Annotated in this window: 54 protein-coding genes and 3 tRNA genes (1 of these 57 running past the window's edge); 23 read left to right on the top strand and 34 right to left on the bottom strand. The window is 39.3% G+C overall.

Annotated features, from left to right (window positions below):
• The 8 genes in view from RM545_RS12505 to RM545_RS12470 are tightly spaced (at most 40 nt apart) and all read left to right on the top strand, a layout consistent with a single transcriptional unit that may run on beyond the window.
• Positions 1-595: the 3' end of a Na(+)-translocating NADH-quinone reductase subunit A gene (locus RM545_RS12505; protein WP_311495617.1), read on the top strand. The gene continues 746 nt to the left of window position 1, outside the view; 595 of the gene's 1,341 nt are visible here — the last part of the coding sequence; its start codon lies beyond the left edge, outside the window; the stop codon is at positions 593-595.
• A gap of 14 nt (positions 596-609) precedes the next feature.
• A complete protein-coding gene (locus RM545_RS12500) occupies positions 610-1,806 on the top strand; it encodes an NADH:ubiquinone reductase (Na(+)-transporting) subunit B (protein WP_311495616.1) in 1,197 nt (398 codons plus the stop codon).
• A gap of 2 nt (positions 1,807-1,808) precedes the next feature.
• A complete protein-coding gene (gene nqrC / locus RM545_RS12495; RefSeq protein WP_311495615.1) occupies positions 1,809-2,537 on the top strand; it encodes an NADH:ubiquinone reductase (Na(+)-transporting) subunit C in 729 nt (242 codons plus the stop codon).
• A gap of 2 nt (positions 2,538-2,539) precedes the next feature.
• Complete coding sequence (locus RM545_RS12490; RefSeq protein ID WP_311495614.1) at positions 2,540-3,283, top strand: NADH:ubiquinone reductase (Na(+)-transporting) subunit D; 744 nt, start codon at positions 2,540-2,542, stop codon at positions 3,281-3,283.
• A 32-nt stretch (positions 3,284-3,315) separates the two neighbouring features.
• Positions 3,316-3,930, top strand: coding sequence for an NADH:ubiquinone reductase (Na(+)-transporting) subunit E (gene nqrE, locus RM545_RS12485; protein WP_311495613.1), 615 nt, complete (start codon positions 3,316-3,318; stop codon positions 3,928-3,930).
• A gap of 16 nt (positions 3,931-3,946) precedes the next feature.
• Positions 3,947-5,233, top strand: coding sequence for an NADH:ubiquinone reductase (Na(+)-transporting) subunit F (gene nqrF / locus RM545_RS12480; protein WP_311495612.1), 1,287 nt, complete (start codon positions 3,947-3,949; stop codon positions 5,231-5,233).
• A gap of 40 nt (positions 5,234-5,273) precedes the next feature.
• A complete protein-coding gene (locus tag RM545_RS12475; RefSeq protein WP_311495611.1) occupies positions 5,274-5,630 on the top strand; it encodes a DUF8840 domain-containing protein in 357 nt (118 codons plus the stop codon).
• On the top strand, positions 5,566-6,645 hold the full coding sequence (locus RM545_RS12470) for an FAD:protein FMN transferase (RefSeq protein ID WP_311495610.1): 1,080 nt from the start codon (positions 5,566-5,568) through the stop codon (positions 6,643-6,645). Before RM545_RS12475 ends, RM545_RS12470 begins: the two co-directional genes overlap by 65 nt.
• 2 nt (positions 6,646-6,647) lie before the next feature.
• Here RM545_RS12470 and RM545_RS12465 read toward each other — a convergent pair whose 3' ends face one another.
• Genes RM545_RS12465 through gpmI form a run of 6 tightly spaced genes read right to left on the bottom strand, consistent with a single transcriptional unit; the run spans position 6,648 to position 11,402 of the window.
• On the bottom strand, positions 6,648-7,412 hold the full coding sequence (locus RM545_RS12465; protein WP_311495609.1) for a class I SAM-dependent methyltransferase: 765 nt from the start codon (positions 7,410-7,412) through the stop codon (positions 6,648-6,650).
• Positions 7,413-7,466: 54 nt separating this feature from the next.
• A complete protein-coding gene (locus RM545_RS12460; protein ID WP_311495608.1) occupies positions 7,467-8,030 on the bottom strand; it encodes an HNH endonuclease signature motif containing protein in 564 nt (187 codons plus the stop codon).
• Positions 8,014-8,838 carry a type I methionyl aminopeptidase gene (gene map, locus RM545_RS12455; protein ID WP_311495607.1) on the bottom strand — a complete coding sequence of 275 codons (825 nt, stop codon included), beginning with the start codon at positions 8,836-8,838 and terminating at the stop codon, positions 8,014-8,016. Before map ends, RM545_RS12460 begins: the two co-directional genes overlap by 17 nt.
• Positions 8,835-9,251: a BT0820 family HAD-type phosphatase gene (locus RM545_RS12450; RefSeq protein ID WP_311495606.1), complete on the bottom strand. Its 417-nt coding sequence runs from the start codon at positions 9,249-9,251 to the stop codon at positions 8,835-8,837. The genes map and RM545_RS12450 overlap by 4 nt, the downstream gene beginning before the upstream one ends.
• Before the next feature lie 38 nt (positions 9,252-9,289).
• Positions 9,290-9,874, bottom strand: coding sequence for a thioredoxin family protein (locus RM545_RS12445; protein WP_311495605.1), 585 nt, complete (start codon positions 9,872-9,874; stop codon positions 9,290-9,292).
• Between the two features lie 10 nt (positions 9,875-9,884).
• Positions 9,885-11,402, bottom strand: coding sequence for a 2,3-bisphosphoglycerate-independent phosphoglycerate mutase (gene gpmI / locus RM545_RS12440; protein WP_311495604.1), 1,518 nt, complete (start codon positions 11,400-11,402; stop codon positions 9,885-9,887).
• Between the two features lie 426 nt (positions 11,403-11,828).
• Here gpmI and RM545_RS12435 point away from each other — a divergent pair, with 426 nt between their 5' ends.
• Positions 11,829-12,569, top strand: a complete 741-nt coding sequence (locus RM545_RS12435; protein WP_311495603.1) for a murein L,D-transpeptidase catalytic domain family protein — start codon at positions 11,829-11,831, stop codon at positions 12,567-12,569.
• A gap of 64 nt (positions 12,570-12,633) precedes the next feature.
• Here RM545_RS12435 and RM545_RS12430 read toward each other — a convergent pair whose 3' ends face one another.
• The 3 genes from RM545_RS12430 to RM545_RS12420 form a co-directional block, all read right to left on the bottom strand.
• Positions 12,634-14,268: a L,D-transpeptidase family protein gene (locus tag RM545_RS12430; protein ID WP_311495602.1), complete on the bottom strand. Its 1,635-nt coding sequence runs from the start codon at positions 14,266-14,268 to the stop codon at positions 12,634-12,636.
• A gap of 72 nt (positions 14,269-14,340) precedes the next feature.
• Positions 14,341-14,628 (bottom strand): GNAT family N-acetyltransferase, encoded by a 288-nt coding sequence (locus RM545_RS12425; protein ID WP_311483891.1) that lies wholly within the window; start codon positions 14,626-14,628, stop codon positions 14,341-14,343.
• A 3-nt stretch (positions 14,629-14,631) separates the two neighbouring features.
• Positions 14,632-15,183: a ClpP family protease gene (locus RM545_RS12420; protein WP_311483892.1), complete on the bottom strand. Its 552-nt coding sequence runs from the start codon at positions 15,181-15,183 to the stop codon at positions 14,632-14,634.
• A 41-nt stretch (positions 15,184-15,224) separates the two neighbouring features.
• Between RM545_RS12420 and RM545_RS12415 the strand changes: the two genes are divergently transcribed.
• From RM545_RS12415 to RM545_RS12405, 3 genes are all read left to right on the top strand, one after another.
• Positions 15,225-15,677 carry a GNAT family N-acetyltransferase gene (locus RM545_RS12415; RefSeq protein WP_311495601.1) on the top strand — a complete coding sequence of 151 codons (453 nt, stop codon included), beginning with the start codon at positions 15,225-15,227 and terminating at the stop codon, positions 15,675-15,677.
• A 47-nt stretch (positions 15,678-15,724) separates the two neighbouring features.
• Positions 15,725-15,797 (top strand) — tRNA-Gly (locus RM545_RS12410).
• A 190-nt stretch (positions 15,798-15,987) separates the two neighbouring features.
• Positions 15,988-16,254, top strand: coding sequence for a hypothetical protein (locus RM545_RS12405; protein WP_311495600.1), 267 nt, complete (start codon positions 15,988-15,990; stop codon positions 16,252-16,254).
• Positions 16,255-16,430: 176 nt separating this feature from the next.
• Here the strand turns inward: RM545_RS12405 and RM545_RS12400 are convergent, their stop codons facing one another.
• A complete protein-coding gene (locus tag RM545_RS12400; protein WP_311495599.1) occupies positions 16,431-17,996 on the bottom strand; it encodes an NAD(P)/FAD-dependent oxidoreductase in 1,566 nt (521 codons plus the stop codon).
• A gap of 100 nt (positions 17,997-18,096) precedes the next feature.
• On the bottom strand, positions 18,097-19,608 hold the full coding sequence (locus tag RM545_RS12395; protein ID WP_311495598.1) for a GH3 auxin-responsive promoter family protein: 1,512 nt from the start codon (positions 19,606-19,608) through the stop codon (positions 18,097-18,099).
• A 120-nt stretch (positions 19,609-19,728) separates the two neighbouring features.
• Between RM545_RS12395 and RM545_RS12390 the strand changes: the two genes are divergently transcribed.
• Positions 19,729-20,523, top strand: coding sequence for a DUF2797 domain-containing protein (locus RM545_RS12390; RefSeq protein WP_311495597.1), 795 nt, complete (start codon positions 19,729-19,731; stop codon positions 20,521-20,523).
• Positions 20,524-20,860: 337 nt separating this feature from the next.
• Here the strand turns inward: RM545_RS12390 and RM545_RS12385 are convergent, their stop codons facing one another.
• Together RM545_RS12385 and RM545_RS12380 are read right to left on the bottom strand one after the other, a co-directional pair.
• Positions 20,861-23,548, bottom strand: coding sequence for an AsmA family protein (locus RM545_RS12385; protein WP_311495596.1), 2,688 nt, complete (start codon positions 23,546-23,548; stop codon positions 20,861-20,863).
• Positions 23,549-23,551: 3 nt separating this feature from the next.
• Entirely contained in the window at positions 23,552-24,253 is a 702-nt protein-coding gene (locus RM545_RS12380; RefSeq protein ID WP_311495630.1) for a queuosine precursor transporter, read from the bottom strand.
• 117 nt (positions 24,254-24,370) lie between these two features.
• Here RM545_RS12380 and folK point away from each other — a divergent pair, with 117 nt between their 5' ends.
• Positions 24,371-25,510: a 2-amino-4-hydroxy-6-hydroxymethyldihydropteridine diphosphokinase gene (gene folK / locus RM545_RS12375; RefSeq protein WP_311495595.1), complete on the top strand. Its 1,140-nt coding sequence runs from the start codon at positions 24,371-24,373 to the stop codon at positions 25,508-25,510.
• A 33-nt stretch (positions 25,511-25,543) separates the two neighbouring features.
• Here folK and RM545_RS12370 read toward each other — a convergent pair whose 3' ends face one another.
• The 3 genes from RM545_RS12370 to RM545_RS12360 all read right to left on the bottom strand — a co-directional run bounded on the left by RM545_RS12370 (position 25,544) and on the right by RM545_RS12360 (position 30,681).
• Entirely contained in the window at positions 25,544-27,217 is a 1,674-nt protein-coding gene (locus RM545_RS12370) for a right-handed parallel beta-helix repeat-containing protein (protein WP_311495594.1), read from the bottom strand.
• 321 nt (positions 27,218-27,538) lie between these two features.
• On the bottom strand, positions 27,539-28,081 hold the full coding sequence (locus tag RM545_RS12365) for an RNA methyltransferase (RefSeq protein ID WP_311495593.1): 543 nt from the start codon (positions 28,079-28,081) through the stop codon (positions 27,539-27,541).
• A 200-nt stretch (positions 28,082-28,281) separates the two neighbouring features.
• On the bottom strand, positions 28,282-30,681 hold the full coding sequence (locus tag RM545_RS12360) for a right-handed parallel beta-helix repeat-containing protein (RefSeq protein ID WP_311495592.1): 2,400 nt from the start codon (positions 30,679-30,681) through the stop codon (positions 28,282-28,284).
• Positions 30,682-31,050: 369 nt separating this feature from the next.
• On the opposite strand from RM545_RS12360, the gene RM545_RS12355 reads away from it, so the two are divergent.
• The 7 genes from RM545_RS12355 (at position 31,051) to RM545_RS12325 (ending at position 38,840) form a co-directional block, all read left to right on the top strand.
• The gene (locus RM545_RS12355; RefSeq protein ID WP_311495591.1) at positions 31,051-32,883 is read left to right on the top strand and encodes an ABC transporter ATP-binding protein; all 1,833 of its coding nucleotides are present in this window, start codon (positions 31,051-31,053) and stop codon (positions 32,881-32,883) included.
• A 33-nt stretch (positions 32,884-32,916) separates the two neighbouring features.
• The gene (locus RM545_RS12350) at positions 32,917-33,327 is read left to right on the top strand and encodes a hypothetical protein (protein WP_311495590.1); all 411 of its coding nucleotides are present in this window, start codon (positions 32,917-32,919) and stop codon (positions 33,325-33,327) included.
• Between the two features lie 211 nt (positions 33,328-33,538).
• Positions 33,539-34,423: an alpha/beta hydrolase gene (locus tag RM545_RS12345; protein ID WP_311495589.1), complete on the top strand. Its 885-nt coding sequence runs from the start codon at positions 33,539-33,541 to the stop codon at positions 34,421-34,423.
• A 1-nt stretch (position 34,424) separates the two neighbouring features.
• Positions 34,425-35,681, top strand: a complete 1,257-nt coding sequence (locus tag RM545_RS12340; protein WP_311495588.1) for an ATP-binding cassette domain-containing protein — start codon at positions 34,425-34,427, stop codon at positions 35,679-35,681.
• Positions 35,682-35,871: 190 nt separating this feature from the next.
• Positions 35,872-38,457, top strand: a complete 2,586-nt coding sequence (gene mutS, locus RM545_RS12335) for a DNA mismatch repair protein MutS (protein WP_311495629.1) — start codon at positions 35,872-35,874, stop codon at positions 38,455-38,457.
• Between the two features lie 207 nt (positions 38,458-38,664).
• Positions 38,665-38,737, top strand: a tRNA-Gly gene (locus RM545_RS12330).
• A gap of 18 nt (positions 38,738-38,755) precedes the next feature.
• Positions 38,756-38,840, top strand: a tRNA-Leu gene (locus tag RM545_RS12325).
• A 118-nt stretch (positions 38,841-38,958) separates the two neighbouring features.
• On the opposite strand, the gene RM545_RS12320 is transcribed toward RM545_RS12325, so the two are convergent.
• The 13 genes from RM545_RS12320 to RM545_RS12260 all read right to left on the bottom strand — a co-directional run bounded on the left by RM545_RS12320 (position 38,959) and on the right by RM545_RS12260 (position 50,000).
• Positions 38,959-39,579, bottom strand: coding sequence for a hypothetical protein (locus tag RM545_RS12320; RefSeq protein WP_311495587.1), 621 nt, complete (start codon positions 39,577-39,579; stop codon positions 38,959-38,961).
• Positions 39,580-40,023: 444 nt separating this feature from the next.
• Positions 40,024-41,514, bottom strand: coding sequence for a hypothetical protein (locus tag RM545_RS12315; protein ID WP_311495586.1), 1,491 nt, complete (start codon positions 41,512-41,514; stop codon positions 40,024-40,026).
• 105 nt (positions 41,515-41,619) lie between these two features.
• Positions 41,620-42,231 (bottom strand): hypothetical protein, encoded by a 612-nt coding sequence (locus RM545_RS12310; RefSeq protein ID WP_311495585.1) that lies wholly within the window; start codon positions 42,229-42,231, stop codon positions 41,620-41,622.
• 20 nt (positions 42,232-42,251) lie between these two features.
• Entirely contained in the window at positions 42,252-44,192 is a 1,941-nt protein-coding gene (locus RM545_RS12305) for a phage tail tape measure protein (RefSeq protein WP_311495584.1), read from the bottom strand.
• A gap of 175 nt (positions 44,193-44,367) precedes the next feature.
• Positions 44,368-44,793 carry a hypothetical protein gene (locus RM545_RS12300; protein WP_311495583.1) on the bottom strand — a complete coding sequence of 142 codons (426 nt, stop codon included), beginning with the start codon at positions 44,791-44,793 and terminating at the stop codon, positions 44,368-44,370.
• A gap of 44 nt (positions 44,794-44,837) precedes the next feature.
• Positions 44,838-44,984, bottom strand: a complete 147-nt coding sequence (locus tag RM545_RS12295; protein ID WP_311495582.1) for a hypothetical protein — start codon at positions 44,982-44,984, stop codon at positions 44,838-44,840.
• A 19-nt stretch (positions 44,985-45,003) separates the two neighbouring features.
• Entirely contained in the window at positions 45,004-45,285 is a 282-nt protein-coding gene (locus RM545_RS12290) for a helix-turn-helix domain-containing protein (RefSeq protein ID WP_311495581.1), read from the bottom strand.
• Positions 45,285-45,470, bottom strand: a complete 186-nt coding sequence (locus RM545_RS12285) for a helix-turn-helix transcriptional regulator (protein WP_311495580.1) — start codon at positions 45,468-45,470, stop codon at positions 45,285-45,287. Before RM545_RS12285 ends, RM545_RS12290 begins: the two co-directional genes overlap by 1 nt.
• Positions 45,471-45,724: 254 nt before the next feature.
• Positions 45,725-46,102, bottom strand: a complete 378-nt coding sequence (locus RM545_RS12280) for a hypothetical protein (protein WP_311495579.1) — start codon at positions 46,100-46,102, stop codon at positions 45,725-45,727.
• 230 nt (positions 46,103-46,332) lie between these two features.
• Positions 46,333-46,533 (bottom strand): hypothetical protein, encoded by a 201-nt coding sequence (locus RM545_RS12275; protein ID WP_311495578.1) that lies wholly within the window; start codon positions 46,531-46,533, stop codon positions 46,333-46,335.
• Positions 46,534-46,535: 2 nt separating this feature from the next.
• Complete coding sequence (locus RM545_RS12270; RefSeq protein WP_311495577.1) at positions 46,536-47,708, bottom strand: tyrosine-type recombinase/integrase; 1,173 nt, start codon at positions 47,706-47,708, stop codon at positions 46,536-46,538.
• A gap of 572 nt (positions 47,709-48,280) precedes the next feature.
• The gene (locus RM545_RS12265) at positions 48,281-48,802 is read right to left on the bottom strand and encodes a hypothetical protein (RefSeq protein WP_311495576.1); all 522 of its coding nucleotides are present in this window, start codon (positions 48,800-48,802) and stop codon (positions 48,281-48,283) included.
• 40 nt (positions 48,803-48,842) lie between these two features.
• On the bottom strand, positions 48,843-50,000 hold the full coding sequence (locus tag RM545_RS12260; RefSeq protein WP_311495575.1) for a zinc-dependent alcohol dehydrogenase: 1,158 nt from the start codon (positions 49,998-50,000) through the stop codon (positions 48,843-48,845).
• Positions 50,001-50,276: 276 nt separating this feature from the next.
• Between RM545_RS12260 and RM545_RS12255 the strand changes: the two genes are divergently transcribed.
• Positions 50,277-50,816, top strand: a complete 540-nt coding sequence (locus tag RM545_RS12255) for an HD domain-containing protein (RefSeq protein WP_311495574.1) — start codon at positions 50,277-50,279, stop codon at positions 50,814-50,816.
• A gap of 39 nt (positions 50,817-50,855) precedes the next feature.
• Here RM545_RS12255 and RM545_RS12250 read toward each other — a convergent pair whose 3' ends face one another.
• Entirely contained in the window at positions 50,856-51,332 is a 477-nt protein-coding gene (locus RM545_RS12250; protein ID WP_311495573.1) for a hypothetical protein, read from the bottom strand.
• A gap of 152 nt (positions 51,333-51,484) precedes the next feature.
• Here RM545_RS12250 and RM545_RS12245 point away from each other — a divergent pair, with 152 nt between their 5' ends.
• Entirely contained in the window at positions 51,485-52,252 is a 768-nt protein-coding gene (locus RM545_RS12245; protein ID WP_311495572.1) for an XRE family transcriptional regulator, read from the top strand.
• Between the two features lie 65 nt (positions 52,253-52,317).
• Here RM545_RS12245 and RM545_RS12240 read toward each other — a convergent pair whose 3' ends face one another.
• The 4 genes from RM545_RS12240 to RM545_RS12225 all read right to left on the bottom strand — a co-directional run.
• Positions 52,318-52,533, bottom strand: a complete 216-nt coding sequence (locus tag RM545_RS12240) for a hypothetical protein (RefSeq protein ID WP_311495571.1) — start codon at positions 52,531-52,533, stop codon at positions 52,318-52,320.
• A 282-nt stretch (positions 52,534-52,815) separates the two neighbouring features.
• The gene (locus tag RM545_RS12235; protein WP_311495570.1) at positions 52,816-54,438 is read right to left on the bottom strand and encodes an OmpA family protein; all 1,623 of its coding nucleotides are present in this window, start codon (positions 54,436-54,438) and stop codon (positions 52,816-52,818) included.
• Between the two features lie 12 nt (positions 54,439-54,450).
• Positions 54,451-55,386 carry a PorP/SprF family type IX secretion system membrane protein gene (locus tag RM545_RS12230; RefSeq protein WP_311495569.1) on the bottom strand — a complete coding sequence of 312 codons (936 nt, stop codon included), beginning with the start codon at positions 55,384-55,386 and terminating at the stop codon, positions 54,451-54,453.
• 22 nt (positions 55,387-55,408) lie between these two features.
• Positions 55,409-57,671: T9SS type B sorting domain-containing protein (locus RM545_RS12225; protein WP_311495568.1), on the bottom strand; the 2,263-nt coding region annotated here is incomplete at its 5' end.

Genomic DNA, 57,671 nt, shown 5'->3' with positions numbered 1-57,671 from the left:
AGGAAACGTTTTTCTTACAGGGAGATATATTGCAGACCGTACTATAGCTGTTGCCGGGAGTGAAGCTGAAAACAGGAAGTACTTCAAAACCAAAATCGGGGCTAATGTTACCGACCTTATAGGGGAGGTTGCTGATAGTGTCAGGATTATTTCCGGAGACGTACTCACAGGTCAAAAGCTGTCAAATCATCAATATATTGGTTTTTATGATAACGAAGTTACCTTGATTCCTGAAGGTAACAATTACAGGATGTTTGGATGGCTTCCCTTTACTTATAATAATATCCATTCCAATTCCCGTACATCCCTTTCGTGGTTAAGTAGTAAGAAATTTAAGCCTACCACCAATTTAAACGGAGAAGAACGTGCTCTTGTAGTTACCGGTGAAATGGAAAAAGTTCTTCCTATGGATATTTATCCTATGCAGTTAATAAAAGCCTGCTTGGCAGGTGATATTGAAAAAATGGAAAGCCTGGGTATATATGAAGTTGCTCCTGAAGATTTCGCTCTTGTGGAATATGTAAATACTTCCAAAATTGAGATTCAGGAAGTTATTCGTTTAGGGTTAGATTTAATGATTACGGAAGTAGGATAAAAAGAATTTCAACTATGGAATGGATTAGACAGAGATTAGATAAAATTAAAGAACCATTTGCAAAAGGTCGTAAATACGAGAAGTTTGCTCCTGCAATTAATGCGCTGGACACTTTTCTTTTTACACCTAATCATACTACTCAAAAAGGAGCTCATATTAGGGATGCTGTAGATTTAAAAAGAGTAATGATTACGGTTGTGCTGGCTCTTGTTCCTGCATTAATTTTTGGAATGTGGAATACTGGTTACCAGCATTATTATCAATTGGTAGAGGCAGGTGTGATCGCGGACTTCACCTTCTTGGAAGCTTTGGGCCATGGTGCTTTAAAAGTTCTACCTATGGTGGCTGTATCTTACGGTGTAGGACTGGGAATTGAATTTGCTTTTGCAGTTTTTAGAGGCCACGAAGTTAACGAGGGTTACCTGGTTACGGGACTTTTAATACCAATGATCATGCCTGTGGATATTCCGCTTTGGATGGTTGCATTGTCTGTTATTTTTGCAGTATTGATCGGGAAAGAAGCATTTGGTGGGACAGGGATGAATATTCTTAATCCCGCACTTACAGCGAGAGCATTTGCATTCTTTGCTTATCCCACATATATGTCTGGTAACGAAGTTTGGGTTAGTGATGCTTATACAATAGATGCTATTTCAGGAGAAACTATTCTTGGAACACTTGCGGCAGGTGAAGAGGTTGCTTATAATGCAATGAGTATGTTTACCGGTGTGATCCCGGGTTCTATTGCAGAGACTTCTACGCTCTGTATCCTGGCCGGAGCTTTGCTTCTTGTTTTGACGAAAGTGGGAAGCTGGAGGATTATCCTCAGTGCTTTTATAGGAGCTGCAATAATGGGACTAATATTTAATGCCTTGCCTGCTATGGGACTGGAAGGAAATGAACTGACTAACTTTCCATGGTATCAACATCTTATTGTGGGTGGACTTGCCTTCGGAATTGTTTTTATGGCAACAGATCCGGTTTCTGGTGCGCAAACTCTGAAAGGGATGTGGATTTACGGATTCCTGATTGGTTTTCTCTCCATCATGATACGGGTGTTCAACCCTGCTTATCCTGAAGGGGTGATGTTGGGGATTTTATTGATGAACGTTTTTGCTCCTACAATAGACCACTATGTAATTCAATCTAATGTGAAGCGACGAAAGAAAAGAATAAATACTACTAACGCTCAAGTTGAAACAGCAGTTTAGTTATGGAAGAAAAATCAGTAAATAAAACGAATAGTAACGGCTATACCTTTCTTTTTGCTATAATAATGGTATTGGTTGTGGCATCGGTTCTGGCCTTTACTGCCACCTCGTTACAGCCTACGCAATACGAAAATGTGCGCCAGGAAAAAATGCAAAGTATCCTTAACACCATTGGTGTTGAAACAGACCGCGCCGGAGCCGAGGAATTGTATAACCAGTATATTACAGAAACCGTCGCGCTACAGCCAGACGGTTCCATAGATGAAGGGGTAGATGCTTTTGCCGTGGATCTTGCTAAAGAGATTAAAAAAGACGGATCAGAGCAGATTTTTCCTCTTTATATTGCAAATTATGAAGGAGAGAAGTATTACATCATTCCTTTAAGAGGGAATGGATTGTGGAATGCAATTTTTGGGTACATCTCATTACAGGATGATATAAATACTATAAAAGGTGCAACTTTTGATCATCTTGGTGAAACTCCGGGATTAGGAGCTCAAATTACCAAAGCCTGGTTTAGGGAAAGCTTCGCAGGTAAGAAAATCTATAATGAAGCGGGAATGCTAGAAGGAGTTTCGGTAGTAAAAGGAGGTGCTTCTACAGATCATGAGGTAGATGCTATCTCAGGTGCGACAATTACAGGAGATGGGGTTTCTGATATGATTTCCGAAAGGTTAGAGCACTATTTACCATTTTTCGAAGAGCAGAGAGACATTAATATTACAGAGTAATTATGGCTAAAGACAATAACCTTACTTCCGAAGAGAAGGAAGCGAAAAAACAAGAAATGATCTTATTCCTGTCAGATTCTGAGGAGAAAGAAAGTTTCTTGTCTAAAAACAACAGAAAATTATTAACCGATCCTCTGGATGATGATAACCCAATTACCGTACAGGTACTTGGTATATGTTCAGCATTGGCGATTACGGTGCAATTGGAGCCGGCGGTGGTTATGGCTATTGCAGTAATGGCAGTAATGGCATTTAGTAACATCATAATATCGATGCTGCGTAATATGATTCCCAGCCGGATCAGGATTATTGTTCAGCTGGTAGTTGTGGCATCTCTTGTGGCGCTTGTAGACCAGGTCTTACGTGCATATGCCTATGATGTTAGTAAACAATTATCCGTATTTATCGGTTTAATTATTACAAACTGTATTGTAATGGGACGTCTCGAGGCGTTTGCACTTGGAAACGGAGTTTATAAATCTTTTCTTGATGGTATTGGTAACGCTGCTGGATATGGATTAATTCTTATTATTGTTGCTTTCTTCAGGGAGTTGCTTGGTTCTGGGAAACTCTTTGGATACGAAATACTGGGACATCAGGGGACAAGTGCGGCAGATTCCACAGGGCTTTATGCAATGGGTTATGAGAATAATGGATTGATGTTGCTTTCACCCATGGCTTTAATTGTTGTGGGGCTTATAATCTGGGTTCAGAGAGCACGTAACCGTAAACTTATTGAAGAGTAAAATCAGAGCGCTAGAGCTTAAAGAAAGATATTATGGAATATGTAAATTTATTTGTACGAAGTATTTTCATAGAAAATATGATTTTCGCCTACTTCCTTGGGATGTGTTCCTACCTGGCAGTATCGAAAACGGTAAAAACAGCTGTGGGATTAGGTGCAGCGGTAATTTTTGTTTTAACTATTACAGTACCTATTAACTACTTACTTGATAATTACCTGCTTCAGGCTGGAGCTTTAAAATGGCTTGGAGATGATTTTATAAGTGTAGACCTAAGTTTCCTTAGTTTTATTATGTTTATCGCGGTAATCGCATCTATGGTTCAGCTTGTGGAGATGATAGTTGAGAAATTCGCTCCGGCATTATATGGTGCCTTAGGTATTTTCCTTCCGCTAATTGCTGTAAACTGTGCAATTTTGGGAGGAGCTCTATTTATGCAGCAAAAAGAATTTAGCTACGTAACAGAGGCAATAACGTATGGCTTCGGAAGTGGAATTGGTTGGTTTTTGGCAATCCTTGCTATCGCTGCTATTCGTGAGAAAATTGCCTATTCAAACGTACCTGCACCGCTTAAAGGCCTCGGGATTACATTTATTATTACGGGATTAATGGCTATAGGCTTTATGAGCTTTATGGGAATTAAATTATAATCGCAAAACAAGGACAATGACAGTTATAATCGCAAGTGTAGTTGTATTTTTAGTATTAATACTTTTACTGGTTTCCGTTTTATTGGGCGCTAAGGCCAAATTAATGCCTTCCGGTCCTGTTAGTATTAATGTAAATAATGAAAAGGACATAGAAGTAGGCTCAGGTGGTACGCTGCTGTCTACTTTGGGAGAAAGTAAACTGTTCCTTCCTTCTGCCTGTGGTGGTGGCGGAACCTGTATCCAGTGTAAATGTATTGTCAAAGAAGGGGGCGGGGCGATTCTTCCTACTGAAGAACCCCACTTTACCAGGAAAGAAATTGCCGACGGTTGGCGGCTTGGTTGCCAGGTAAAGGTGAAGAACGACATGAAGATTACCATTCCTGAAGAAGTTTTCGGAATTAAAAAATGGGATGCTACAGTTGTAAGAAATTATAATGTTGCTTCTTTCATTAAGGAATTCGTTGTTGAAATTCCTGAAGTGATGGATTATAAAGCTGGTGGTTATATTCAAATAGAAATTCCTAAGACGGAAGTGAAATTTGAAGATATGGATATTACAGCTCACCCTGAAGAACATGAAACTCCGGATAAGTTTAAAGATGAGTGGGATAAATTTAAATTATGGCCATTAGTCATGAAGAACCCGGAGACAGTTGAAAGAGCCTATTCAATGGCTTCTTACCCTGCTGAAGGGCGTGAGATCATGCTGAACGTACGTATTGCTACTCCACCTTTCGATCGTGCAAAAGAAGGTTGGATGGATGTAAATCCCGGAGTTGCTTCTTCATATATTTTCAGTTTGAAAAAAGGTGACAAGGTTGTTATTTCAGGACCTTATGGTGAATTCTTTATTAATGAGAGTGAATCTGAAATGCTATATGTAGGTGGTGGAGCCGGAATGGCGCCAATGCGATCACACCTTTATCACCTTTTCAGAACATTAAAAACCGGTAGAAAAGTAACTTACTGGTATGGAGGTAGGTCTAAAAGAGAATTATTTTATACAGAACACTTTAGGGCATTAGAGAGAGATTTTCCTAATTTTAAATTCTACCTGGCGCTTTCTGAACCAGCTGAAGAAGATAACTGGAAAGTAAAAGAAAGTCTTGATGATGAAGGAGATGGCTTTGTAGGATTTATTCACCAGGTGGTAATCGATAATTATTTGTCACACCACGAAGAACCGGAAGAAATTGAGCTATACTTCTGTGGTCCTCCATTAATGAACAAAGCTGTTCAGAAAATGGGTGAAGACTTCGGAATGCCACCAGAGAATATTAGATTTGATGACTTTGGAGGTTAAAATATAATCCCGCTTCGGCGGGATTTTTTTATCTTTAGCTATGCCGAAATTAAATGAACAGGAATTACATAACCTGGCAATGAATATTGTGGGAAAAGATCTTGAGGATAATGGATATGATTTTCTCGGGGTGAATTCTAAGCTTAAGAGAAATCCACAGTTCGTAGCGCTTAAGAATACTAAGTTGCATTTTGTAATTGTCCGTGCCATACAATATCCGGATGATCCGAAAAACTTTGATCGGATCTTTATGGAGACTATCAAAGAACATGCACTCAAATTTAATGCGCGCACCTTCTATGCAGGCGTAGGATTGGCAAATTCAGCAGATTATGAAAAACCTATTACCAGTGAAGAAGATTATGTCGTTAATTATCAGGGTTGGCAGGAAGTCTAGTATTATAAAAAGAAGCTTTCTTTTTCTGTTCCTTGTTGTTGGCTTTATTAGTTGTTCTGAAGATCACCCCGAAATGTATACTGCTTCAGGAGCTGCACTGGGGACAACATTTCATATTTCCTTTTTTTCCGATGAAGAGCTCGATGTAGAGTCTTCCCTCCATTCCATTTTTAGGGTAATCAATAATTCCATGAGTACATATCAGGAAGATTCTGATATTTCGAGGATTAATGATGGGGAGACTTTAATTGTTGTAGACAGCAATTTTGTGGAAGTGTTTAATTCTTCAAAAAAGATATTTAGAGAAAGTAAAGGCTATTTCGACCCGACTGTCGGGCTACTGGTGAACGCCTATGGATTTGGCCCGGAAGGTTATGCAAAGAACCCTCAGGACCACGAAATAGATTCGCTAATGCAGTACGTTGGCTTTAATAAAATAAAGCTGACACCAGCCCGCAGGATCGAAAAAGAATATCCTGAAGTTTATCTGGATTTCAATGCAATTGCCAAAGGCTATGCTATAGATGTTATTGCTCTTTATTTTAATAATAATAATATTGATAACTATCTTATTGAGCTGGGCGGTGAACTGGTAGCAAAAGGTCGTAATATCGAGAGCAACAACCCCTGGAGGGTTGCAATAGATGATCCGAGGCAGGAAAAGGGAGAGCGTACTTTTCAGACCGTTTTGGCACTGGAAAACCGTGCTCTGGCAACTTCGGGTAATTACAGGAAGTTCAGGGAAGATACAGTTACAGGTGAAGCTTATGTGCATACTATAAACCCTTTAACAGGAAAGGCCCAGCAGAGCAATTTACTCAGTGCCTCTGTTCTGGCAGAGAATTGTACGCTTGCAGATGGTTACGCCACTGCTTTTATGGCACTTGGACTGGAAAAGTCACAAGAGATGCTGGAGAGAATAGAAGGTGTGGATGTGTATTTTATTTATGCTGAAAATAATAATGAAATGGCTGTCTATGCTTCTGAAGGTTTCAAAGAGCAACTTCAGAAATAAAACTATTTGGTGCACACTGGTATAAGCTCTCCCTTAGCAAGTCGATATTTGTCAATTTCAGAAGGTGACAGGTTTGCGGTCATATCTACTTCTTCAACTTTAAACCCGATATTTCTTAATTTGTCAAAGTAATCCCTTCCGTAGATTCTAACATGGTCATATTGGCCAAAAATGCGTGCTCGCTCCTTTTTATCGGTAATAGAATCGTCTTCAAAGGTGTTTTTTCGGTTTAAATCCTGCGGAATTTGTAGAATAGCGGTTCCACCGGGCTTTAAAACTCTGTAAAGCTCCTTCATGGCCCGTGTGTCATCAGGAATATGCTCCAAAACGTGATTACAGAGGATAAAATCATAAGCATTATCATCAAAAGGCAAGTTATTGATATCTGCTTTTACATCAGCCAGTGGAGAGTTGAGATCTGTGGTAGTATAGTCGATATTTGCCAATTTCCGGAAGCGGCTGTAAAAAGCCTGCTCCGGGGCGAAGTGAAGTACTTTTAGGTCTTCAGTAAAAAAAGAAGTTTTTCTCTCCAGATATATCCAAAGGAGCCGGTGACGTTCTAAGGATAGCGTAGAGGGAGAAAGAACGTTTTCTCTCTGCTTGCCGTAACCATAAGGCAAAAACTTAGAAAAACTCCTGCCGTCTATAGGATCTGTATAGCGTGTGCCGCTTAAAGCAGTTCTTAATGCTGGACGAATTAAATAACTGAAACGAATAAGGAGGGGACGCGGAATAGTGTTGAGGAAGAACTTAAAAACTCTTTTCATTCACTTTGGAAGTTATGATTTTAGCTGAAGGTTTCATTCTTTGAAGACAGACCTCTAAACTTCAATGTCTCCCCAGTTTTCTCCGGATTTAATTCTGTACAACTGCATTTCTGAAACGCCGAATTGCTTGGCAAGAACTTTGATCCTGGTCTTTCTATCCGGATCAAGCAATTTCTTTTTAAGTATAACGGCCTGCGCATAAGAAAGCTTGGAGTATGAGACTACTTTACGTAGTTTTCTCTTATGCTTATTTTCTTTAACTTTAGGACTATTGTATTGATGTTGCACCCACTCTTCTTTTGTTGCCCAGGCCAGATTTTCTGCCCTGTTGTCGTCCTTTTCAAAATTCTTGTGGATTACGTATTTGTCATCTTCGTTTTTCTTCAGAAAAAGTTCGGCTACAATTCTATGGATGTAATACGTTTTGTGTTTTCCGTTTTTTAGTTTAACGGCAAAATTAAGGTATCCGCCAACTCGGCCGCCCTTCATCAAATCCCCTTTTGGATTCTTCAAAAAACTTATAATTCTTCCAAAGTTGGAAACCCGGTATATAAACCTGTCCTGCCATTCTTCTTTATGCAGGCTTTTCCAGCTCTCGTTTCTATAGTCCCTGATCATAGATTTTTGATCTAAATTCGTCTTCTTCGTTACTTTTTATACCCAAAGCATCATAGATGTATTTAAAAGTAGAGAGTAGTTCTGGCCTGCCGTCCATAAGGGCAACATCATGTTCGAAATGGGCGCTTGGTTTATCGTCTGCTGTTAAAATAGTCCAGCCGTCAGGCAGTTGTTTGATTCTTTTGGTTCCAAGGTTAATCATAGGTTCTATAGCCACGACCATGCCTTCAACAAATTTCTTTCCTTTGCCGCGTTTGCCGTAATTTGGCATTTCCGGATCTTCGTGCATTTTTCTCCCGAGGCCGTGGCCCACTAATTCCCGCACTACACCATAACCGTGATTTTCAGTGTAATTTTGAATAGCAAAAGCAACATCACCCACACGATTTCCGATCTTGAACTCACGAATTCCCTCATAAAGGGATTCTTTGGTAATTCGCAGCAGTTCTTTGGTTTCCGGTGCAACTTCTCCCACTTCAAAAGTATAGGCATGATCTCCGTAAAATCCATTTTTTAGAGCCCCGCAATCAATAGAAATTATATCCCCGTTCTTAAGTGGGGTATCATTGGGAATTCCATGAACTACCTGTGCATTGGGACTCATGCAGAGGGAGTTTGGGAAATCGTACAGCCCCAAAAAAGCCGGCTCGGCTCCATTGTCGCGTATAAATTCTTCAGCTATTTTATCTAAGTGTAACGTAGTAACCCCGGGTTTGATCTCGGGAGCAAGTATTCCAAGAGTTTTGGAGACAACAAGGGCGCTTTCCCTCATTAACTCAATCTCTTCTCTTGTTTTAGGTATTATCATAATTTACTTTTCAGCCGGTCAAACAGTCCGGGTTTTTTCTTTTTAACTTTTATCTTCGGGGTCTTTTTGGTGGACAGTTTTTGATAAATTTCTCCCCACCCAACCATACCTCCAATGTTGCGGTCATCTATATAAATATCTGCAAGGATCTTTCTGCTAATAATGTTATCAAAATTTTCTTCAGGATAACTTTTGTTAACCGCATAAAATTCAATGCCTTTAGATTTACAGAATGCTACAGCCTCATCTAATTTGTCCCCATAACGGTACGTCCATAAAATAATCCTGTGGCCCTCTTCCTGAAACTTCTTGAGGGTTTCAAACGCAAACAGCAAGGGTTTTCCTATCTTCGGATATTTATTCTCGACAATAGTGCCATCAAAATCTATTGCAATTGTTAATGATCGTAGCATAAAATCAATAGCTTCTTTTTAATTCAGTTTTTCTGAATTTATTGTGCATAAGAATGGCTGTAGTCCTCTCCACTTACAATTTTTGCAATATCTTCTTCTATACTCTCCTGCGGATACTCTACAAACCTGTTTACTTCTTTACCGTTTTTATAAAAAATAATTGTCGGCACCCTCCTGGCATCTAAATCTTTTTCAATATTTCCTGGGACATCTTTGTTAGTGTCTACAGCAATAGCGGTTAATTGCTCCGTATCATAATCTGCCTCGTCCAGAATTTTAAAAAACTTCGGCGTTTCCCTTTTACTGTCTACGCACCAGGTTCCCATTACAAGTGTGATCTCATAATCTGAAATATTTTCCTTTATAGTCTGCATTGCCTCGTCCTTCGGGTCATAATCTGAGTAGCCAGATTCGAACCAGCGCGAAAAAGGTTCTTCCTCAAGTTCCTCTCTCTGGAATTCTCCCAACAACATATCCTTCTGATAAACTGCGGTGGGAGGTTCTCTATGAGGACCTAAAGAGAAAGAGGTTGTATTTTCTGAAGATTTTTCATTTTTAGCAACAGAGTTACTGCTTCCGCAACTGAGAAAAATGGCCAGAAAAAAAACGAGTAGTTTCTTCATTGTTAATTTTTTAGATTAGAGAATCCTGCGTCATTAGATCTGGCTTCTCTATTCCCATCAGTTTTAAAATAGTAGGCGCGATATCTCCCAGATTACCGTTCTTAATAGTTTTTATGTCTTTGTCCAGCAGGATTAGCGGCACCGGATTAGTGGTGTGTGCTGTATTTGGGCTGCCATCTGAATTAATCATAGTTTCACTATTACCATGGTCTGCAATAACGAGCACAGAGTAGTCGTTTTCCACAGCTGCTTCAGCTACATCTTTAGCACAGGAATCTACGGTTTCACAAGCTTTAACAGCGGCATCGAAAACGCCTGTATGGCCAACCATATCTGGATTCGCGAAGTTGAGGCATACAAAATCTGCCGACTCGCTTTTTAATTCCGGAATTATTTTATCCCGAATTTCGTAAGCACTCATTTCCGGCTGCAGGTCATAAGTGGCAACTTTAGGGGAGTTGCACATAATCCTGCTTTCTCCTTTAAAAGGTTTTTCACGTCCTCCGGAAAAGAAGAAAGTGACATGAGGATACTTCTCTGTCTCTGCAATTCTAATCTGTCTTTTGCCTGTATATTCTAATACTTCTCCCAAAGTAGTACTGATATTGTCCTTTTTAAAGACCACATTAACATTGGTGAAGTTATCGTCGTATTTGGTAAGGGTAACGTAGTACAACGGAAGTTTCTTCATGTTGTACTCAGGGAAATCTACTTGTGTAAGTGCCTGTGTTAGCTGTCGCCCTCTGTCTGTCCTGAAGTTAAAGAAAATCACTACTTCCTTTTCCTTAAGAGTGGCTACAGGATTTCCTGCGGCATCTGTCATTACGATAGGTTCTATAAACTCATCGCTAATGTCATTATCATAACTTTGCTGAATAGTTTCAGCGGCATTTGTTGATTTCTGGCCTATACCTTGAGTAATGAGATCATATGCTTTTTTCACTCTTTCCCACCTGTTATCACGATCCATTGCGTAATACCTTCCAATAACAGAAGCGAGTTTGGCATTGGTTTTTCCTAAGTGGTCTTCCAGTTCCTTGATAAAATCTTTTCCGGAGTGAGGATCTACATCACGGCCATCTGTAAAAGCATGTACATACTTGTCTTTTACTCCAAATTCCTCAGCGGCACTAAGTAGACCTTTTAAATGGTTAATATGGGAATGTACGCCGCCATCACTTAAAAGCCCCATAAAGTGAATAGGCTTATTGTTTTTAATAGCGTAGGTAAAAGCCTGTTCTAGTACAGGTTCATTAATAAGGGAATTTTTTTCTACAGCCATGTTTATTTTTACCAGGTCCTGGTAAACAATACGGCCCGCACCAAGGTTCATATGTCCTACTTCGCTGTTGCCCATCTGTCCTTCCGGAAGACCCACATTTAACCCGTCTGTCCTGAGCTGGGCACTCGGATAATTTTCCAAAATGGAATCTACGAATGGTGTTTTTGCTTTTGCGATTGCTGATACTTCCGGATCCTGGGTTATACCCCAACCATCCAGAATCATTAGTAAGACCTTTTTATTCATCTTGTGTTTTAAATTTAATTCCAAATATAAAAAACAATATTTTCGCCTGCTAAATAAGGCTTTAAAATGTTTCTTAAATCTCAGATCGTCAGGATCTATAATTAAACTTTATGAAATCCTGCACATCCGGGAGAGAACTTTTGGGATATCCCAACCCTGGTTGCAAAAAGCATTAACTTCTCTGAATTTTCTCTTATACCTGAATTTTAACATTTTCAGTGATTTTTCAGATACTAGAAATTTATGCACAACGTTATAAATTAATTGCCGTGCTTCTTCTAATCGCTTTAATTTTAATTAATTAGAAGCTAAAATGTTAAAGTTTCGTATTGGGGGCTTTTGAGCAGCAAATAACGAGAATATTTTGTATGTTGGCACAGCCTTTGGAATATATTAACAGGAATTTAAATAAAACCTATTTAAAATATGACGTATAGAATTTTGATTGTGATGGCGGTATTAGTTTTTTCATTTGCTTTTAAAAGCACGGAAAAACGAAATGAAAATGAGAAATCGAATGCGGTCAGTGAGATTGTGGCTACTGAAGCTTTAACCTTTAAAGAGGAAGTCGCAAATGCTTACGAAGCTTTTTCCAGAAAAAATATAAATCTTCCCACACTAGAGGTTTTTGAAAAAGGAATGAAGGGTTATTATAAACTGGAAAAACAGGGTGAGGTAACCAAGAAAATTCTTACTATAGTAGACTTTAATTTGTCTTCCAGCAAGAAAAGAATGTGGATTTTGGATATGGAAAATAAGGAAGTGCTATTTCATACCTATACGTCCCATGGTAAAAATACAGGTGGCGAATTCGCAAAAAAATTCTCAAACACTCTAAATTCCCTTCAAAGTTCCCTTGGATTTTACGTGACGGGAGAAACATATTACGGTAGTAACGGACTTTCTCTTTTTATCGACGGAAAGGAGAAAGGATTTAACAGCAACGCCAGGAAACGTTATGTTGTAATTCACGGTGCAGATTATGCCACTCCAGATTTTATAAAAAAATACGGAAGGCTGGGCAGAAGCTACGGTTGTCCTGCTGTTCCAAACGCTTTAGCAAAAGAACTTATAAATACCATAAAAGGTGAATCTGTGGTTTATATTCACAAAAATTCTTCAGATTACCTGAAAAAATCTTCTTACCTGAACTATCCGACAGCATAAAGGTAAAGAACAAGAAAAACAGAAATCCCGCTTCTTTGGCGGGATTTTTTGTTTCTGAATGATTCTACTCCTTCAGTAAATTGTAAATCTTTTGATCAGTTCCGTAAATATCCTCAGTAAATCGTGCTTCCCCGTTCTCGCGCCATGAAGTCCAGTATAGGTGGTGAACTTTTACCTGTTGGGTAACTTCAATTTGGGTGGTTTTTCCGGAGGCGATAATCTCATCAATCTCTTCAGAAGAATATTGCGACCTGTTTTTTAGGAGATATTTAGAAAGTTCTATAGCGCCCTGTACCCTTACACAGCCGGAGCTTTCTGCTCTGGAATTTCTTTCAAACAAAGCTTTGGAAGGAGTATCGTGGAGATAAATCAGGTACTCGTTAGGATAAATAATCTTAACCTGTCCTAAAGGATTAGAACTTCCCGCTTTCTGCCTGTAGGTATAATCCATGCCTTCACCAGAACTAAAATTAATGGCAGAAGGATCTACCTCCTGGCCATCATTGTCGTAAATAGTAAGGTTTTTGTTTTTGAAGTAAGAAATATCTCCGGCTGCACCGGGAATAACATCATTTTTCTTGATTGTAGGAGGGATCGTCCAGGTTGGATTATATACCACGTATTCTATTTCATCAGAAAAAACAGGAGTTTTCCTGGCTTGAGTACCTACCATTACGTTGTGAATAGAAATTGTATCGCTCTCCCGCACCACAGTAAGCTTGTAGTTAGGAATATTCACGAGGATATAGTGATCTCCAAAATCTCGCGGAAACCAGCGCCAACGTTCCATATTTGCCATTATTTGATGATAACGGTCTTCACTGCTTTTATTAAGACTGGAAATAGTGCCGGGACCAATAACGCCGTCTACATGAATTCCATATTGAAGTTGAAATTCTTTTATAGCTTCCTGTATCTCTTTATTATTTTGGTTTGTTAGAGAGTCGTACTCTATAGAAAAACCGATTTCTTCCAGGCGCTTTGCGATAGCAGGAATTCTTGGATCATTTTCATCCGGTTTTATAGTTTTTCCTGACGCTATTGTTGTGATACTTTTTTCTTCAGAATTCAGTTTCTCGTATTCCGCAAGGGATTTTTTTAAGCCAAGATAAACCGGGTGATCTGGTTTGATTGAATTTAATACAGCATCAATATCGTCCTGGTTTATGGCTTCTTCCAGAATTCCCGCCAGGTCAATGTCTTCCTTTGGAAGGTCCCAGATTTCAAAAAGTTCTTTAGGATTCAGCTTTCCGTAATAAAGATCATGTGCAAGCTGAAGGAAATTATCTGTTAGTGAAATTTCAAGCCTGGATTTTTCCTCCTGATTCAAATCCTCAAGATTGGATAAAGATTCTTCCAGGTATTGTATATTGTAATCTTCAGGATTTAGTCCGTCTTTATCGATATTTTGAATATTTCGGAATAAACTTTCCCGCAGTCCGGAATTTACCCAAACCGGCTCAAAATCCCGATCACTATAAAATTCAGCAGCTTCTTTTCTGCGTTGCAGCGACAAATTTTTTGCTGCAGCAGCGTCTCCAAAAAGTTCCGAAATAAATTCAGCATCGGTTAACTTTCCTATCGTTTCTGTATTATTCGATGTTTCAATGCCCGGTTCTTCTGCATTGTCTTTACATGAAGTAAAAACAAGTGTGGCGATTAAAAAGGTAATTAAAGTATAAACTCTATGTTTTATCATGGCAATCTGGATTTCAGATTTTTGCGCTAGTTTGAGGCAAAAAAGAAAAAAGCCCTCTTGTAGGGCTTATATTTATCTGGTGGCTCTTACATCTTCGTAAGATTTGTGCCTTTCAAACTGAACCTCTGCAAAAGGGCAGAGTGGGTCAATTTTTAAATTGTTTTCCCGGGCATGCTCCACACTTCTTTTTAAAAGTTCTGTAGCCAGACCCTGACCTTCGAATTTGCGGTCTACTTTAGTGTGGTCTATAAGAATGATGTTGTTATCTTGCCTCTTGTAAGTAAGTTCAGCAATAATACCTTTTTCACCTTCAATATAGAACATTCCCCGCGTATCGCTTTCCTTGTGTTTAATGTCCATTTGCTATTTTTTTAAGATCCCATCTACAATGCCGTAATCTAAAGACTCGTCTGCGTCCATCCAGTAGTCACGGTTAAAATCTTTCATCACCCTGTCGTAATCCTGATCGCAATTTTCTGCTAAAATCCGGGCGCTGAGTTCTTTGGTCTTCAGGATCTCATTTGCCTGAATTTCAATATTTGAAGCCTGGCCACGTGCGCCACCGCTTGGCTGGTGTATCATAACCTTGGCATGAGGTTGGATAAACCTTCTTCCTTTAGTTCCTACAGAAAGCAAAATAGAGCCCATAGAAGCAGCAAGACCGGTGCAAATAGTAGAAACCGGGCTGTTAAGGGATTGTATCGTGTCATAAATAGCAAATCCATCGGTTACATAACCTCCGGGACTATTTATAAAAAACTGTATTTCTTCGTCGCCGTCAAGATCAAGGTACATTAACCGGTCAATCACGTGCTTAGCCGTCTTGTCGTTTACCATTCCCCAAAGAAAAACTTTACGTTCTTTAAGGAATTTTGCATCTATTAAATCCTGAATTTTTCCGGTTTTATCTTTCATATTTCTTGTAAAAATTATCTAATCTAGTTAAGGCTAAAAATATGATTATTTTAGCAGAAAACTCCCGTATGGAACCTGCATTTAACAAGATTTTAAAAGAAGATATAGAAACAATAATTCCGCTTATTCAGAAGTTGTCCAAAGAAGAATTTTCTGATGAAATTTTAAAGAAACGATTTACTGAAATGCTCGAGCAGAATTATGAATGCTTCGGAATTTTTATTGATCAGAAGCTAATTGGTGTTTTTGGGCTTTGGTTTATGACCAGGCATTATGCCGGTAGAAGTTGCGAGCCCGATCATATTTATATTTCTGAAGAAGTTCAGGGAAAAGGAATAGGAAAGAAATTATTTGAATTTATCTATAATTATGCTGAAGAAAAAGGTTGTGAGACTTCAGAATTAAATAGTTACGTTCAGAATTATCGTTCTCATAAATTTTATATGAACGAAGGCTACGTAATAAAGGGATATCATTTTTTAAAAAAGCTTTAATTTTTTTGGAAGTTGAAAAACTTAAAGATTATATTTGTACCGCTATTGCGGGAGTAGCTCAGTTGGTAGAGCGTCAGCCTTCCAAGCTGAATGTCGCCGGTTCGAACCCGGTCTCCCGCTCAAAACGAACCCCTTCAGAAATGTAGGGGTTTTTTGTTGTTTATTTTCACTCCATCGGTAGAAACTGAAACCCGTGAGGTTTTTAAAACCTCACGGGTTTGCCGGCTCTTTAGGATAATGACTCATAAATGGCAATTTTCGGTCTTCTGTTTAAAAAGTGATTGGGTGAGAAGCCTGTCCTGAGTAAGCTTTGAAAAAGCGAATCGAAGGGAACCCGGTCTCCCGCTCAAAACTAACCCCTTCAGGAATGTCGGGGTTTTTTGTTGTCCCAACTTTTGCTGAAAAACCACTGGGTGAGAAGCCTGTCCTGAGTGAGCTTTGGAAAAGCAAATCGAAGGGAACCCGGTCTCCCGCTCAAAATCAAAACCCCTTCAGAAATGAAGGGGTTTTTTGCTCCTTTAAGGTAAAAGTAAACCTGTCAGGTTTTCAAAACCTGACAGGTTTCCCTACTTTGTAAGATTGTGCTTTAAAAACACCAATTATCAATTTGCATTTTGAATGCAATATCATTTTCTGAGAATAATCTAATCCGTAATTGTAATTTCAAGTTGCTTTTGAGGAGCCACTTGGGTTTTCGAGGAGAGGCCTCAAAAATGGCAATTATCGACCTTTTGTCGGAAACGGAACCGTTTGCTAAGAATTCCCTTCAGCATATTTTTTAGCAATAGCATCCACGCAATTAATTCCGTCTATGGCGGCAGAAATTATTCCTCCGGCATAACCGGCTCCCTCCCCGCAAGGATAGAGTCCGCTCACTTCAATATGTTCAAGGTTTTCAGGATGGCGCGGAATGGAAACAGGGGAGGAGGTCCGGCTTTCCGGCGCATGTAAAACTGCTTCATTGGTATAATATCCTTTCAGTTTTTTTCCGAAGAGCACAAATGCTTTTTGCAGGCGGGCGGCAATTAGCGGAGGCAGAATTTTGTTCAAATCAACACTCACAATGCCGGGTTGATAAGATGTTTTCGGGAAATCTACAGAGACTTTTCCTTCCACAAAATCTATCATTCGCTGCGCAGGAACCTGCTGGGTTTTCCCGGCTGCTTCCCAGCACGCATGCTCTACACTTTTCTGAAAATCCAGCGACACAAAGGGATCATTAGGATCGAAATTTGGGAAATCTTCAGGGGTAACGCTCACCACAATTCCTGAATTGGCGTACGGATTATTACGCTTACTTGGGCTCCATCCGTTAGTAACCACTTCTTCCTGTGCTGTGGCGCAAGGGGCAATAATACCGCCGGGGCACATACAAAAGGAATAAACACCCAGGCCGTCTACCTGCTCCACAAGGCTATACGATGCGGGCGGCAGATAAGGATTTTCATCGTCCCCGTGATATTGTATGGTATCAATTAACTTTTGCTGATGCTCCACCCTAACCCCCAATGCAAATGGTTTTGCCTCAATTTTAATATTTTTTTCGTGTAAAAGGTAAAATATATCCCTGGCAGAATGTCCCGTTGCGAGAATCACTTCATCAAAATAAAGCCACTTGTCCTTATTAATCTGAATAGCTTCAATTTTGTTGTTTTCCAGTTTTAAATCGGTAAGTTTCGAATTAAAACGGACTTCCCCGCCGGCTTCAATTATCGCTTCCCGCATAGAAGTGATAATCTTCGGAAGTTTATTGGTCCCGATATGCGGATGCGCATCCACAAGAATATCAGGATCTGCACCAAAATGCACAAACCACTCGAGCGCCTTCAGGACATTACCACGTTTTTTAGAACGTGTGTAGAGTTTTCCGTCAGAATAGGTTCCGGCGCCGCCTTCCCCAAAACAGTAATTTGATTCGGGATTAACGATCTGCTCCTTATTGATTTTAGCGAGGTCATGCCTGCGGGCGCGAACATCTTTTCCGCGTTCAAAAGTTATCGGTTTTAGTCCAGCTTCAACAGCACGCAGCGCAGCGTATAAACCTGCAGGCCCGGCACCTATAATTGCAATTTCCTTAGCACCTGAAACCTGCTGTGGAATAAATGCCGGGATAGCTTTGCGCACCTCATCCTTCTTCCAGAATTCCACCTGAAGGTTAATCTTAACCGGCTTTCTTCGGGCATCAATAGATCGTTTCCGAATCCGCCACTCCCGAATATCTTTCTTCTTAATTTTGGCTTTTTCCAGCGCCAACGGGAGAATAACAGATTCGTCTTCCTGTTGGTTGGGTAAAACTGAAATTTGTATCAGGCTGCTCATAGGGGCCAAAGATACGTATAAACCCAAATCTTCAAACCTTTATTCCTGCAAAGAGAAGGAAAATAGAAGCCGATAATTGTCAAATTTCGGGATACATCTTTTACATCATCGTAAGTAATTCTTCAACGTATTTTCTTGAATTTGAAAGCCTGGGAATTTTATGCTGGCCGCCTAATTTGTCGTTCTTTTTAAGCCAGTCATAAAAGAGGTCTTTACGTGCCTGGTGAATTTTGAGCATATTAAGCGTCATATTATTAAAGCGTTTGGCCTCATAATCGCTGTTTATTTCCTGTAGCGCCTTGTCCAGCTGAATTTTAAAGTTTTCAAGGTCCCGTGGCGGAGTGAGAAATTCAATAATCCATTCGTGGGAGCCTTTTTCTTTGCCTTCCATAAAAATAGGTGCCACGGTATAGTCCATAATTTCACAATTTGTGACAAGGGAAACTTTTTTTAGGGCTTCTTCGGCATTTTCAATAATAAGCTCTTCTCCAAAAACATTTATATGGTGCTTTGTCCTGCCCGAAACTTTTATTCGATAAGGATTTATGGAAGTAAAACGAACGGTATCGCCGATTTTATAACGCCATAGCCCGGCATTTGTAGTTATAACGACTGCATAATTTTCACCAATTTCGACCTCGCTTAACGGAATAAGCTTTTCTTCTGAAGTATTATAAGTATTCATCGGAATAAATTCGTAGAAGATTCCGTAGTCCAGCATCAGCAACAATTCTTTGGAATCGTTTTGATCCTGGCAGGCAAAAAATCCTTCGCTCGCATTGTAAATTTCATAAAACCGGAAATCTTCCTTTGGCAATATCTTTTGATATTGCGGTGCGTAAGGATTAAAACTAACACCCCCGTGAAAATATACTTCCAGGTGCGGCCAGACTTCAAATAAATTGCCTTTTCCGGTAGTTTCCAGCACATTGTTTAGCAAAACGAGCATCCAGGAAGGCACACCGGCAAGGCTGGTTACTCTTTCCTTTATAGTTTCGTCTACAATCGCCTGCATTTTCACTTCCCAGTTGTGCATTAGCGAAACTTCATTACTCGGAGTGCTGCTAAATTCTGCCCAAAAAGGCATATTGTCTATTAATATTGCTGAAAGATCCCCGTAAGCTGTGCCATTATCGCGGTAAATTTCCTTGCTGCCTCCCAGTCTTAGATTTTTGCCTGCAAACATTTGCGACTGCGGATTGTTATTTAGATACATACATAACATATCCTTGCCTGCCGAAAAGTGGCAATTTTCGAGCGAATCGTCGCTTACAGGGATAAACTTGCTCTTAGCATTGGTCGTTCCACTGGATTTCGCGAACCATTTAATTGGGGTGGGCCAGAAAATATTGTTCTCACCGCGCCTGCTCCTTTCAATATTGGGTTCATAATCTTCGTATTTCTGAACCGGAACACGATCTGCAAAGTCCTGATAACCTTTTATGGAAGCAAAGTCGTATTTCCTGCCAACTTCAGTGTTTTTTGCTTTTGAGATCAGGTTTTTTAAAAGCTCATGCTGTACCTCGTGAGGGTACTTTATAAATAATTCCATTTGGTGGATCCGTTTTTTAAGGAACCAGGAGGCAACAGAATTTACTAACGGAATTGGCATTATTTATTTTTAACTTTACGCGCTAAGTCTTAAGGGCATAAAATGGTTGGTTGGCTAAAAATAAACTAAACTTTACAGCCTGCAAAAAAAATCGTTTCAACAAAGAATAATACCAAATCTATGAGGTACGAAGGTGTGCTTACCAAAATGAAAACGGAACTTACAGATACCGTTCAATATTACCTGCTTTTCGAATCGGACTTTCTTAACCTTAACCAGGTTCTAAACAAGAAACTTAGTATAAATTTTCTTCAGTTTCAGTGTATTAACTGTGCTAAACAGAAAAAAGTGTTTAGAAGCGGATTTTGCTATGACTGCTGGAGTAGTATTCCGCAGGCAGGAGACTGGATTATGAGGCCAGAATTAAGTAAAGCACATTTGGGTGAGGAAGATAGGGACCTGGAATACGAAAAGCAGTCGCAACTCCAGCCACACGTGGTATATCTTGCTAATTCCAGCAATGTGAAGGTTGGGGTGACGCGCAGGAGCCAGGTGCTTACACGCTGGATCGATCAGGGAGCGCACGAGGCTATAGAAATTGTGGAAGTGCCCAACAGGTATCTCGCTGGAATTACAGAGGTGGCATTAAAAGATCATGTTTCAGACAAAACCAACTGGCGCAAAATGCTTACCAACGATATTCTGGATCTGGATTTAGCTGAAGAAAGAGAAAAACTGAAGGATTTTATTCCTGAAGAAGCCAAACAATATTACCTGGCCAGTAACAAAGAAACCGAAATTGAATTCCCCGTACTGGAATTTCCTAAGAAAGTAAAAACGCTGACCTTAAAGAAAAGTGCGTTTTATGAAGGAGTTCTAAAAGGAATTAAAGGACAATACCTGATTTTTGAAGATGGTACAGCTTTTAACGTACGTGCGCACGAAGGTTACGTGGTACAGCTGAATGTTTCGTGATTTTTTAGTGGAAAGCGGAGAGAGGAAATATCCTTTTTGAACTCTTCATTAGCTTCCAAGTTCTGTCTGTAAACGAGCGTATATAAGAGCAATAATTGCCAAATTTTGACTTAGACTTTTTGTAAAAGGAAGCAAGACCTGACAGGTTTTTAAAACCTGTCAGGTCTGATTTATAACCGTACCTGTATTCTTTTAATTAGGAAACATCATTTAAAATTAAGGATGAAAATTGCCATTTTTTGAATAAGCCGTTTTAGTAGAAAGTGAAGAGAAAAGAAAAAAATCTTTTCACTCTCCTCTCTCCACTTCTTCCACTCTCCACTTCTTTTACCCTTCACTAGTTCCCGGTAGTATCCTTCTTTTTCGTCCTGTTGTTTAGAATTCCGCCAAGAATGTTACGTGCTGCTTCCTCTACCTTATCTTCATTACTTTGCGGCGGAGTCTGTTGCGGAGTTGCGGTGCTGTCTGCGGCGGTAGGATCCTGTGGCGCTGAATTATCTGTAGTTCTTCTGCCTTTTAAAACATCATTTATGGCGTCAAGCCCTCTTTGCTGCAGTTTCTCTTTTTGCTGCTGAGCGATCTTCTGAGTAAGATTTGTGACCGCCTGCTGCATGTTCAGGTTAATCTGCGGATTATCAAAAGTTCCGCTTAGGTTCACCGGTAGTGCTACCATCATATCCTGAATATTTTCGCCACTTAACTGCCCGATCGCACCTCCAATTTGGCTTCCCAGGTATCTCGCAGGAACATCCAGGTTTACGCTGTAATTCATATCCATATCAAAACCGTGCGAACCTGCAACTTCCACGTTTATTCCTTCCACGTCAAAATTAAAGGGGGAAATTTCCACATTTCCGTTATTAAATGTAAGATTGGTTCTAAGATTGTCGAGATCAATATCGTTAAGGTCTATAAAACTTAACTCATTATCCAACCTGCTCAGCAATGGCATATTATCCGGATTTATTTCTGCAGTTAATATTTGTGCTAAGGCATTTCCGGCAAGGCTTTGGAGCTGCGGAGTCATATCATTATTTAAATTTCCCTGCAGGTTTAAAGTGGTCTGTAATTTTCCTTCCAGGGCATTTGCAATTGGTGCGAGTGCCTGCAGCATTTCCATACTATTAAAGGACTGGGCGATGTTAAGTGAATTCAGGTTCAGGTCCATCTGGAAAGTAGGCGTGGGATTTTTTGTTGAAACATTCCCGTCCAAAGCAATACTTCCTTCAAAAATATTACTGGTCACATTTTGCAGCGTAGCGGTCTCATCCCTAAGAATAATTGTTCCTGTAGTGTTTTTTAGCTCAAGGTTATCGTACAGAACCCGGCTGGCATTAAAGGCAACCTGCACATCCAGGAAAGAAGGGATTTTCACAGCTTCTTCCCCGTTAGTTGGGGCTGGAGTGTTTTCTTCTGAAGTTGCTTCATTATCTTCTGCAGCGGTTTCTTCAGTTTCAGCAACCATAAAATCATTTACTACAAATGTGTTGGAATTCACCTGAAAGTTTCCTTTTAAAGCCTGTTCAGTAAAAAGATAACCCATTAAATTCTGAATATTTCCAGAAGCAGTGATATCGGTTTGTCCCGTAGTCATTTTCAATTCCGGCACTGTCACATTTCCCTGGTTAAAGTTGAGGTTGGCACTGGCAATTTGCACTTCATTGGGGATTTCAGGAGACCTGTAGCTAAAATTCCTGATGCTGGCAGTTCCCTTACTGTTTACATTTTGATATTGTTCATTTTCAATAGAATTCATGTCAAAACTGGTAGTAAGGTCGGCGGTTAAGATTCCGTTGAGGTCTAAATCCATGTCCAGCGGATACGCCTGCTCGATATTTGCCAAATTTATGGTTCCATTTACATTCAGGTTTACCAGCATGTTTTCCATAAGATTGCGCACACTTCCGTTAGCAGCAAACCTGTCCTGATCTATCCGGAAGGTGACATTGTCAAAAGTGATATAGGTGTCATCTACAAGTCCGATTTCATTGATAATTTTTAAATCCAGGTTAATATCCTGAACGCTTTTCGGTAAATCTGGATATTTGAAGGATGCATTATTCGAACTTACTTTAATATCCATCTTTGGGATATAGGTTTCGTCAACAACCCCACGGATCATTCCGTTTACGACAAAATCTCCATTAGTTTCAACATTTTCTATATTCTTTGCATATTCTTCAGGAATAACAGCAAGGAAATTCTTAAAGTCAGAAGATGGGGTTTTAAAACTGAGGTCAATTTCGCTATTATCGTCATTTACCTGTACATAACCATCAAAAGTTAGTGGTAACTGGTTAATTGTTGCTTCATTCTCCAGGAAAGTATACCTCATATTTTCAAGATCCATTTGGATAACCGCATCCAGCGCAATCCGGTTTCGGTTTAAATAATTGGTCCCGTCAAAATCAAAGGTTACCAAAGCATTTGTTTCAGTATCCAGTTCACTCTCGTCCAGCGAAAAATCGCCGGTGCCGTTGTGGTTAAAATCTTCAAGAATAAGGGCCATTTTAGAACCTTCATCTACATATTTTAATCGGGAATTGTTGATTTCGTAATGTTTTAAGTCCAGGCTAAACCCGCTGGCAGTAGTAGTGTCTACGGTGGCCGTAGCCGTGGTATCTTCAATAGCAATATCATAATTGGCATTTCCAAGGGAGTCCACTTTTATGTTTACATAAGCATTATTCAGGCGGAATTCATCTATACTTTTTGGTTCTTCACTGCCCTTAAAAAGTTCTTTAACAGACATTTCCAACAGCACTTCTTCGCTTAATGCCAGCGTATCTCCTTCAAAAGGAGCTTTGTTAATCACACTCACATCACTAAGAACTACCGTCGCCTGAGGAAAACTTCTGAAAAAGCTAAGGTCAATCTCGCTGAATTCAACCTGGGCGTTCACATTTTTATTGATTGTTTTTTTTACAAAATTTTCAATTTGTGTTTCGAAAACAAAGGGAGCGGCGATTAAAATAATAACCACCACTAAAATGAAAATTCCGAATATCTTAAGTGCTTTTTTCATAAACTATACTTTTAAATCCTGTCCGGGATCTTTTAATTCTTCGCCTTGCTTCAGACCAAACTTTTTTCTAAGTGCATAGACACCCAGGTATAAAAACGGAGTGTCTAAAGCGGCAACCAGAACTTTAAAAAGGAATCCGCTAAGTAACAATCCGCCAAACAGGTTCCATTCAATTTTATTGAAACTACAGAGCAAAAATAAGACCGAAAAAGTATCTACGAACTGTGACAGGAAAGTTGAAAAATTATTCCGCAGCCATAAATGTTTTCCTTTAGTGAGTTTTTTCCAGAAATGGAACAGCTGAATGTCGATATATTGGGCGAGGAGGTAGGCTACCATAGAAGCAAAAACCGCAATGGTAGTGGCGCCAAAGACTGTTGTGAAAAGTTGGTTGCCAACAGGAGACCATGTTGTGGCAGGAACAGCGTCTGCCAGAAAAATGATGAGTAAGGAAAAAAAGGAGGCGAAAATTCCGGCAGTTACAATCTGGTTGGCTTTGCGTTTGCCATAAACTTCACTAATAATGTCAGTAATAAGAAAAGTGACAGGATAGGGTAAAATCCCTACGGAAATTTCAAAAGTGTAAAATCCGAAGAAATCCCAGTAAAAATATTTCTGAAAAATGAGGTTGGAAACTACCAGGGAAGCGATAAATAAAGCCCCCAGAATAAGATAAATCCTTTGTGCTGAAAGTTGGTCTCTAATATGAAGTTGCGTTACATTATTTTTTTAAAGACTTGAGGCGAAATTAAGGAGATGTGATTTTGTTTTACTTAATTTGCTGTGAAATTTTTCACCGGGTCCTATTAAATCTTTTCTCCATTGAATTCCCCTAAATTAGTCTATATTGCGCTGGGAAGCAACGTTGGCGAACGTTTTCTATTTTTGCAGGATGCTGTAGATCGACTTTTTGAAGAAGTGGGGGAGGTTAAAGCTATTTCTAAAGTGTATGAAACTCCGGCCTGGGGTTTTAACGGAAACTCTTTTCTTAATGCCTGCGTTACTGTTGCTACACGATTTTCTTCGGAAGAGGTGCTGCGTAAATTATTACAAATAGAAACTGAAGCCGGCCGTAGCAGAACAGGTTCAGGGAATTACCAGAACCGCACGCTGGATCTCGATATTTTGCTTTTTGAGGATGAGGTTATGGAAACCGAAAACCTGAAAATTCCGCATCCTGAAATGCAGAACCGCAAATTTGTACTTCAGCCTTTACACGATATCGCTGCCAAAGAAATGCATCCGGTTCTGAAAAAAACAATTTCCGGACTCCTTCAGCAGACCAAAGACAAAACCGAAATAAACCGAATTTCTGAAGAATTAAAACTTCTGCAGAAAAATTACAGCTTTAAAAACTACAATTATATAGCGGTCGAAGGGAATATTGGCGCAGGAAAAACAAGTTTTTCCACCATGATTTCCCAGGATTTCAACGCAAAACTGATTCTGGAGCGTTTTAAAGATAATCCGTTTTTACCGAAATTTTATGAAGATAAGGAGCGTTATGCTTTTTCGCTGGAAATGTCATTTTTAGCAGATCGCTACCAGCAACTTTCTGATGATATTTCGCAATACGATCTTTTTAAGGATTTTGTGATTTCAGATTACGACGTTTTTAAATCGCTGATATTTGCCAAAATCACCCTTCAGGAAGATGAATATTTGCTGTACAATAAGCTGTTCCATCTTATGTACAAGGAACTGGTGAAACCTGAGTTGTACATTTATCTGTATCAGAATACCGACAGATTGCTCGAAAATATTAAAAAGCGTGGCCGCGATTATGAGCAGAACATTCAGTCGGAATATCTAATGGAAATCAATAAATCTTACCTTTCTTTTATTAAATCGCAAACGGGAATGAAGGTTCAGATCATAGATATTTCCGATAAAGATTTTGTGAATAACCGTAAAGATTATCTTGCTTTATTGGCGGAAATAGAGAATGATGTTGAAAATTGATTTGTGAAGATTACCTATAAAAGTTATTAGAACCTACCGGGTAGCTACTGTTTTTCCTGTTTGAAAACTGGTATATGCACCAATATCCTCAGATTGGATTTGTACAAGACTGTTTCCGAAAAAATCTATAACACCTTTGTCCACTGGAAGTTCTATTCCAGCATTTATTGCCGGGGATCCGGTTTTTAGTTTATAGGCTTCTAAAGAGGTAAGGGTATTTCCAAAACCAATTACATCGCCTTTACCCGGTCTAAGCAGGAAAGGATCTCCCTGGTGACCTGAATCGATTCCATTTTCTACTTCGTTTCCTGTACTACGGAAATCCGCAAGTGAACTATAATTAATGCCTTGGTATTGGATTTTGTAATTATCTTCAGCAAAATAGAGATTGCCCTTAAATTCAGCGGCATATCCGGAAGGTAAGATAATAAGGTCTGCTTCACCGCTAGTGTACAAAATGTTGTTCATTATTTGCACATTATTATTAATGGGCTCCCAGGTGTTGAATTTAACTGCTGCGGCTGAGGTATTTGTATTTTGTTCAGCAATATAAAAAGTGTTGTTGTGAATAATAATATCGCTCATGGTGTTTGAGGAACCGCCGTTAAAAAGATATACACTGCCACCGTTGGTAGCAGCATCATTTTGACTGATGTTGTACCTAATTATAATATTTTTCATTGGTCTGGCGCCATTAAACTGTCCTGCCATAAAACCAGCGCCGTCGTTATCATGTGAATAATTATATTGCATTGTGCCGTTGGTAACCCCGCCGTCCAGGTCGAATCCACCACCATCACACCCAGTACCGGAACTTATATTATAAGCTTCACAATGCTGGATGGTTACTTGGTCTGAATCCCAGTACCAGATACCTACAGGTCCGCCACAATTTGTATTTCCAATACCGCAGTTATAAACTGTAGTATACTCTATAATAGAATTTTGTACATCTGAAAGAACAACCCCATTTCCGGAATGCTTGGGCTTATCGTACCCGGGAATGTTATAAACTTCGCAGTTTCTTACATTTATATTGGAATGGGCGTAGCCTCTTTTACTTGCTGAAAAAAATCCGTAGGAAGATATTCCTACATCAAGAATATCATGGATTTTATTGTTTTCAATGAGCACGTTTTTATAGCCTGAATTGCCATTATATCCTCCTATTACAATACCAAAATTTCTGAACCCGAAGACCTCGCAATTGGTGATTTCAACTTTTTCCAGTTTGACATCGCCGTCAAGGTCATTATAAAACTGAATGCCTGAATCAGAATTGGTATACATTCCGTTTCCCTGAAAGATGAGATTGTCGATTAACACGCCTCCGGTGTTGTAAGCATTAAGACCATATCCATTTCCTGCCCTGATCATGGCCTTTCCCTGGGCGTAAGTAGTAATTTCTATTGGTTTTGAAGGGTTATTGGCATCTTTGTGGTCTAAAATAATGGTGCCTGGGAATTCCTCCCCACCCTCGAAAAGCACAACGCTTCCAGGCGCTAAATCTATACTGTTCAATTTCTCAATAGACTTCCAGGCATCTTCAGGCGAATTTCCATTGTTGGAATCATCACCATGCGGACTTATATAGTATGTGTTCTCCAATTGAGTCAAGGCTTCTTCCATTTCACCTTGAAATTGTGGTGTACATGAGCTAAGGCTGATTACAGCCAAAGTACAAAATATGGTGTACAATTGTCTCATGTGAACAGTAGTAGGTTAAGATGTTTGAAGCTGTCAATTCCGGAGGGGACCTTAAATGTAATCCTATGCTGTCGGAATTTACACTTACAAAGAAACATTATTTATGGTTTAAAAACAAAAATAATCGATTAAGTGTATAATCTGTTTTGAAGATGTTTTTCTAACGGTAATAGAATTATAAGAAAATTCAGAACTCCTGAAGCCGGCATAAGTTTTATTTGAAGAGAAGGGGATTTGTTCGATAAGGCCTGTAAAAAAGTGCCGGTTGGTAGGGATAATTAAAAGATTCTGGAATTATTGGCTTAAAGGATTAAATGCCAATTAAGAAGTTGCTGAAATTTTCACAAACAGATCCCACAGTACAACTCCGGTGCTTACAGAAATATTAAGGGAATGTTTACTGCCCAGCTGGGGAATTTCAATAATGCCGTTACTGGCAGAGACCACTGCCTGCTTTACGCCTTTTACTTCATTTCCAAAAACCACAGCGCAGGTTTTTCCTCTTTCGGGTTGGAAATCATTCAGCATTACTGCGCCTTCGGCCTGTTCAATAGAAAATACTTTTACATCGTTTTGCTGGAGACGTTTGATCACATCCAGGGTATCTTCAACATATTCCCATGCCACTGTTTCTGTGGCGCCCAGTGCAGTTTTTTGAATGTCTTTATGTGGTGGTTTCGCAGTTATTCCGCAGAGATAAATTTTTTCGATGAGGAAGGCATCTGCAGTTCTAAACACAGAACCAATGTTATTAAGGCTTCGTATGTTGTCGAGAATGACGATAATTGGGGTTTTCTTAGCCTCTTTAAATTCTTCTATAGATTTACGCTCCAGTTCGCTGTTTCTAAGTTTACGGTTTTCCATGGTTCAAAATTAAATATTCTTAACCGGAGAACGAAAATAAATTGCAGTAACAGGATTTGGGGTTTCTTGAATGTAGGAAAGCTTTAGAAGCCAGCAGCATTGGTTAAAGGTGAACATATATATTGTAATATATGGAATTAAAGGAAACTAAAGAGGAAGCTTGCAGTGCTTGTAATATCTGCAGGCTTCCTTTCACTACTCTAGAGGGTAAGTTGGGGTGCTTTCCCTTGAGTAGCTTTAGTTGTTTCTATTAATTTAACATGAGCGCCAATATCGGGATAGGTGTTTTCAGAAAGTTTATTTCCGAAGAAGCCGTGATTACCAGAACTAAAAGGTAATTCAACTCCTTCGTTAATTGCAGGGGAAGTTGTTTGCAATTTATAAGCTTCAAGAGTTGTCAAGTCATTTCCGAATCCAATGGTACTGCCTTTCCCTGCGTTATTCAGTAATGGCTTGCCTTCATAGCCAAGAAGTTCTTCATTATGTATTTCATTTCCTGTGCTGCGGAAATCTTCCAGAGAATTATAGTAGGTTCCCTGAAATTTTAACTGGAAAGAACCTGAAGAATAGTAGAGATTACCGGCAAATTTTCCGTCGTAATTAGAAGGAATGCTTACCAGATCAGCACCATTGTCAGCATACAAAATGTTGTTATAGAAATTGATATTATCCTTAACAGGATACCAACTTGAGTACTTTATATTTGCGGCAGCGGTATTACTGCTTTTCTCACTTAGGTAAAGCGTGTTGTTGTACACGTAAATGTCCTGCATAACCTCATTTCCGTTGAAGAGATAGACACTTCCGCCGTTGGTGGCGGCATCATTCTGGCTGATGTTATAGCGAACAGTTATATTTTTCATGGGTCGTGCTCCTGTAAACTGGCCAATTAGATAGCCTGCTCCATCATTATCATGAGAATAATTATACTGCATAATCCCATTGGTTACGCCGCCATCGAGGTCAAAGCCGCCTCCATCACATCCTGTGCCGGAGCTAATATTATAAGCTTCACAATATTGAATAGTTACCTGGTCTGCATCCCAATACCAGATGCCTACAGGACCTCCGCAATTGGTATTGCCACTACCGCAATTATAGACTGTGCACTGTTCTATGACAGAATTTTGAACGTCTGATAACACAATGCCGTTCCCGGAATGTGAATTTTTACTATATCCCGTAATATTGTAGACTTCGCAATTTCTTACAATTATATTCGAGTGGGCATAACCGGTTTTAGTGGAAGAAAAATATCCGTAAGAAGTTATGCCTTTATCAAGACAGTCATGGACCTTATTGTTTTCTATTAAGACATTACTGAAACCGGAGTTTCCATTATAAGCTCCAATAGTAATTCCGGATTTTCTAAAGCCGTAAATTTCACAATCAGTTACTTCCACAAAATCCAGCGTTACGTCTCCGGGAAGATCATTATAAAATGTAATACCATCTTTGGTATTTGTTTCAGCTCCGCTTCCGGCTACAACGAGATTATTCACTTTAATTCCTGCGGTATTATAGGCATAAATTCCAAATTCGTCTCCGGCATTTATAGTCGCTCGTCCTGTTCCGTAGGATCCTATAAGGACAGGATTCGCTGGATTATTGGCATCATTACTATCTAAATATAAGTTGCCGTTGTGAACCTGGCCGCCTTCGAAGAGTACCTGGTCTCCCGGCTGCAGGTCTATATCATTTATCATGGATATGTTTTTCCAGGCACTGTTGGAGGATAAGCCATTTCTGCTGTCGTCGCCTTCAGCACTTACATAATACGTTGTAGATGGGCAATCGCTGTCACTGGAGAAAAAGCCCTCGATAATCCCCTGATCGATTGATTTAAACGCAATATCTCCGGAAATTGTAGAACAGGGATCTCCGGAAGATTCGTTTTTAAACCTGTGTATTCCGTTCCATTCTACTGAACTATTGGTGTAAATACCGTTCGTATATTCACAGATAGTATAGTCGTTGCTCGTACTGCAGGTTTGCTCAATTACCACCTGGGTGTCTAACAGAATACCCAAAACAGCCTGAATGGTGACTTTACTGGTACCGTCTGCAGTCGTTAGCATCATATTGAAAATTCTTTCATCATTGTTTAAAGGAATTCCATTAATAGAATCTTTTTCTTCACAATTGGTGCATTGGTAGGTCCCGGTAATAGGTGTAACCGAATTATGTTCGGTACTTTCACTGGCTACTATAGAACCTGACTGATCTTTGAAAACCACATTCGAAATCACCGGCTCTTCATTATCATCTAAATTAAAAGTAAAGGAGAAATCCTGGGAATCAAACTCCAGTTTAAAATCGTGACTTTTGTTTTCTTCCGTAAGACTTACCAGTTGTGCTTCATAAATCTCTCCTGTGTGCGTGGTTATTTTTCCAACGGCATTTTCTTTTAGAGAGGACAAGTTCTTAACACCTGCAGGAATTTTCAGATCAAATATTCCTCTTGCTTTAGAATTATATGTGGCGAAGATTCCCTTATAAATTGAAGTGGTGCCTGGGTTAATCTTTTCGGTTAATTCTTTGGAGAAGATTTCAGGCTCATCTTTGGAGCAGGAAAGAGTAAGAAAGGTTAGTAGAACCAAGCTTAACAATTTTAGCGGGATCTTTTTGAAGCTCTGTAAATAAATATTTCTTTCGATCATAGTCATCATTATTTCTGCCTGAGTTTGGGGCGATCAACAGTTAGTTTCGGCTAAAAACTGATGCAATAAGTGACTTAATTCGTTTATAGGCAAAAATAATCGATAAAGTGCATGTTAAAATTTTAAGAGAATTTAATTTCAAGTGCCGACGCGAAACAAATATCGAGTAATGGCCACATTAATCAGGTTTTATGCTTGAAATGGAGATGATTAAAAATTTTGGAAAGAAAATTCTTATATTTAAGTCTGGGGTATTCATTTCTGAGAGTTTCGTGGGTATCATTTTAGTTCTTAAATTGCAGTAAAAAATTGCCGCCAAAGAAAAAATCGTTAGAGCCCAACAAAATTAATTTAAGGGAGAGTTTTGCTTCCCTAAAGTTCGTTCCCAGGTTTTTTAAAGAAATCAGGAAAGTGAATCCGGCGCTTTTCTATGCCAACCTGCTATGCCGCGTAGTTAATGCTTTTTTGCCGGTACTTATTCTTTATGTCGGGAAACTCATTATAGATGAAGTTGTACTGCAGATCGCTGCGGAAGAAAAAGATCTTGAACGGCTTTGGATTTTAGTCGCAGTCGAATTCGGACTGGCGGTAATTTCAGATTTGATTAGTCGCGGAATAAGTTTGAGCGACGGACTGCTAGGCGATCAATATTCCATAAATACTTCGGTCAAAATCATAAAAAAAACATCGGAATTAAATCTGGACCAACTCGAAGATTCAGAGTTTTACGATAAGCTGGAGCGGGCGAGGCAGCAGACTACCGGCCGTGTTGGTTTGATGTCCAACATTCTCACGCAGGGTGAAGATGTGGTCGTGATCCTGTCTTTGCTGGGTGGAGTTGTGGCTTTTGAGCCCTGGCTGATTATTTTGCTGGTCGTTTCCATAATTCCCACCATTATTAATGAAATTAAATTCAGCGGCACCAGTTATTCCCTCGCCCGCAGCTGGACCCAGGAACGGCGGGAACTTGATTATCTGCGTTATGCCGGTGCCAGTGATGTTACCGCGAAAGAGGTGAAATTGTTCGGACTCTCAGATTATCTCGCGAACCGGTTTAAAAACTTATCCGATACGTATTATACGCAGAGTAAAAAACTGGCAAAAGAACGTGCAGGCTGGGGTTCTTTTTTTAACGTGATCGGTACTTCGGCCTATTACGGCGCGTATGTTTTTATAATCTTCAGAACCGTGGCAGGTGTGTTTACGCTCGGCGACCTTACTTTTCTTTCCGGATCATTTAACCGGCTGCGTTCCAAACTACAGGGATTTTTCACCCGCTTTACGGCAATTACCGAGAGCGCTTTATACCTTCAGGATTATTTTGAATTTCTTGATCTTACTTATGCGGAAAATTCTTCGGAAGGGAAACTGCCTTTGCCGAAGAAAATCAAGAAGGGATTTGAATTTAAGAATGTCGGCTTTAAATATCCAAAATCTGAAATGTGGGTGGTCAGAAACATCAATTTTCAACTGAAGGCTGGTGAAAAACTTGCTTTTGTTGGGGAAAACGGCGCCGGAAAAACGACGCTAATCAAATTACTGTTGAGGTTTTATGAACCTACCGAAGGAGAAATCCTGTTGGATGGCGTTCCGGTGAAACAATATAAACAGAGCGAATATCAACAGTATTTTGGGGTAATCTTCCAGGATTTTGTAAAGTTTGAATTAACGCTGCGCGAAAATATCGCCATGGGTGCTATTGAAGAAATCCATAACCAGGAAAGATTAGATGGCGCCGCAGAAAAAAGCCTGGCCTTAGAGGTGGTCTCAGAATTTCCTATGGGTTACAATCAGCAGCTTGGGAAACGATTTAAGAATGGAAAAGACCTTTCCGGTGGGCAGTGGCAAAAAATTGCGATTGCCAGAGCTTATATGAAAGATGCTGAGGTTTTAATTTTAGACGAGCCAACTTCGGCTTTAGATGCCCGTGCAGAAACTGAAGCTTTCGATAGATTTATTAAATTAACCGAAGGAAAAACCGCCGTAATTATTTCCCACAGGTTTAGTACAGTAAGAATTGCCGACAGGATTATGGTTTTAAAAGACGGCGATGTGCTGGAAATTGGAACGCACCATGAATTGATGAAAAACGATAAATTGTATGCGGAATTGTTTAATTTACAGGCAGCGGGATATCAATAAAGGCGGCCCTATCTCAATTAAAGATAAAATTCAATGAATATTGACCTGATAAGGCTATTGGTAGACTTTGGAATGTTAGTGCTAATCTGGATGGTGCAGTTGGTAGTGTATCCGGGGATGTGCCACTACAAAACTGAAGATTTAAATAGCTGGCATAAAATCTACACAAAACGCATTGCAGTGATTGTAGCACCTTTAATGATCGTCCAGGTGCTGGTTTCGGTGGTTCAATTTTTTAATCGTATAGATATTTATACCGCGGGCAGTATTATTTTCATCATAATTATTTGGCTACTGACTTTCCTGATTTTTGTGCCATTGCATAATTCTATTGGGCCTGATAAATCATGCGAAAGAATTACTAATAATCTCGTTTCCAAAAATTGGTGGCGAACCGGCCTCTGGTCTTTACTATTTATCTGGACATTTTTTGAAAATCTTTAAGTCTGAAAAGAGTTCAAGGTTTAAAAGTTTAAAAGTGTAAAGGAAGTGGAGAGAGTGGGAAGGTTAGAGGTAATATGAACATCTTTTTTATTCAAAATTATGAGCCTCTGGCGCAACAAACAACAAACAACAAACAACAAACAACAGACAACCAAAAAATATGAAAAAAAATATTCTTTTATTAATTTTAATTTTAACAACAACCTCTGTTATGGCGCAAGATGTAACACTTCCTTTATGGCCGAATAATATTCCTAACAGTCAGAAGTCTGAAGAAAAGGAAAAATCTGAAAAAGACGGCTTTAACTGGGTTACTAAGGTTCAGGAGCCAAATATTGCGGTGTATTTGCCTGCAAAGCAAACAGCCACCGGGCAGGCTGTGGTCATTGCTCCCGGCGGTGGATATGCTGGTCTTGCTTACGACTGGGAAGGGACAGATTTTGCGAAATGGTTAAATTCTAAAGGCATTGCGGGGATTGTTCTAAAATACAGGCTGCCCGGCTCAAAATCGGTTAAAGTTGGACACGAAGCTCCTTTGCAGGATGTGCAACGGGCAATGCGTTTGGTGCGTTCCGAGGCTAATAATTGGAACATCGATCAAAATAAAGTCGGGATCATGGGTTTTTCTGCTGGCGGGCATGTGGCTTCGACTTTGGGAACTCATTTTGACCACGAGGGTGCTTTTGAGAAAGATTCCGTAGACGCTTTAAACGCACGCCCAGATTTTATGGCGCTTATTTATCCGGTAATTACGATGGATGAAAAGTTTACGCATCAAGGCTCCAAAAACGCGCTGCTCGGAGAAAATCCTTCCGAAGATTTAGTTGAGAATTTTTCAAATGAATTACAGGTAAAACCCAATACGCCGCCAACTTTTTTGCTTCATGCTACAGATGATGAATCAGTGCCGGTGGAGAACAGCCTGAGATTTTATGAAGCATTAAAAGCAAAAGATATTCCGGTGGAAATGCATATTTATCCTGAAGGTGGCCACGGATTTTCTTTTGGTCTTGGCAAAGGCTATTTGTCATCCTGGACAGACAGGCTTGCCGATTGGCTGCAGGCTTTAAATGAAGAGAATTTGGAGAATATATAATATGAAGCGCATAAAACACTACGCCCTTTATGGCGGGGAGGATTCAGGGAATCAAAAATGGTCTCAAAAGTTGTTAAGTGGAGACACCGAAGCGATTCTGCCTAATTTAAATTCTACAAACGGCGTGGTTTTTTCTGAAGCTGTTCTGGATAAGTTCATAGAGGAAGACTACAAACACGGGAGGTCGAAAATTGCCATTTTTAAAGGTCGGTCTTTGCGCACGTTTTCCAGCGGAGAAAAACGCAAGGCTTTGCTTAACTTTCTGCTGAAGCAAAACCCCGATTTTCTCATTTTGGATAGTCCGTTTGATAATTTAGATAAGGAATCGGTCGTAGAATTGAAGATCAGACTCCAAAAAGTATCTGAAACTATTCAAATCATCCAGATCTTTAAGCGGAAAGAGGATATTTTGCCATTTATAGATGAAATTCTGCTTATGGAAGGCGGAAAAGTGCAAAAAACGATAATATTGGATGAATTCTTAGCTGAAAAACCTTCCGAAGAAATATTTCCGAAGATAAAGAGCATTCCGGAAGCGCCTTCAGAATTTGAGAATGTTCCTGAAGTCCTGGTGGAACTGGAGAAGGTTTCCGTTAATTATGAAGAGCGACCAATTTTGGCAAATATCAGCTGGGAGATTAAAAAAGGGCAATTCTGGAAACTCACCGGCCCAAACGGGTCTGGAAAAACCACCATTTTGAGCATGATTTACGGAGACAATCCAAAGGCTTATGGTGAAAACGTGTATTTATTCGGAAATAAAAAGGGCAGCGGGGAAAGTGTTTGGGAAATCAAGAAGAAAATCGGCTATTTCTCCCCGGCATTAACCGAATTGTTCAATAGGAGAAATACAGTACTGGAAATGGTAGTTTCCGGATTAATGGACAGCATCGGACTTTACCAAAGACCGGGTTTTAAGCAATTGGCATTGGCGAAGGAGTGGCTAAAAACGCTTCAACTGGAGCATCAGGAAAAAAAAGTGTTTGTAGATTTACCTTTGCTGCAACAACGTATGCTGCTTATTGCAAGGGCGATGATCAAGCATCCGCCGTTGCTTATTCTGGATGAACCAACTTCAGCATTGGACGATAAGAGTGCTCTTAAAATCACTAATCTTATCAATATTATTTCAGCTGAAACGGAAACCGCAGTGGTTTATGTTTCGCACAGAAAAGAAAAAGGTCTAAAACCGGAATTTGAATTTAAGCTGATTCCTTCAGAAAATGGCTCTGTTGGAAAAGTTTCTGTTAGTTCTTAGTCTGTGGTTCGTCGTTCACAGAAATTCAAAATTTTAAATTTTTCATTTAAAGTAATTGATCGGGTACTGTGAATAAAAATAAATAACTTCCAAAGCATTCTTTTCTAATCAATCCTGCGATTCTTTATTTTAGCTGAAATTAAAATTCCCGATTTTGGCAGCCAAAAAAGCACAGCAAGTTACCCCTTTAATGAAGCAGTATAATGCCATAAAGGCAAAATACCCTGATGCTTTGTTGTTGTTTCGCGTGGGGGATTTCTACGAGACTTTTGGCGAAGACGCGGTAAAAGCTGCACGCATATTAAATATCGTGCTTACTAACCGTAACAACGGCGGGGAACGTACAGAACTTGCCGGTTTTCCGCACCATTCCCTGAATAATTACCTGCCAAAGTTGGTAAAAGCGGGGCAGCGGGTGGCGATTTGCGACCAGTTGGAAGATCCTAAATTGACCAAAAAAATAGTGAAGCGCGGAGTGACAGAATTGGTGACTCCCGGCGTGGCACTAAGCGATGAGGTGCTGAGCAGCAAATCAAATAATTTTCTCTGCGCGATCCACTTCGGGAAAAAGAATATCGGGATTTCTTTTCTGGATGTTTCAACGGGGGAATTTCTTACAGCCCAGGGAACTTCAGAATATATAGATAAACTGCTTCAGAATTTTGGGCCGAGTGAGGTGCTTATTCAGAAGAAATTCAGAAAAGATTTTGCGAACGAATTTGGCGAAGATTATCATTGTTTCTATATGGAAGACTGGCTTTTTAAGCAGGATTTCGCTACAGAAACCTTGAATTCTCATTTTCAGACCAAATCCTTAAAAGGTTTTGGGGTGGAACATCTGGAAGAAGGCGTGATTTCTGCCGGCGCAATTTTACATTATTTAGCCGAAACCCAGCATCATAAACTTCAGCATATAACCGCCATTAGCCGTATTGCTGAAGAAGAATACGTGTGGATGGATCGTTTTACCATCAGGAACCTGGAATTATATCATTCCAACGCCATGAATGCGGTGACGTTGCTGGATGTGATCGACAAAACAATTTCTCCAATGGGAGGAAGGCTGCTGAAGCGTTGGCTGGCCCTTCCGCTTAAAAATGGCGAAAAAATTAGGAAACGTCACGAAGTGGTGGAGTTTCTTATTCAGAATTCTTCAGTTTTAGCTGAAGTTCAGCAGCATATCAAAGAGATTAGTGATCTGGAAAGGTTGATTTCAAAAGTTGCTACAGGAAAAGTTTCGCCGCGGGAAGTAAACCAGTTAAAGCATTCCCTGGATGCCGTAATTCCGATTAAAAAAATCGCAACCGACTGCGATAATGAGGCGCTGAAAATTATTGGCGATAACCTGCAAAGCTGCGATTTACTGCGGTCGAAAATTAAAGAAAGCCTGGCGGAAAGCGCGCCGGTAAATGTTCAAAAAGGAAATGTGATTGCTGAAGGTTTTTCCGCAGAACTTGATGAACTGCGAAAATTGGCATTTTCGGGGAAGGATTATTTAAACAATATGCTGGAGCGCGAGACTAAAGCCACAGGCATTACTTCGCTAAAAATTGCCAGCAATAATGTGTTTGGCTATTATATTGAAGTCCGCAATTCGCATAAAGATAAAGTTCCGGAATCCTGGGTGCGTAAGCAAACGCTGGTAAATGCCGAAAGATATATCACCGAAGAGCTGAAAGAATACGAAGCAAAAATTCTTGGTGCTGAAGAAAAAATCCTTCAGCTGGAGCAGGAGCTTTTTGGAAAGCTGGTATTGTGGATGAGTGAATATATTCAGCCGGTGCAGCAAAATGCGCAGCTGGTGGCGCACCTGGATTGTTTGTCTTCATTCGCGCAGCAGGCTAAAACAGAGCAATATTGCAGGCCGGTAATTGAAGATGAATTTGAACTGGACATCCAGGAAGGGCGGCATCCTGTAATTGAAAAACAGCTGCCAATCGGGGAGAATTATGTCACGAATAATGTGCAGCTGGACAGGGAAAATCAGCAGATTGTTATGATCACCGGCCCTAATATGAGTGGTAAGTCGGCTATTTTAAGGCAGACGGCGCTTATCGTCCTGCTGGCGCAAATGGGTAGTTTTGTGCCTGCAAAAGCTGCGAATATCGGGCTTGTGGATAAGATTTTTACCAGGGTAGGAGCGAGCGATAATATTTCTATGGGCGAATCTACTTTTATGGTGGAGATGAACGAAACGGCGAATATTCTGAATAATATTTCCAAGCGAAGCCTGGTGCTTCTGGATGAAATTGGCCGTGGAACCAGTACCTATGACGGGATTTCCATCGCCTGGGCCATTAGCGAATATTTGCACGAACATCCTGCCCGGCCAAAGACGCTTTTTGCTACCCATTACCACGAATTGAATGAAATGTGCGAAACCTTTACCAGGATTAAAAATTTTAATGTTTCGGTAAAGGAGTTGAAAGACAATGTGCTTTTTCTACGGAAACTGGTTCCGGGTGGCAGTGAGCACAGCTTTGGGATTCACGTGGCAAAAATGGCAGGAATGCCGCAGCAGGTTCTTCATCGCGCAAATAAAATACTGAAAAAACTGGAAAAATCCCATGCCATGGAAGATTCCGGAGAAATTCTGAAGAAATCTGCGGAAGATGAAATGCAGCTGAGTTTTTTCAATCTGGACGACCCATTACTGGAGGAGCTGAAGGAGGAACTGTTGCATATAGACATCGATACGCTTACACCCGTAGAAGCTTTAATGAAGTTGGCGGAGATAAAAAGGATGCTGAGTAGCAAACAGAAAACCAAAGCCTGACCAGTTGACAGTGATCAATTAATAATTAGCAACAATCTGTTGAGCAGAAGGCGGTTATCTCGAGGGCGAAAATTGGCAAATTTGAGGTTTAACTTTTTTTAGTCATTTTTATAAAAAGTTCTTTGCTATTATTGGAATTGTATTAAATTTGCATCCGCAATTAACACTTGCAGCCACACAAAATGTGGTAAGTTCTTAAGACAAAACGCGAAAATAGCTCAGTTGGTAGAGCGCCACCTTGCCAAGGTGGAGGTCGCGGGTTCGAATCCCGTTTTTCGCTCTTTATTCACATTTCCACGCTCGGGTGGTGGAATTGGTAGACACGTTGGACTTAAAATCCAATGGACAATGCGTCCGTACGGGTTCAAGTCCCGTCCCGAGTACTTAGAGCCTCTTTATCTTGTTGATTTAGAGGCTTTTTTCTTTGCGTTGCTTGGTTTCTGTACGCTCATTTGTACGTACAGGATGAATTAAGCACTCTTTTTTAGTTTCAGCTGTAATTTATTTTTTCTCACCTCTCGACCTGGTAACGGAATATTCCTGCATCAAAGCTTTTATTTCCTCACTGGATTTTCGTTTTGCGGTATTAATTGCCCTTTCCAGTTCTTCTCTCATACGGGTAATCATTTCGGTTAAAGAAGATCTATCTCCTCCAAGCCTTTCATTGTAAACAGATGCAATGTTTTCCGCAGAAGCTTCGAAGGATCTAAATACACTCTGGATATTTATTACCATGGTTTTTTCTACAATTTCTATAGGCATTAACTTGCCTTGTAATCTTTGATTTTTATAGTATAACTCTTGTGCTCTTCTCTCAGATATTAGAGCATCGGCTTCTTTCTTACGTAGTGTCCAATCTGCAGCTTTTAGGGCTATGGACTTATCCGTATTTTCGAATGCTATATTTTCTATAGATGGTTTTTCAGTGATTGTCTCTTTCGGAATCATGTTAGGTTTTCCATGTTTTGACCATTGGTCTGTGAGATAAATAGCATTAGTAGGATGCTCTGTATTTATATAGTTGCCTGTTTTTACTACTTTTTCTCTTCTTACATGTTGTCTTAATGTGGCCAGTTTTACACCGGCCAACTCTGCGAAATCTTTTGTACTTAATAAACTCATATTTTCTGATTTGATATTATTAATTTGCTTTTGTAACATATGAAATCCCGTTACAAAAATACATAGCCGTGACATTTGCGTAATCAATGTTAAGCGTAAAAAGAACGAGGTGCGCAACGTATTGCACTTCTGGAAAAAGTATTTTACAGTACCTTTTTATCTTTGGGGTACCTAAACATGTCGTTTCTTTTCACCGGGATTATTTCTAGTATATCTTTTATTATTTGTGGGTCCAGTTCTTTCACTCCTATCTTTTCTAATCGATATAGTTTAGAGCGTAAGGTCTCGGTATCGTATCTTTCCGGATGCTTAATAAACATTTCCGTGGCCAGTCCTGATAATGTTTCAACCGGGGCTAAATCCCGATCTAGTCTACCTCTGTCAGTTTTGGCAATACATTTTAACAGGTTCAATCTAATCAATATCATGTCTTTTAATTTTTATTCAGCTTGCTTTACGTTGTGTCTTATAATTCAATTGAGAAATAACTTTTAATAATCTGCGGGCCCTGTAGGATGTGAGCGTTGTAAGATCACCATCGCTGTACACTTCCATTCTTTTAACCACCTGGATATCTTCTTTTATCAAACATATATTGTGCTGATGGTACAAGGAAAAGTAAGTCTTGTTGTGCCTGATAAAAAAGATTTTGAACTTGTGCTCACTATCTTCTATGGATTTTAATAAGTAGTTCAGGTTCTTTAATTCAATAGCTTTTCTCCGGTGGCGGCGGTTTTTGCGGTTTTTGGCATGTTGAACATTGTTGCAAAACTTCCCGCAGTAAATAGATCCTGCTCTCTTATGAGAAATATCGGTACCGCATGTTTTACATTTTGGCTTTTTCATTTTAACGCTTTTCCCCTTCTTTTTTTCCGGTGAATTCTGGGTTTGATTTTGTCCACGTTTTACGGGTTTATCTAAACGCGTAAAGCGTTCCTTTTTACGGGTTTCATTTTCTTCTGGTAACTTGCGTAAAGCGTTCCCTTTTGCGGCTGTTAATTCCTCTAATTTTATAATCAATTGCTGAAGCAGATCTTCCTGAGTTGTAGAGCTGCAGAATTCCTTTCGAAGTTGAACAAAAATATTCTTAGCTCTAAACCTTTGTTTTCTGGTAAACTTTTCCCAGTTAGTAGCATCTAAATAATAAAGCATTTTTTCCTTTTGCTTTTTATTCATTAGCCGCCACTTCATTCCAGAATCATAAAAAATCATCTCCTCCCAAACTTTCAATAGATCTGGTTTAATTTTTTCAAGGTTTGACATCTTGCATAGATCTGCCAAAACTGAAATACCGTACCTTTTAGCCTTCTTCTGGCTTTTAACTGCCAACTCTACTCTAAGAAAGTTTTTACCTTTTTTGCGAAGCTGCAAGCCTTTGTCATAAACCTTATACTGATACTCCTGTTTGTTTAGCTGCCTACCATTAAAAAACTCATCTACCTTTAAAGATGTAAAACAGTTACTTTGGAAGGCTCTAAGACCTCTAATTATCGTTTGTGGGGCTTTTTCGGTGTGGATGTTCACACCATATTCGAAATGCTGTACAATAGCCGTATTAGGATCTATGCTAAACCGGTTCTTAATATCAAATATAGATTCTCGCAGCATCTGGAATGTAAAATCAAATGCATTATCCCGGCCATGGTTAAAATACTTTGGAAGGGATCCCCTAAGGATGCAATGCACCTCGTCTTTTATCGTGGATGGAATAAGAAAGAAATACAGGCCCCGGTAAAAAGCTATTTTGGTGTCGCTTTTTATTTCTCCAGTTTGTTCATCTACTTTAGTGGAAAATGACAGCAAAGGATTATTTTCCCAATCTCTCGAATTGGTACCAACACACCTTATTTTCACACCGTCAATCATCAGTAGGAGAGAAAGAATAATTTTTGTAAATTGACAGTCGGTTTTATACCGGTGCCAGGAATAGTACATTTGGACAAATTAGAGAGCCCGCCATGGCTCTCTTTTTTTGGATAAAGTTTAAAAGCAAAGCCCCCGCATAATTTACGAGGGCCTTACCAGTTATGACCGGACTGTTTAAATCATGCTTATAGCTTCGACATTGGGTTGATAACCCACTTTTCCACTATCAAGATTTTTTATGTCCAGCAGATTTTTAAACTCTACCGGAATTGGAGCTCTGCCAATAATGCCGCCCTCTATAGCTCTGTTTAATGATTCGCATATATTATTTGCTGCATTAAGAGCTATATTCTGTTTTTCGGATCTCGTGTAGTAAGTGCCAATTTCATTGTATTTCTGAATTGCTTCCTTTGTTAAAGCAATTTTATTATCCTTACTTATTGAAAACTCATCTAACCGGCTCCGGAATTTTGCATTTTTAAATGCTTCTTTTACCGCAGTAGAATCTTTCCCTTGTAATTTTAGCAATGTTTCAATGTCGGCATTAGGGAAACTGGATCTATTTTTAATGATCTCTGCCAGCTTTTCCCAACCTGAAGTAAGAATGACTCTCTTTTCCCCTTCATCTAATGGTTTATCATCACAAAGCTTTTCAGCTTCATTTAAAACAACCTCCATTTGTGTAGCGGATTCTTTTCCGGTTGTAATCCTGTTGTTAATCCACTTCTCACTTTTGTAAATAAATTGTGGCTCAAAAACTTTCTTTTTCTTTAGAATAGTACTCATGTTTTCTTTTGATTAATTAATTAACGTTGTCCTTGTGTAGTTGTTAATGATGGAAACCCGAAGTTGTCCGACTGTTTAACATCTTTTACCATGTTTCCAGGATCATTTAAAAATATTTCCATTTGTCCTTTTCCTATTTTCTCCATTATAGTTTCCTGAGTAGTATTGTGCTGCTGTTGAGAAGAAGGGATAAACTCAGGTTTTCCATTTGGAGAATCGGCAGAAGAATCTGTATCAGTAGGATCGTTCGCATCCAGATTTAAATTTGCTCTCATGTTCTCAATGAATTTGAGTGCAGGTGCAACCATATCACCAACTCCCGGTATTTTTCCAATCAAGCCAATAAACTGCTCCATAGGAACCAGAAGAGCATCGATAATAACAGCCCCAATACGTTTTAAACCTCCTACTATACCGCCATCTTTAAAAGCTTCTTTAATACTATCCCAGTGCTTCCTAAAGCTTTGAATTAAGTTTATTAAGAATCCGAAAGGACCTAATAACATGAGAAGCATAGCTCCCCACTCATCATAGTATGCTATAGCTACAGCAACAATAGCCACTAATGCTACAATGGCCAGAATTACAGCTCCTATAGGATTAGCTGCAGTAGCGGCATTTACAAGCCACTGTGCACCTGCATAAGCTTTTAGAGCTACAGCATTACCTCTCAGGGCTAATATATTTTTCTTCTGTAATGCAGTGCTTACACCTATTACAATGTTATATGCAAAAGTCGCGGCCTGAACTCCCCAGGTAAGTGCTTTCATTACGGCAAATACTCCTATCAGAGATATACCTACACCTACAATAGACTCCATGTTGTCGGCAACAAACTTCATAATTGTTTTCGTACCTTCCAGAGCGGAATTATTTGACTGCGTAGCGGTTACTGAATCTAGAAATCTGTTCTTTACACTATTAATCCAATAAGCCATAGTGCTTGAATTCTTAGCCGCTTGTTCGTAAGCAACTCCGCTCTCTCCTATCTTCGAAATCAGATCATCATATACAGGTAAATTCTGTAGGAGAATTTGAGCGGCATCTTTATTTTCAGTTCCGAACATCTTAACCATTGCCAAAGGATCTTCCGCTATTTTTGAAAGTTCTTTGAGCCTGTCAATAAAGGGCACGGTCTTATCCGCAACCAATGCTGTATTTACTCCAAATTTGTCTAGCTGTTTTATTGCTTCCGGTGGGAGCGCCTGTATAGTAGACATTTTAGTAAGTACGTTTCTTAACTTGGTCCCAGATTCAGCGCCTTTTATTCCTTTAGATGCTAAAACCTCAACAAGTGCAACGGATTCGCTTACATTCACGTTGGCGGCTTTTGCTGAAGCGCCAAAACCTAAAATAGCATCTTTTATAAGGGGAATGGCAGCAGATCCGTATTTAGATCCAGCTGCGAGTTTATCAATAATCTCGTTTGATTTTGAAGCGTCTATATTGAACTGGTTCATTACATCCGTTAATGCTTCAGCTGATGAAGTAAGATCCATTCCAGATGCTTTGCTTAATGTAATTGCAGATCTGGTTACCGCATCTAATGCATCCGCATTTTGAAGTAGGTCCGGCTTAGCAGATCCTATAAGCTCATAAGCTTTAAGAACCTCAGCTCCGGCTTTATAAGTAGCTTTTGCCGTATCCATGGAGATACGTTCCAAATGGGCAAGATCTTTTCCTGTAGCTCCAGTTATAGCAGAAACGCTTGCAAGGCTTTTCTCATAATCCAGATTAGCTTGCCCGGCCATGGTAAAAATACCGGCCAGACCCACTCCCAAACCAATTTGGGTAAAACGTCCAAGTTTATTAAAAGTGGAGTTAATCTTCTGATCAAAACGTTGAATGTGAGAAATACTATTTCGGGAGAACTTGCTTACGTTATTTGTCATACCTCTAATTACAGCGGTCATTTTATCGACCGCTGTAAAAACTGTAGGTACTTTAATAGTTGATGCCATTTTTACTTTTTTTCTTTTAATTGACGGTGCAGTTCCTTGCAGAGGTTATACCAGTACACAAGGCCGTAACTATCTTGTGCATCACAGTATAATTCTCTTATGGTAAAGGGTGACCAATGATATTCATTAACTACAGTTTTAATCATTGCGTTAATGTCCTCACCTGCAGGCCAGCCTACATAAAAGCCGCGCTTAACTGTTGGATAACTGTATAATCAAATTTCCCCATCTTGTTTAAATATCCTTGTGGTTGAGAAATTATGAATGACGTACACTTCAAAGCATACTGGAAAGAATCTTTACTAAGATTTAAACCTTTTGAAAGGTTTGCTAATTCATTGGGCCTGATCCTGGTCTTAAAGTCAACCTCTTCCAATATAACGGTAGTCCCATCTTCTGACATGATGGGTTCAGCAAGTTTATATTTAATCTTTTCGCCGGAAAGGGTTAAAAGACCTTCCATAGTAGCTCTCAACAAAGGAACATGATCTTCTTTTATGTCTTCATCCTGTAGCGGAGTTCCAACTATATGACGATTGAGAAAGTCTCTTAATTCAGGTAGTGCTACCTCTTCGGTAATTGCAGTTGTGGTTTTTTTCATTTTAAAATGATTTATTGATTATTAAAAAAGTGATTACTTATTTTCTATTTTCCCAGATGCTTATCTATCGCTGGTTCTGGTAAAATGCCCTGTCTTGCTTCTGTTTGAAGTTGATGGCCTGCTTTTACCCCAGCTGTAAAAATCTGGTTAAATACTTCTGGATGTTCTGTTTTAAATTGCTCTACTGTCATTGCTTAAATTTTTTTAGGTTTATTTTAAGGCGGCTTCTACCTCATCTCTTTTGTACCATACTCTATTCTGTATGGAGTATCTTTTGAGAAGTCCTTTTTTATCCCAGCTGTGAAGTGTTGCTAATGTTATACCTAGCATGGCCGCAACCTCATTACGACTGAGGTAAACAGGCGGTTCTTTTGGTTGCCAATTCTGCCTGATATCTTGGAGAGCTTCGTTTAGAGTGTCCAGCTTTTTCTGAATTTCTTCCATCTGGCTCTTTGGCACTAAGGCAATTTCTATTTCATCTTTACCTGCCATTACTTTGGAGATATTTCAGTTAAGGCGGCTTCTACTTCGTTTTTCTTGTATAGAACTTTACGGCTACCCATTTTGTAACCCTTTAAAATTCCACTTGTCGTGTAGTTGTAAATTGTTTTTTTACTTACTCCCAGAAGTTCCGCAACATCTGTTTTCGATAAAAATTCTAAAGAAGCCTTTCCCATTTTATCTGAATTATTTGTTTTGATATTTCAAATGTAAAAGGCTTAACTGCGGGATTTTTCGCAGGTAAAAAACTTTATTTCAGGAACTTATCTTCTTGTGGCGGTGGAATATTCAATTAAAAAAGGAGAAATTTGAGGTATTAAAGAACATAAAGAGGTATTTAAAAGAAAAACCCACTCGATTTGAGTGGGTTTTTTATGTGTTCACTGAGCCGAAATTCCGGCTCATTGAATGGATCAATACTATAAAATTATCAGGCTTGGATCTTTATTATTTTAAACATCTGGCAATCATCATTTAGATCTAAAGAAATATCCTGTACAGATGCGGCAGGATTTCGACTTTTCCACGTAGATGTCTTAGCGGCAGCATCAAAATTTATAAAATCTTTATGGTAGGAATTACCATTAGAAATAATTACATATCCGTATTTATTTGGTGCCAGATTGTTTTCCCAATGGTCCGGTGTTAATTCTTCTCCTAATAAAAGGTCACCAATTTTTACGTCACCTAATTTTCCGTTATTCATGTTGTCACTTGTCACTTTAAAAGCTTCTGTCCTAATTTCCGTTAGAGCTACTGATTTGCTTCTTAAGACTTCTGCTGTTTGCATTGTAGATGTTGTTTTCATAGTTGATTACTTTTAAACTTTATTTATTTATCGTACAATCTGTAATTTTGAACTGTACCTTTCATCTGATATATCTGAGGGAAAATTTTCCCTTAGTAGTTGCCTTAAGGCTTTATCTTTCGTTATAAATTTACCCGTACTTATACTCTGCTCTTCAGCTGTTTTAAGTTTATTATCCCACTCCTCAATTATATAATGATTTATTTCTAATTTTTTCAGCAACATAGTTTTTAGCTTTTTTTGGAATTTATATGAACTCTCCTATTTTTCAAAACAGCCATTGCGGCATCTTTGGCTTTCCCCTTTCGGGTGGGACTTAAATCGCCACCACGCTCTTCAAGTCCCTTCCTAACTGCTGTAGCAGTATCTATTGTTGCCTGGGCAAAGGCTTCTAATTTTTCCAGCTGCTTTATTAATTCTTGATCCGACATCGTTATTCGTTTGCGGCATTTTTTATTACATGCATTTCCGGATCCTTCTTTTCTTTCTGGATTTGTTTGGCGTAAAAATCTGCTATCTGTTGTGCGTAATCCATGCCAGATTTTCCAATATATTGAAGGAGCATTTTTTCCGATGAATGTTGCGTTATTTGCATTATTAAAGGAGTTGGTAGGGTGCCGTAGTTATTGCTGGCAAAGCTACGGCGACAAACATGTGAGCTAATTAACTGACACTTTGGGAAACTGCCTGTTATTTTTCTCTTCTTACCTTTTTTGATGTACTTCCCCGTTTTATCCTTAGGTATCTCTTTGCCTTGTTCATCAACCATTGTGACTTTCGCCCCTGGTATATGTTCATTAATTCCGGCAATATGGCAAAGTTCCTTTAAGTTGTCATTGAAGTTTTGAATAGCAATTTTATAAGGTAGCCCTTCTTTAAGAATTTCTTTTGTGGTAGGTAACACGGGGATGGTTACGTTTTTACCGGTTTTTTGCTGTTTTAGTTCTATCAATTCTAGACCGTTTCTTACAATGAAATTATCTTCAGTAAGTTTTAATAGATCTCCTCCTCTCTGTCCCAGATTACATCCTAGTAACAACCACTTTCTAACATTCTCTAAAGCTTCAGTTTTTAATTCAGTTCTTGCGATCTGGTCCAGTTCCGAAGGATTTAAGTAAATGATAAAATCATTTTTAGATTTACCTCCTTTGACTTTCTTTAATTGTGAGCTTGTTTCTATCCCATGTACCTCAGCATCCGCACAAACTGATTTTAGATCATCTATTTTTTTTCTAGCGTAACCTTCAGAATAGTTTTGAGAGTTCAAAAGCCAATCTAAAAATCTCTTTCCAAAATTTATGTCCACATCTTTAACACGATATTTTTTCCGCCCTTGAAATTTCCTGAAAATATTTAAAAGGTTCTGGTAAGATTTAATTCGGCTCTTAGATAGTCCTAATCCTCTGTGCGCATTTTCCCTTGTTCCTGCAGTATTTATAACTTGTTGAATACAATCCGTAATGATATCACTTTTCTCATCTTCATTTGTCGGATTATAGAAGTTATCCATAGCTTCATGTAGCCAATTCTTTTCAGTGGGATCAGGTCTTTCTTCTTTGAATTTCGAAATAACAAAATTTTCAATTTCTGAAAGATTATTATTCACTTCAGAGATAAGCTTCTTTAGAGATGCAGGAACATTCCGTTTTTTGCTTCTGTCTTTTTCCCAGTAAGTTTTTGTTACTTCAAGCTGGGTTTTTGCTGCAAACTGGAATTTTTTATTATTCTCATCAAAGGCTTGTAAGCGTATAGTTAGAGGAGCTTTTTCCCGCTGGGACCGGTACAAAAAATAAACAGTTGCCATTACTCAATATCATTTGGATTTTTCAAATATATAAAATTGGACGCTTAGTTGTACGCAAAAATTGTATTTCTTTATATTTTAATATATCTCATTATCTTTTCCAAAGTGATATGAAAAGCATTGATATAGTATATTTTATAGTGCTTTTTACTATATTTCAAGGGAATTAAAAATTTATATATATGTTATATTCAAGTCCCGTCACGAGTACTCAAGGCCTTGATAATCGACTAATTATCAAGGCTTTTTTTGGTTTATTGTCCCGGATTTGCCAAACATTTGCCAAGCAATATTAAAAAGAATTTTTTTGAACAATAAAAGGTTGAAGTTCCAAGAGAACCTCAACCTTTAAACCTCTATTTTATATGCTGTGCCTATTTCTTACTCTTGCGGAACAGCAATATTAAAGCAGCAGAAGCTACAGCGGCGACAGTAGCTGTTTTAATTACAAAGTTTTTACGGTTGTATTTCCATTCAGATTTTAATCCGCGTTCTGCAAAGAAATTAGGGATATGACCTTGTTTCAGGTCATCTAGAACTCCTTCAACCATATCAATACGATCTGCCAATATTAGGGGTACCCATCGTCCTAAGCTGGACTCACTTTTCTTAAATGCATGCCTTCGAATCATTCCGCTAAGCCCACGGGGAGGTGCTGCGGTACCAAAAACAGCCGTTATATTAGGCCGCTCTACCGAGTGCAGCACTTCTATATCTATTGGTTGTTGTTCCGATCGCTCCCAGGAGTAACCTTTAATCTCTTCGTCTGTACGTTTCTTGATTGGGTAAGTGGGATCATTTTTAGGATCTATATCTACTCCCCATCCTACAATGTGGCTGTGATTTCCGCCCCTTTTGTTTTTAAAATCTTCAGGACTGGTTTCATCTGTAGTCATAATCAATTTTTTTTAATTAATAGTTTAGGCTTGTTTTTGCTTAAATTCCGGCGGCAGGTGGAATAAGTACCGGTTTAATACAATTATCAAGTTTAGATGAAAAGATATGATAGCCTTCTGCCACTTCTTCCAAAGGTATGCGGTGGGTAATGATCGCCTTAGGATCCAAAACACCGTTTTTCACATGCTCTATCATTTTGGGCAATAACCTTTTTACTGAAGCCTGGTTGGCTCTTATGGTAATACCCTTGTTTAGCACATTGCCAATGGGGACAAGCGCATCTACTGGTCCGTAAACTCCTACGATGGAAACAATTCCTCCTTTTTTTACTGAATTGATCGCCCAGTGAAGTGCGGTTGTAGACCCGCCCTGAAGAAGTAGCTTTCTTCCCATAAGCGAATTTACTTTGTTTCCTGCAGCTTCAGCGCCTACTGCATCTATACATACATCGGCTCCCAAAGAGTCCGTTTGTTTTTTAATAAATACAACCGGATCTTCCAGTTCCTGAAAGTTAAAAACTTCGCACTGTGCATATTCCTTTACAAACTCCAGCCGGTAATCCAGCTTGTCAATTACAATTACACGGCCTGCTCCAAATAACCATGCGCTTTTTGCAGCCATAATTCCTATAGGGCCCGCACCAAAAACAACAACGGTATCACCTTCCTGGATACCCCCCATTTCTGCAGCCTGATAGCCGGTAGGAACAACATCTGTTAAAAGAACGGCATCATCTGGGTCCATCCATTCAGGAATAACAGTGGGGCCAAAATCAGCATAAGGAACACGCACATATTCTGCCTGCCCTCCATGATAACCACCGGTGGTATGTGAATACCCAAATATTCCCCCTGCGGCTGTGGATTGCGGATTTGCTTCGTGACAATTGCCGTACAACTCCTGCTTGCAAAATGCACATTTTCCGCAGGCAATATTGAAAGGAACCATCACCTTGTCCCCAACTTTAAGATTTTCTACAGATGATCCTGTCTCTACCACTTCTCCTATAAACTCATGGCCAAACGTTGTTCCCACTCTTGTATCTGGAACAAGCCCGTGATAAAGATGAAGATCTGACCCACAAATACAGGAGCGTAGTACTTTTACTATGGCATCTTCGGGATGTTCAATTTCAGGATAGGGTAGATTTTTGTCGGCGCGGATACGAAATGGTCCGCGATAATTTACTGCTAACATAATTTTCTCAGTTTAGTTAAATATTTTCTTTTTCAGCTAAACAAATCAACATTATGGGGAGATGGAAGAGTTGATTGCTTTTAATTTCTATTAAATTACGAAAAGCATATGCTGAAGGAAAGTATTTAACGTTACTTTATATTCGGTACAGGATCTTTTTCAGATGGTAATTTTTGAGAAAAATAAAGTAATAGCAGTATGGAATTTCAGGACTATACCAACTATCGGTTTTTGCTTAGAACCTAAAAATGAGTTACATTAAAATAAAACAAAGCCATGGAGGAAGAAGCATTGGAATTTGCACGAAAAGCACATGGAGATCAAAAACGAAAGTACACAGGAGAACTTTATATTGAGCATCCCAGGCGCGTAGCGAATACTGTTGCTGCAGTTTCTCATACTACCGCAATGATTTGTGCGGCTTACCTTCATGATGTGGTAGAAGATACCGCAGTTTCCATACAGGATATTGAACGTAAATTTGGGAGGGAGATTTCGAAACTGGTGCATGAGCTTACAGATAAATATGTAAAAGAGAACTATAAGCAGCTTAACCGGGAAAAACGGAAGGAGAGAGAGGTGGCAAGACAGTCAAAAATGAGTGCCGAAGCCAAAACCATTAAACTTGCTGATGTTATTGACAATACCCGGGATATCATTAAGAACGATCGTAATTTTGCACGTCGCTATATCCCCGAAATGGAAGCTTTAACAGAAGCGCTGCAGGGCGGTGATTTTAAATTACTGATGCGGGCCTGTTTTGAAGTGCAGCGCGCAAAATATCTATTGAAAGGAAAAGATGATGCCCTTATTTAACCAATGAAATTTTGTTAAACTTCAGAAAGCTGTAGTGAGTTACTCACAAGGTACAGTTTCCGGGACCCTGGTTAATATAATCTCCTGGGGATCGCGCCGGTTAATGTTGATAAGCTCTACATTTTGAATACCGTAATTAAGATCAATGTCCCCCTGGCATAGTTGTCCGTTGTTGTCAGAGTCCCATTCGATTTCCATATAAAAACGAGCATTATTGTTGTCTGTTAAGTCTGGAATGGGAGCATAAGGATCTTCCGGGATTTCCATTCTTATTTGGGAAGGCAGCTCTTCTACTTCATAGTTTTGACTTGCCAGTAGTACTTCAGTAGCGTTCGTTATCGTGTCGTTTTCACCATACAAATTTAGTGTGAAAGTGGGGTTAGTAAAAGTAATATCCTCGTTGCTCTTTAAATCCAGTATGATAAAGTTTACATCGGCATCGTCTATATCGGTGTCACAGGAAAATGCCAGAAACATGATAAAGAAAGAGAAAAGTAGGGCTGTGGCCTTTTTCATTTTTAAGTAATTTTTCGATTAAGCGTTTTTATTTTTAGAGAAGATAAGTCATTCCAATTCAAATTAAAAAAGATTAATAATAATTTTAAGAAATGGGAAAATTTCCACTACAATAGAAATTGTTTAGGATTATTTCCTAAATTAGCAGTACTATGGGAACACCTGCAACAATTGAAATCAAGCATTTTAAGGAAGTAAGAGAGGAGAACAATTTTACACAATCTGAATTTGCTGAACTCCTCGGAATAAAAAATTCTACAGCCGATATTGAGCGTGGACGTACTAAACTCTCCGGAAAAGTAGTTGCCGAACTTTTAAGGCAATTTGGAGTAAATCCGCTGTGGCTTTTCGGAGACAGCGGTCAAAAGTACCTGCAAATTACCAAGGGCGATGTGAGTCCAAAGGTTATTACTGTGAACAGCTCCGATAGTGAGAATATCCTTATGGTGAACCAGAAGGCAGCAGCCGGTTATCCTCACAATGTTCAGGATGTGGAATGGTACAATCAGCTACCGGCATTTGATATCCCGTTGCCGGAATTCAGAAATGCCACCTACAGAGGTTTTCAGGTGGAAGGAGATAGTATGTTGCCTAATTACAGACCCGGAGAATGGGTGATGGCTAAGGCGGTAGGCGGTATTGATGAAGCAAGCAACAATAAGGTCTATGTTGTGGTTCTTTACGATTCTGTACTGGTCAAAAAACTGCAAAAATTGCCTGATCCTTCTAAGTTATTATTGATTTCATTAAATGAAGAGTATTTGCCTTTGGAGGTGAAGGTGAACGACATTCAGGAACTTTGGCAGGTAAACAGTAAGCTGACTTTTAATCTCGACAATCCTTCAGAAAGCGGACTCTTTCAGCAATTACAGCAATCTATGGAAGAGCTTAAGAAGGAATTGAGATCCTTCAGGAAATAGGAGCCACATATATTTGCCGAAAATTGCCATTTTTTATGGTCAACTTCTTTTAATCTTAAGAATTTTCAGTTTTTTTCTTCTGACACTGAAGGATTTATGCTGAAAAGGAGAGTGCCTGAAAATGGCGAATATCGACCTGCAGTATCTTCTACAATTAAATCTTGTTCAAAAACGTAAGAAAAACTTGAAACATTGGCATCTGGATCTTCTTGACAGAGAATACCGATTGAATCAACTGCTAAAAAATGGCAATTATCGAAGTATGGTTTTTCTGTAGCCAAAAATGGCCAAGTAAAGGTTTTATGATCTTTTTTAGCAAAAATTACATAAGAATTCTTCCGAAGAAAGAGAAGTTAATAATCTAATGATATTAACTGTTACTAGAAAAAAACCTGACTGGAATGATTATTCGAGGAGGTGCCTGAAAATGGCAATTATCGACCTGCAGTTTTTCACGCAATTTCAAATGGCTAATAAAAAAGCCCCGAATCCGGGGCTCTTCTTAATTAATTGGTTGGTAATTGGAAATCTGTAATTTTGAAGATTTATTCTTCAGAATTTCATTATTTAGTCTCTTCCTCAACAACTTCTTCCATTGTTGAGAAGGAAATAACACTTCTACGGTTTTGAGCATATTCTGCTTCAGTACAACCGGTAGCATCGGTACAATCGTTTACTGGTCGTGATTCACCATAACCTATGGTGCTGATGTCACTGGCAGCTATACCATGTTCTACCAGATAGTTCTTAGTAGACTCAGCTCTTCTCTGTGAAAGATCCATGTTATATTCATCAGTACCTCTCGCATCTGCGTGAGAAGCAATCTGAATTTCGGTGGCTTCACTACTCTTAAGAATATCGATAATTTGATCCAGTACTTCCTGATATTCAGGAGTAATATTGGATTTGTCAAACGCAAAATAGATTCTGTCTTCATGTGGAATTTCAATCTCTACAGTTTTCTTAATATACTGTGCTCTTGTGAACGAGTAGAGGTTGTCGTTTCCACTTCGGTTAGAAGCAAGGAAACCATTTTTCTCGCCTTCCTTAATGATAAAAGCAAAATCATCGTAAGCACTGTTAAGGGAATTCCCTAAGTTCTCTGCTTCATTATAATCACCTTCAGATTTGTAAATGTCGAGATTACCGAAACCTAAATGACCATCTGAAGCGAAGTAAAGCGTGTTGTTTTCACTTATAAAAGGAAACTGTTCTCTGTGCTCCGTATTAATTCCAGGTCCAAGATTTTCCGGAGTTCCAAAAGTTCCATCTTCGTTAACAGCTACTTTGTAAAGGTCAAAAGATCCCTCTCCTCCAGGCATGTCGCTGGCAAAGAAAAGTGTCGAACCATCAGGACTTAAAGCAGGGTGTTCTACGGAATATTCTTCGCTGCTAAAAGGAAGTTTTTCGGGTTCAGACCATGTTCCATTTATCATTTGAGACCTGAGAATGCTAATATTTGCAACTCTTATTCCGCTGGTATCCTTAACTCTTTTCTCGTTAGTACGGTCGAAGTAAACTGTTTGTCCATCCTGAGAAAAGGCTGCTGAACTCTCGTGCTCGTCTGTATTAATTGCATCAGAAAAAAGAACAACATTGTTGATTTCCCCTTCTTCGGAAATATTTCCTGAATAAAGGTCCAAAGTTGGCTTTTTATTCCATGGATAAATTGGACGGGCTGTGTTTCTGGTTGAAGCAAATGTAATCTGATCTTCCCCAAAATAAGAAATACCAAAATCTGAAGACGCACTGTTGTCTGTAGCCAACATGGTTGTTTCATAGATGAAAAGATTACTTGAATCTACAGTACTTGCCTGAAAATCTTCAAAGGCTATTTCTCTGTCATAATAGGATGCAAAGTATTTATCTGCCTCATCATTTTGTCCGGCAGCACGAAGCGAATGTGCAAACCTGAATTCATATTCAGGGGCGACAGTTGCTTCATGCCTTAAAAATAACAATTTGTAAACTTCAGCTGCATTCTGCATTTGATTCGTATAAAAATAGGAGTCTCCAAGATTTTGAAGCACTTCCTGATTTTTGTCAGCAACATCTTCGTAAGCATTTGCCGCATCAACGTATGCACGCTGAACAAAAAGTTTATCAGCTTTCTTAATTTCAGATTTTTGTCCGAAAGCAGAAATGCTTATTAATGTTAATAAAATAGTTCTATATATATTTTTCATGTTATGCAGTTTTTAGAAGAATCGGGGTGATTTGTCATATCCTTTGGTAAGCCCGAAAAGATCAAAATCATATAAAATCATGATCTCATGGGTGCCGTCGTTATAGTTGCCTAAATTGGAAGTGGTGTAATCGTACGCATAACCTACACGAAGTTGCGGTGTGATTTTAAAGTTCACCAGGCCGGTAACAGATTCGTTAAACCTGTAACCAATTCCTGCTTCCAGGCGCTCATACAAGAGCACATTTGCAGTAACATCAACAGATAATGGAGCACCTTCAACCCCCCTGGCCATAAAAGCGGGTTTTAATTTTAGATTCTCGCTTACGTCGAAAACATACCCCCCTGTAGCGAAGTAGTGAATGTTCTCTTCTCCCAAAGCCGTAAGGCCCTGTTCATTTTCTAAATGTTTAGAAGTAAAAAGGTTTGGGGCAGATAATCCTAAGTAATAATTATCGCCAAACCAAAATGCTCCAACCCCAAAAACGGGAAAAACCTCGTTGATGTTTTCAAACGCTGGATCATCCTGATCATTTACTATAATTCCTGCAGTGTTGGAATCAAATGTGGATAAACCGGCTTTCACCCCAAAAGAGAGGTTACTGGTTTCTCCTGTAGGAAGAACATAAGCGAAATCTGCGGTTATATTGTTTTCCTTTATCCAACCCCCAATTTCATCATGAACTACAGTTAAGCCTAATTCAATTCTGTCACTCACCGGAGTGTGAGCGAAGAAATTGGCGGTGCTTGGTGCACCGTCAATTCCTACCCACTGTGATCTGTAAATCCCACCTAGATTAAGCATACCGGGATTGTCGGTAGCATAAGCCGGGTTAACCACACTCATGTTATACATGTATTGAGTGAAGAGCGGATCTTGTTGAGACATACCCTTAAGAGAGAAAAGGATAATGCCTGCGAATATTAAATATTTTGTTATTTTTTTCATTTCTGTCTAGTATTTATCCTGATTATCTACTTAAGTATATTTTTCCTTGTCTTGGAGGTGTAGTTCCATCGTTAAAATCTACGATATAGAAATAAACTCCTACAGGTAACACATCATCGCCAAGGCTTTCAGATTCGGTAGATGTACCGTCCCACTCGGGAGTACTGGCGTTTCCTTTATAAACAGTGTTACCCCATCTATTAAATATCTCAAGGCTGTAATTAGGATATTCTTCTTCAATGTTTTCAACGATAAAGAGATCGTTTCTTCCGTCATCATTTGGTGAAATTCCTTCAGGAAAAATTAAAGGACAATCTTCCAACTGTACCGTATATGCAAGTCTTTGTGAACTTTCACACTCTGTCACATCATCAAATAGAGCTGCGTAGTATGTAGCACCATCTTCCAGTGGAGTATTCAGGCTTAAAGCATCACTTCCATCTTCAGAAGCGTACCATCTGATATCTCCCGGCTCATTAATAGCAGCATTCAGGTCTAACAGGGTATTATCATCAAACTCACATAGCTCAAGCTGAGACTGGTCTATTGTTGGAGTAGGAGCATCGTTAATAGCAACCATAATTATAGCCGCTTCAGAAACACATCCACCTTCTGCACTCATATCGGTAACGTAGTAAGGCTGTTCTACAAGTAAATCTGTAGGCTCTAACTCGTCTGTTAATTCCACGTTTGAGTAGTAAGTGATATTATCTCCACTAACATCCAGATTTGCAACTGTTGCACCTTCTATGGCGCAGAAAGTAAGATCTGTTACTGTTGGTGCTTCTGGAGCAACGTTCACATTTACTGTCATTGTAGAAGTGCTTGTTCCGCAAAGCTCATTATCAGATTCTACAGAGTAGATAACCTCATAACTGTCTGCATCGTACATGGCAGGATCAAAAAGTCCTTCAGTAATAATTTCTTCACCTAAAGTGAATGTACCGTCCATATCTGCATCTGCAGATAGTTCTCCAAAAAGATTTACGGGGCTTTCGTTAGAACAAACTGGGACTTCCATATCTGCGCCAGCGTTAGCCGATTCCAGGACTACTACTGTGATGATAGCTGAGTCTGAACAGTTTCCATCACCTGTGCTTACAATGTAAGTGACAAGATAAGTATCTGGTTCATATAGAGACGGATCCATCATTCCATTAGCTATAGTATTGCCATTAAGCGTAAACCTTCCACCCATATTTGCTTCTTGTCCCAGTAGGTTAAACAGATCCTGAGTTTCTTCATTCTGACAAACCATAAGGTCTTCATCTGGATCTGGCCCTGCAGAAGGAACAGCTCTTATAGTTAAGAAAAGCGATGAGGTGTCATTACCACATTCGTTTCTTGCCGGAACGGTGTAAATGAATTCATAGATTCCTGCATCGAATTGGGAAGGGTCTACTATTCCTTCTTCAACAATAACTCCGTTGTAGGTCCATTCTCCATTCATGTCTACAGTGTCATCATCTAATCTGGAGAAAAGATTTTGGCTTCCTGCATTCTGACACACCGTATATACATTGTCTATTCCTGCATAAGCAACATCCTGTACAGTAAGCGTAAAGGTGATTTCGGCAGAACCTGTAACACAGGATAGTTCTTCTTCATCCAAAGAATAAGTAATTTCATATTCACCTGGTCCCATTGTTCCAGGATTAAATGTTCCATCCTCATATCCTTCAAATACTCCGAAATCGGGGTTGTCACCAATAAAATCGGTTAAATCCTGAACACCCGCATTTTGACAAATTGGGGCAGGATCGTCTACTTCTGTTAATTCAGCGGCAATTTCGTCTATGATTGTTACTTCAATATTTGTAGACGATTCACAACCTCCGTTAGAAACAGTATAAGTGGTTTCAAAAACCTGAGAAGGAGTTGCTGGATTTGCAAGGTAGGCGGCTATTTGTGCGGCTACTAATTCTACATCTGGTGTAAATTCACCAGTTAAATCAACATTACCTTCTTCCTCTAAAAGATCATTGAAGAGAGAAACAGCATTATCAGGATTCTCGATTAGTTCAAGAACTTCAGAGATACAGTAAGTGCGTTCAATTGTTGCTACTGTCGTTGAACCTTCAGTAACTTCAATAACAAAAGTAGTAGAGTCCATTCCAGTCACACATTCCAATTCATCACCATTCACAGTGTAGGTTACTTCATAAGTACCTACGCCCATAGTTGCAGGATCAAAAGTTGTAGCAGGTGTTCCGTTTACGGTAAAAGTTCCACCGGTAGTAGTATCTCCAACTAACAATGTGGCTAGAGTGATAGTGCTTGCTTGA

It is taken from the genome of Autumnicola lenta, assembly GCF_031846515.1.
Classification (GTDB): domain Bacteria; phylum Bacteroidota; class Bacteroidia; order Flavobacteriales; family Flavobacteriaceae; genus Autumnicola; species Autumnicola lenta.
The sequence above is the reverse complement of the archived record's forward strand: the minus strand, read 5'-3'. Positions and strand labels throughout refer to the sequence as shown.

What these genes read in the sequence shown, in the direction of transcription:
- RM545_RS12500 (WP_311495616.1), top strand. Translation starts at nt 610, where the DNA reads ATGGAATGGATTAGACAGAGATTAGATAAAATTAAAGAACCATTTGCA.
- nqrC (WP_311495615.1), top strand. Translation starts at nt 1,809, where the DNA reads ATGGAAGAAAAATCAGTAAATAAAACGAATAGTAACGGCTATACCTTT.
- RM545_RS12490 (WP_311495614.1), top strand. Translation starts at nt 2,540, where the DNA reads ATGGCTAAAGACAATAACCTTACTTCCGAAGAGAAGGAAGCGAAAAAA.
- nqrE (WP_311495613.1), top strand. Translation starts at nt 3,316, where the DNA reads ATGGAATATGTAAATTTATTTGTACGAAGTATTTTCATAGAAAATATG.
- nqrF (WP_311495612.1), top strand. Translation starts at nt 3,947, where the DNA reads ATGACAGTTATAATCGCAAGTGTAGTTGTATTTTTAGTATTAATACTT.
- RM545_RS12475 (WP_311495611.1), top strand. Translation starts at nt 5,274, where the DNA reads ATGCCGAAATTAAATGAACAGGAATTACATAACCTGGCAATGAATATT.
- RM545_RS12470 (WP_311495610.1), top strand. Translation starts at nt 5,566, where the DNA reads ATGAAAAACCTATTACCAGTGAAGAAGATTATGTCGTTAATTATCAGG.
- RM545_RS12465 (WP_311495609.1), bottom strand. Translation starts at nt 7,412, where the DNA reads ATGAAAAGAGTTTTTAAGTTCTTCCTCAACACTATTCCGCGTCCCCTC.
- RM545_RS12460 (WP_311495608.1), bottom strand. Translation starts at nt 8,030, where the DNA reads ATGATCAGGGACTATAGAAACGAGAGCTGGAAAAGCCTGCATAAAGAA.
- map (WP_311495607.1), bottom strand. Translation starts at nt 8,838, where the DNA reads ATGATAATACCTAAAACAAGAGAAGAGATTGAGTTAATGAGGGAAAGC.
- RM545_RS12450 (WP_311495606.1), bottom strand. Translation starts at nt 9,251, where the DNA reads ATGCTACGATCATTAACAATTGCAATAGATTTTGATGGCACTATTGTC.
- RM545_RS12445 (WP_311495605.1), bottom strand. Translation starts at nt 9,874, where the DNA reads ATGAAGAAACTACTCGTTTTTTTTCTGGCCATTTTTCTCAGTTGCGGA.
- gpmI (WP_311495604.1), bottom strand. Translation starts at nt 11,402, where the DNA reads ATGAATAAAAAGGTCTTACTAATGATTCTGGATGGTTGGGGTATAACC.
- RM545_RS12435 (WP_311495603.1), top strand. Translation starts at nt 11,829, where the DNA reads ATGACGTATAGAATTTTGATTGTGATGGCGGTATTAGTTTTTTCATTT.
- RM545_RS12430 (WP_311495602.1), bottom strand. Translation starts at nt 14,268, where the DNA reads ATGATAAAACATAGAGTTTATACTTTAATTACCTTTTTAATCGCCACA.
- RM545_RS12425 (WP_311483891.1), bottom strand. Translation starts at nt 14,628, where the DNA reads ATGGACATTAAACACAAGGAAAGCGATACGCGGGGAATGTTCTATATT.
- RM545_RS12420 (WP_311483892.1), bottom strand. Translation starts at nt 15,183, where the DNA reads ATGAAAGATAAAACCGGAAAAATTCAGGATTTAATAGATGCAAAATTC.
- RM545_RS12415 (WP_311495601.1), top strand. Translation starts at nt 15,225, where the DNA reads ATGATTATTTTAGCAGAAAACTCCCGTATGGAACCTGCATTTAACAAG.
- RM545_RS12400 (WP_311495599.1), bottom strand. Translation starts at nt 17,996, where the DNA reads ATGAGCAGCCTGATACAAATTTCAGTTTTACCCAACCAACAGGAAGAC.
- RM545_RS12395 (WP_311495598.1), bottom strand. Translation starts at nt 19,608, where the DNA reads ATGCCAATTCCGTTAGTAAATTCTGTTGCCTCCTGGTTCCTTAAAAAA.
- RM545_RS12390 (WP_311495597.1), top strand. Translation starts at nt 19,729, where the DNA reads ATGAGGTACGAAGGTGTGCTTACCAAAATGAAAACGGAACTTACAGAT.
- RM545_RS12385 (WP_311495596.1), bottom strand. Translation starts at nt 23,548, where the DNA reads ATGAAAAAAGCACTTAAGATATTCGGAATTTTCATTTTAGTGGTGGTT.
- RM545_RS12370 (WP_311495594.1), bottom strand. Translation starts at nt 27,217, where the DNA reads ATGAGACAATTGTACACCATATTTTGTACTTTGGCTGTAATCAGCCTT.
- RM545_RS12365 (WP_311495593.1), bottom strand. Translation starts at nt 28,081, where the DNA reads ATGGAAAACCGTAAACTTAGAAACAGCGAACTGGAGCGTAAATCTATA.
- RM545_RS12350 (WP_311495590.1), top strand. Translation starts at nt 32,917, where the DNA reads ATGAATATTGACCTGATAAGGCTATTGGTAGACTTTGGAATGTTAGTG.
- RM545_RS12345 (WP_311495589.1), top strand. Translation starts at nt 33,539, where the DNA reads ATGGCGCAAGATGTAACACTTCCTTTATGGCCGAATAATATTCCTAAC.
- RM545_RS12340 (WP_311495588.1), top strand. Translation starts at nt 34,425, where the DNA reads ATGAAGCGCATAAAACACTACGCCCTTTATGGCGGGGAGGATTCAGGG.
- mutS (WP_311495629.1), top strand. Translation starts at nt 35,872, where the DNA reads ATGAAGCAGTATAATGCCATAAAGGCAAAATACCCTGATGCTTTGTTG.
- RM545_RS12320 (WP_311495587.1), bottom strand. Translation starts at nt 39,579, where the DNA reads ATGAGTTTATTAAGTACAAAAGATTTCGCAGAGTTGGCCGGTGTAAAA.
- RM545_RS12315 (WP_311495586.1), bottom strand. Translation starts at nt 41,514, where the DNA reads ATGTACTATTCCTGGCACCGGTATAAAACCGACTGTCAATTTACAAAA.
- RM545_RS12310 (WP_311495585.1), bottom strand. Translation starts at nt 42,231, where the DNA reads ATGAGTACTATTCTAAAGAAAAAGAAAGTTTTTGAGCCACAATTTATT.
- RM545_RS12305 (WP_311495584.1), bottom strand. Translation starts at nt 44,192, where the DNA reads ATGGCATCAACTATTAAAGTACCTACAGTTTTTACAGCGGTCGATAAA.
- RM545_RS12300 (WP_311495583.1), bottom strand. Translation starts at nt 44,793, where the DNA reads ATGAAAAAAACCACAACTGCAATTACCGAAGAGGTAGCACTACCTGAA.
- RM545_RS12295 (WP_311495582.1), bottom strand. Translation starts at nt 44,984, where the DNA reads ATGACAGTAGAGCAATTTAAAACAGAACATCCAGAAGTATTTAACCAG.
- RM545_RS12290 (WP_311495581.1), bottom strand. Translation starts at nt 45,285, where the DNA reads ATGGCAGGTAAAGATGAAATAGAAATTGCCTTAGTGCCAAAGAGCCAG.
- RM545_RS12285 (WP_311495580.1), bottom strand. Translation starts at nt 45,470, where the DNA reads ATGGGAAAGGCTTCTTTAGAATTTTTATCGAAAACAGATGTTGCGGAA.
- RM545_RS12280 (WP_311495579.1), bottom strand. Translation starts at nt 46,102, where the DNA reads ATGAAAACAACATCTACAATGCAAACAGCAGAAGTCTTAAGAAGCAAA.
- RM545_RS12275 (WP_311495578.1), bottom strand. Translation starts at nt 46,533, where the DNA reads ATGTCGGATCAAGAATTAATAAAGCAGCTGGAAAAATTAGAAGCCTTT.
- RM545_RS12265 (WP_311495576.1), bottom strand. Translation starts at nt 48,802, where the DNA reads ATGACTACAGATGAAACCAGTCCTGAAGATTTTAAAAACAAAAGGGGC.
- RM545_RS12260 (WP_311495575.1), bottom strand. Translation starts at nt 50,000, where the DNA reads ATGTTAGCAGTAAATTATCGCGGACCATTTCGTATCCGCGCCGACAAA.
- RM545_RS12255 (WP_311495574.1), top strand. Translation starts at nt 50,277, where the DNA reads ATGGAGGAAGAAGCATTGGAATTTGCACGAAAAGCACATGGAGATCAA.
- RM545_RS12250 (WP_311495573.1), bottom strand. Translation starts at nt 51,332, where the DNA reads ATGAAAAAGGCCACAGCCCTACTTTTCTCTTTCTTTATCATGTTTCTG.
- RM545_RS12245 (WP_311495572.1), top strand. Translation starts at nt 51,485, where the DNA reads ATGGGAACACCTGCAACAATTGAAATCAAGCATTTTAAGGAAGTAAGA.
- RM545_RS12235 (WP_311495570.1), bottom strand. Translation starts at nt 54,438, where the DNA reads ATGAAAAATATATATAGAACTATTTTATTAACATTAATAAGCATTTCT.
- RM545_RS12230 (WP_311495569.1), bottom strand. Translation starts at nt 55,386, where the DNA reads ATGAAAAAAATAACAAAATATTTAATATTCGCAGGCATTATCCTTTTC.